Annotated in this window: 36 protein-coding genes and 10 pseudogenes (1 of these 46 running past the window's edge); 26 read left to right on the forward strand and 20 right to left on the reverse strand. The window is 60.8% G+C overall.

All coding sequences use genetic code 11. The features are described from left to right. The 3 genes from JFT80_RS25540 to JFT80_RS25550 form a co-directional block, all read right to left on the reverse strand. Positions 1 to 7,536: non-ribosomal peptide synthase/polyketide synthase (locus JFT80_RS25540; protein WP_374091361.1), on the reverse strand; the 7,536-nt coding region annotated here is incomplete at its 3' end. Next, positions 7,529 to 8,647 (reverse strand): amino acid adenylation domain-containing protein, encoded by a 1,119-nt coding sequence (locus JFT80_RS25545; protein WP_374091363.1) that lies wholly within the window; start codon positions 8,645 to 8,647, stop codon positions 7,529 to 7,531. The genes JFT80_RS25540 and JFT80_RS25545, both read right to left, overlap by 8 nt. Continuing rightward, positions 8,644 to 12,075 (reverse strand): condensation domain-containing protein, encoded by a 3,432-nt coding sequence (locus JFT80_RS25550; RefSeq protein WP_374091362.1) that lies wholly within the window; start codon positions 12,073 to 12,075, stop codon positions 8,644 to 8,646. The genes JFT80_RS25545 and JFT80_RS25550 overlap by 4 nt, the downstream gene beginning before the upstream one ends. A 272-nt stretch (positions 12,076 to 12,347) precedes the next feature. Here JFT80_RS25550 and JFT80_RS15260 point away from each other — a divergent pair. After that, positions 12,348 to 12,906 (forward strand): annotated as a pseudogene (locus JFT80_RS15260) (RNA polymerase factor sigma-70); the annotation flags it as partial. A gap of 144 nt (positions 12,907 to 13,050) precedes the next feature. Here JFT80_RS15260 and JFT80_RS15265 read toward each other — a convergent pair. From JFT80_RS15265 to JFT80_RS15275, 3 genes are all read right to left on the reverse strand, one after another. After that, positions 13,051 to 14,064, reverse strand: a complete 1,014-nt coding sequence (locus JFT80_RS15265) for a GNAT family N-acetyltransferase (protein WP_201148434.1) — start codon at positions 14,062 to 14,064, stop codon at positions 13,051 to 13,053. 99 nt (positions 14,065 to 14,163) lie between these two features. Then, positions 14,164 to 14,958 carry an ABC transporter substrate-binding protein gene (locus JFT80_RS15270; protein ID WP_201148435.1) on the reverse strand — a complete coding sequence of 265 codons (795 nt, stop codon included), beginning with the start codon at positions 14,956 to 14,958 and terminating at the stop codon, positions 14,164 to 14,166. Positions 14,959 to 15,046: 88 nt separating this feature from the next. Further along, positions 15,047 to 15,673, reverse strand: a complete 627-nt coding sequence (locus tag JFT80_RS15275) for a TetR/AcrR family transcriptional regulator (RefSeq protein ID WP_201148436.1) — start codon at positions 15,671 to 15,673, stop codon at positions 15,047 to 15,049. 225 nt (positions 15,674 to 15,898) lie between these two features. On the opposite strand from JFT80_RS15275, the pseudogene JFT80_RS15280 reads away from it, so the two are divergent. From JFT80_RS15280 to JFT80_RS15315, 8 genes and pseudogenes are all read left to right on the forward strand, one after another. Beyond that, positions 15,899 to 17,690, forward strand: a pseudogene (locus JFT80_RS15280) (acyclic terpene utilization AtuA family protein). A 12-nt stretch (positions 17,691 to 17,702) separates the two neighbouring features. Further along, positions 17,703 to 18,571, forward strand: a pseudogene (locus JFT80_RS15285) (SDR family oxidoreductase). 3 nt (positions 18,572 to 18,574) lie between these two features. After that, on the forward strand, positions 18,575 to 20,191 hold the full coding sequence (locus JFT80_RS15290) for an acyl-CoA carboxylase subunit beta (RefSeq protein WP_201148437.1): 1,617 nt from the start codon (positions 18,575 to 18,577) through the stop codon (positions 20,189 to 20,191). Positions 20,192 to 20,221: 30 nt separating this feature from the next. Further along, a complete protein-coding gene (gene atuD, locus JFT80_RS15295; RefSeq protein WP_201148438.1) occupies positions 20,222 to 21,379 on the forward strand; it encodes a citronellyl-CoA dehydrogenase in 1,158 nt (385 codons plus the stop codon). Next, positions 21,376 to 22,172: pseudogene (locus JFT80_RS15300) on the forward strand (enoyl-CoA hydratase/isomerase family protein). Before atuD ends, JFT80_RS15300 begins: the two are co-directional and overlap by 4 nt. Positions 22,173 to 22,289: 117 nt before the next feature. Then, on the forward strand, positions 22,290 to 24,251 hold the full coding sequence (locus JFT80_RS15305) for an acetyl/propionyl/methylcrotonyl-CoA carboxylase subunit alpha (protein ID WP_201148439.1): 1,962 nt from the start codon (positions 22,290 to 22,292) through the stop codon (positions 24,249 to 24,251). A 71-nt stretch (positions 24,252 to 24,322) separates the two neighbouring features. Further along, positions 24,323 to 24,865: an exonuclease domain-containing protein gene (locus tag JFT80_RS15310; protein WP_122841341.1), complete on the forward strand. Its 543-nt coding sequence runs from the start codon at positions 24,323 to 24,325 to the stop codon at positions 24,863 to 24,865. A 71-nt stretch (positions 24,866 to 24,936) separates the two neighbouring features. Further along, a complete protein-coding gene (locus JFT80_RS15315; protein ID WP_007940055.1) occupies positions 24,937 to 25,221 on the forward strand; it encodes a pyrimidine/purine nucleoside phosphorylase in 285 nt (94 codons plus the stop codon). A 64-nt stretch (positions 25,222 to 25,285) separates the two neighbouring features. Here the strand turns inward: JFT80_RS15315 and JFT80_RS15320 are convergent, their stop codons facing one another. Beyond that, entirely contained in the window at positions 25,286 to 26,092 is an 807-nt protein-coding gene (locus JFT80_RS15320; RefSeq protein WP_201148440.1) for an MOSC domain-containing protein, read from the reverse strand. A 79-nt stretch (positions 26,093 to 26,171) separates the two neighbouring features. Beyond that, positions 26,172 to 27,107, reverse strand: a complete 936-nt coding sequence (locus tag JFT80_RS15325; RefSeq protein WP_201148441.1) for a chemotaxis protein CheV — start codon at positions 27,105 to 27,107, stop codon at positions 26,172 to 26,174. A gap of 440 nt (positions 27,108 to 27,547) precedes the next feature. Here JFT80_RS15325 and JFT80_RS15330 point away from each other — a divergent pair, with 440 nt between their 5' ends. From JFT80_RS15330 to JFT80_RS15340, 3 genes and pseudogenes are all read left to right on the forward strand, one after another. Further along, the gene (locus tag JFT80_RS15330) at positions 27,548 to 28,018 is read left to right on the forward strand and encodes a hypothetical protein (RefSeq protein ID WP_201148442.1); all 471 of its coding nucleotides are present in this window, start codon (positions 27,548 to 27,550) and stop codon (positions 28,016 to 28,018) included. Positions 28,019 to 28,225: 207 nt separating this feature from the next. Further along, a pseudogene (locus tag JFT80_RS15335) lies at positions 28,226 to 29,118 on the forward strand (sensor histidine kinase). Beyond that, positions 29,115 to 29,774, forward strand: coding sequence for a response regulator transcription factor (locus JFT80_RS15340; protein WP_201148443.1), 660 nt, complete (start codon positions 29,115 to 29,117; stop codon positions 29,772 to 29,774). Before JFT80_RS15335 ends, JFT80_RS15340 begins: the two are co-directional and overlap by 4 nt. Here the strand turns inward: JFT80_RS15340 and yegS are convergent. From yegS to moaB, 3 genes are all read right to left on the reverse strand, one after another. Further along, the gene (yegS, locus tag JFT80_RS15345) at positions 29,758 to 30,675 is read right to left on the reverse strand and encodes a lipid kinase YegS (protein ID WP_122841347.1); all 918 of its coding nucleotides are present in this window, start codon (positions 30,673 to 30,675) and stop codon (positions 29,758 to 29,760) included. The two genes, JFT80_RS15340 and yegS, sit on opposite strands and share 17 nt — an antisense overlap. A gap of 174 nt (positions 30,676 to 30,849) precedes the next feature. After that, the gene (glp, locus tag JFT80_RS15350) at positions 30,850 to 32,037 is read right to left on the reverse strand and encodes a gephyrin-like molybdotransferase Glp (RefSeq protein ID WP_201148473.1); all 1,188 of its coding nucleotides are present in this window, start codon (positions 32,035 to 32,037) and stop codon (positions 30,850 to 30,852) included. Positions 32,038 to 32,059: 22 nt separating this feature from the next. Further along, on the reverse strand, positions 32,060 to 32,599 hold the full coding sequence (gene moaB, locus JFT80_RS15355) for a molybdenum cofactor biosynthesis protein B (RefSeq protein ID WP_201148444.1): 540 nt from the start codon (positions 32,597 to 32,599) through the stop codon (positions 32,060 to 32,062). Positions 32,600 to 32,680: 81 nt separating this feature from the next. On the opposite strand from moaB, the pseudogene mobA reads away from it, so the two are divergent. Then, positions 32,681 to 33,282: pseudogene (gene mobA / locus JFT80_RS15360) on the forward strand (molybdenum cofactor guanylyltransferase MobA). 79 nt (positions 33,283 to 33,361) lie between these two features. Further along, positions 33,362 to 33,583, forward strand: a complete 222-nt coding sequence (locus tag JFT80_RS15365; RefSeq protein WP_008088233.1) for a YgdI/YgdR family lipoprotein — start codon at positions 33,362 to 33,364, stop codon at positions 33,581 to 33,583. Positions 33,584 to 33,651: 68 nt separating this feature from the next. Here the strand turns inward: JFT80_RS15365 and JFT80_RS15370 are convergent. The 3 genes and pseudogenes from JFT80_RS15370 to JFT80_RS15380 form a co-directional block, all read right to left on the reverse strand. Beyond that, positions 33,652 to 34,541 (reverse strand): annotated as a pseudogene (locus JFT80_RS15370) (pseudouridine synthase). Positions 34,542 to 34,612: 71 nt separating this feature from the next. Next, a complete protein-coding gene (locus JFT80_RS15375) occupies positions 34,613 to 34,930 on the reverse strand; it encodes a transcriptional regulator (RefSeq protein ID WP_201148445.1) in 318 nt (105 codons plus the stop codon). Positions 34,931 to 35,059: 129 nt separating this feature from the next. Further along, positions 35,060 to 35,296, reverse strand: coding sequence for a glutaredoxin family protein (locus tag JFT80_RS15380; RefSeq protein ID WP_201148446.1), 237 nt, complete (start codon positions 35,294 to 35,296; stop codon positions 35,060 to 35,062). Between the two features lie 204 nt (positions 35,297 to 35,500). Here JFT80_RS15380 and JFT80_RS15385 point away from each other — a divergent pair, with 204 nt between their 5' ends. Beyond that, on the forward strand, positions 35,501 to 37,213 hold the full coding sequence (locus JFT80_RS15385) for a monovalent cation:proton antiporter-2 (CPA2) family protein (protein WP_201148447.1): 1,713 nt from the start codon (positions 35,501 to 35,503) through the stop codon (positions 37,211 to 37,213). Position 37,214: 1 nt separating this feature from the next. On the opposite strand, the gene JFT80_RS15390 is transcribed toward JFT80_RS15385, so the two are convergent. Continuing rightward, on the reverse strand, positions 37,215 to 38,423 hold the full coding sequence (locus tag JFT80_RS15390; RefSeq protein ID WP_201148448.1) for an ammonium transporter: 1,209 nt from the start codon (positions 38,421 to 38,423) through the stop codon (positions 37,215 to 37,217). A 305-nt stretch (positions 38,424 to 38,728) separates the two neighbouring features. Between JFT80_RS15390 and JFT80_RS15395 the strand changes: the two genes are divergently transcribed. From JFT80_RS15395 to JFT80_RS15435, 9 genes and pseudogenes are all read left to right on the forward strand, one after another. Continuing rightward, positions 38,729 to 39,043: a YqjD family protein gene (locus tag JFT80_RS15395; RefSeq protein WP_201148449.1), complete on the forward strand. Its 315-nt coding sequence runs from the start codon at positions 38,729 to 38,731 to the stop codon at positions 39,041 to 39,043. A 2-nt stretch (positions 39,044 to 39,045) separates the two neighbouring features. Next, entirely contained in the window at positions 39,046 to 39,432 is a 387-nt protein-coding gene (locus JFT80_RS15400; RefSeq protein WP_201148450.1) for a phage holin family protein, read from the forward strand. After that, positions 39,429 to 39,770, forward strand: a complete 342-nt coding sequence (locus JFT80_RS15405; RefSeq protein ID WP_201148451.1) for a hypothetical protein — start codon at positions 39,429 to 39,431, stop codon at positions 39,768 to 39,770. The genes JFT80_RS15400 and JFT80_RS15405 overlap by 4 nt, the downstream gene beginning before the upstream one ends. Positions 39,771 to 39,905: 135 nt before the next feature. Continuing rightward, positions 39,906 to 41,069 carry an EAL domain-containing protein gene (locus JFT80_RS15410; RefSeq protein ID WP_201148452.1) on the forward strand — a complete coding sequence of 388 codons (1,164 nt, stop codon included), beginning with the start codon at positions 39,906 to 39,908 and terminating at the stop codon, positions 41,067 to 41,069. A gap of 68 nt (positions 41,070 to 41,137) precedes the next feature. Then, a complete protein-coding gene (locus JFT80_RS15415) occupies positions 41,138 to 42,466 on the forward strand; it encodes a deoxyguanosinetriphosphate triphosphohydrolase (protein WP_201148453.1) in 1,329 nt (442 codons plus the stop codon). A gap of 182 nt (positions 42,467 to 42,648) precedes the next feature. Then, positions 42,649 to 43,038 (forward strand): response regulator transcription factor, encoded by a 390-nt coding sequence (locus tag JFT80_RS15420; protein ID WP_201148454.1) that lies wholly within the window; start codon positions 42,649 to 42,651, stop codon positions 43,036 to 43,038. A gap of 251 nt (positions 43,039 to 43,289) precedes the next feature. Beyond that, on the forward strand, positions 43,290 to 43,916 hold the full coding sequence (locus JFT80_RS15425; protein ID WP_201148455.1) for a response regulator transcription factor: 627 nt from the start codon (positions 43,290 to 43,292) through the stop codon (positions 43,914 to 43,916). 8 nt (positions 43,917 to 43,924) lie between these two features. Further along, positions 43,925 to 47,546, forward strand: a pseudogene (locus JFT80_RS15430) (transporter substrate-binding domain-containing protein); the annotation flags it as partial. A 66-nt stretch (positions 47,547 to 47,612) separates the two neighbouring features. Further along, positions 47,613 to 50,565: pseudogene (locus tag JFT80_RS15435) on the forward strand (HD domain-containing phosphohydrolase). On the opposite strand, the pseudogene JFT80_RS15440 reads toward JFT80_RS15435, so the two are convergent. Continuing rightward, positions 50,566 to 51,047 (reverse strand): annotated as a pseudogene (locus JFT80_RS15440) (GAF domain-containing protein). It lies immediately after the preceding pseudogene. Continuing rightward, the gene (locus JFT80_RS15445; RefSeq protein ID WP_201148456.1) at positions 51,044 to 51,934 is read right to left on the reverse strand and encodes an ATP-binding protein; all 891 of its coding nucleotides are present in this window, start codon (positions 51,932 to 51,934) and stop codon (positions 51,044 to 51,046) included. The pseudogene JFT80_RS15440 and the gene JFT80_RS15445 overlap by 4 nt, the downstream one beginning before the upstream one ends. 166 nt (positions 51,935 to 52,100) lie before the next feature. Between JFT80_RS15445 and JFT80_RS15450 the strand changes: the two genes are divergently transcribed. Continuing rightward, a complete protein-coding gene (locus JFT80_RS15450; RefSeq protein WP_201148457.1) occupies positions 52,101 to 54,422 on the forward strand; it encodes a response regulator in 2,322 nt (773 codons plus the stop codon). Here the strand turns inward: JFT80_RS15450 and JFT80_RS15455 are convergent. The 3 genes from JFT80_RS15455 to msrB form a co-directional block, all read right to left on the reverse strand. Continuing rightward, complete coding sequence (locus JFT80_RS15455; RefSeq protein ID WP_122841366.1) at positions 54,406 to 54,864, reverse strand: MarR family winged helix-turn-helix transcriptional regulator; 459 nt, start codon at positions 54,862 to 54,864, stop codon at positions 54,406 to 54,408. The two genes, JFT80_RS15450 and JFT80_RS15455, sit on opposite strands and share 17 nt — an antisense overlap. Beyond that, on the reverse strand, positions 54,861 to 55,349 hold the full coding sequence (locus JFT80_RS15460) for a glutathione peroxidase (protein WP_122841367.1): 489 nt from the start codon (positions 55,347 to 55,349) through the stop codon (positions 54,861 to 54,863). The genes JFT80_RS15455 and JFT80_RS15460 overlap by 4 nt, the downstream gene beginning before the upstream one ends. A 974-nt stretch (positions 55,350 to 56,323) precedes the next feature. Further along, complete coding sequence (msrB, locus tag JFT80_RS15465) at positions 56,324 to 56,719, reverse strand: peptide-methionine (R)-S-oxide reductase MsrB (protein ID WP_201148458.1); 396 nt, start codon at positions 56,717 to 56,719, stop codon at positions 56,324 to 56,326. Positions 56,720 to 56,943: 224 nt separating this feature from the next. On the opposite strand from msrB, the gene JFT80_RS15470 reads away from it, so the two are divergent. After that, positions 56,944 to 57,671, forward strand: the 5' portion of a protein-coding gene (locus JFT80_RS15470) for a pyridoxal phosphate-dependent aminotransferase (protein ID WP_103304753.1). The gene runs 484 nt beyond the window's last position; the window shows 728 of its 1,212 coding nt (coding positions 1-728); its start codon is at positions 56,944 to 56,946; its stop codon lies beyond the right edge, outside the window.

Raw genomic sequence — 57,671 nt, forward strand, 5'->3', positions numbered from 1 at the left:
CAGGTCGACGCGATGAAACGCCACGTCATCCGAGCATTCTGCCGGGCCGTAAGCGTTGACCAGACCGATGTCCGGGTAACGCAGCAGCCATTGGTGGGCCAGTTCAGGTGGCATGGCTTCACCGGTCGGCAGCATCCAGCGCAGGCCATCGAGGCTCATGTGTGCTTGAACGAGCATGCCCTGGATCAGCGACGGCACGCTTTCCAGCACGGTGACGCCTTGGGCCACCACGTGTGCCAGCACACCTTGCGGATCGTGGGCGATGGTGTTCGGCACGATGTCCACACGCGCGCCGAACAGCGGCGCGGCGAGGAACTGCCAGACGGAAATGTCGAAGCTTTGCGAAGCGGTCTGCGCGATGACGTCGGCATCGCTCAACTTCAGGTACGGCACCTTGCTCAACTGGTTATTGAGCATGCCGCGCTGCTCGACCATCACGCCCTTGGGCAGACCTGTGGAACCGGAGGTGTAAATCACGTAAGCGAGGTTATCCGGTCCACTGTATATCCCGGGATTGGCGACCGATGCAGCGCTCGCCTGCACCTCTTCCCAGACCAGCAACCTGGGCCGATGCGCACAGCTGAATGAATCCAGCAGCGAAACGGCCTGCTCCCGGCAAGCCTGGGTGCACACCAGCAACGGCGTGCGGCTGAGATCGAGGATGCGGCTCAAGCGTTGGCTCGGCAGGCCCGGATCCAGCGGCAGATAACCCGCACCGGCCTTGAAGCTGCCGATGATCATGCCCAGCAGATCGAGATTACGCTCGGCGAGCAGCGCCACCGGTTGATCCATCTGCACGCCGGCGGCGACCAGTGCATGGCCGAGACGGTTGCTGCACACGTTCAGTTCGGCATACGTGTGCCGCTGATCGAGACAGCTGGCCACCACTCGCTGCGGATGCGCGGCAACCTGCGCTTCGAACAGCGCAACGTAGCTCTGCTCCAGCGGATAATCGTGGGCACTCTGGTTGCACCCGTGGAGCAGGAAGTCCTGTTCCTCGACGCCCAGCAGCGGCAAGTCAGCCATTTCGCCATGGAAACCATCGACCAGCGCCAGCAGCAGACGCTTGAACTCGCCGAGCATGCGCTCGATGGTCGATTCGTCGAAGTAACGCTGGTCATAAGACAGGTGCAGACCCAGGTCATCGCCCGGATAACACACCGCCGTCAGGGGGAAGTTGGTGTGCGTACGGCCTGAGTCCGAGGTCGCATTCAGGCTCTGCGCGCGATCCAGTACCGAGACTTCCACCGGGGCGTTTTCGAAGACAAACAGACTGTCGAACAGCGGCTGGCCTTTCGGCAATTCGCTCTGTTCCTGGATGTTCACCAACGGCAGGTATTCGTACTCACGCAGTTGCATGTTGCTGTCGAGCAAACCGCTCAGCCACTGACGGACGCTGGCGCGCTGATCGTCCTCAGGCATTTTCACCCGCAGCGCGATGCTGTTGATGAACAGGCCGACCGTGCGTTGCATTGCCGGCATCTGCACCGGACGGCCGGCCACCGTGACACCAAACAACACGTCGCGATCACCGCTGAGGCGCCGCAGGACCAAGGCCCAGGCCGCCTGGGCGAAGGTATTGACGGTCAACTGATGGGCCTGGGCCAGTTCGCGCAGTTGCACACCGTCCCGGACAGCCAGACGGGTGTAACAGTCGCCGACGACCATGCCGCCGCTGTCGCCGGCATGCTCGCGCAGCAAGGGCCGATCGCTTGGAATCGGCGTTGTCCGTTCAAAACCCTGCAGATTGTCTTTCCACCACTGCCGGGCTTCGGCAAGGTTCTGCCGTTGCAGCCAGGCGATATAGTCACGATAACGCGGCGGTAGCGATAATTGCGCTTCGCGCCCCTCGCCCAAGGCGGTGTAGATCTCAAGGAAATCGTTCATCAATAGCGAACGGCACCAGGCATCGATAAGAATGTGGTGGTTGCTCATCATGAACCAGTAGCGCGCCGCGCCGACCCGGATCAGGCGCAGGTGAAACGGGGCCTGGTTGAGCAGGTCGAAACCGGCCTCGCGCTCGCTTTTCAGCAGCGCTTGCAGCTTCGGCTCCTGCTCGGTTTCGGCGATGGCGCTCCAGTCCAGATACTCGATTGGCGTACGGCCCGGCGTATGGATCACTTGCAGCATGTCTTCGCCGACGTTCCAGCAGAACGACGCACGCAACGCTTCATGACGGGCGACCACCGCTTGCCAGGCCTGGGCGAAACGCTCAGGGTCGAGTTCGCTGTTGATGCGGTAGCGATCCTGCATGTAGTAGAGGCCAGTGCCCGGTTCGAGCAAGGTGTGCAGCAACATGCCTTCCTGCATCGGCGTCAGCGGATAGACGTCTTCGATGTGCGCGGCAGGTACTGGCAGCGCATCGAGCTGGGGCTGGGTGAGTTTCGCCAGCGGGAAGTCCGACGGCGTCAGGCCTCCCGCGCCATCGCCCAGGCAATGCTCGATCAGACTCTGCAATTCTTCGAGGTAGGCGTGCGCCAGCTCGGCGATGGCCTGCGGGTCGTGACGCTCTGTACTGAAGGTCCAGCGCATTACCAGCTCACCGCCATAGACCTGGCTGTCGACGCTCAGCTCGTTGGGCAGCGGCGCCTCCGGATCGTGCGCCGCGCCGACCGGTTCGTCCAGCGGACGGAACAAGGCGTCGTCAGCAAAACTCTGGTCGAACTGGCCCAGATAATTAAAGGTGATCTGCGCCGCCGGCAAGGCCGACATGGCGTGGCGGCAGACGTCGTCGGCCAGGTACCGCAGTACCCCATACCCAAGGCCCTTGTGCGGTATGGCGCGCAGTTGCTCCTTGATTGCCTTGATCGTGTGCTCATGCTCAAGTCCTGGCGTCAGGCGCAGTCCGAATGCGCTGGTGAACCAGCCAACCGTGCGGCTCAGGTCGATGTCGTCAAACAGGTTCTCGCGGCCGTGCCCTTCAAGTTGAATCAGCGCCGACTCGTGCCCGGTCCAGCGGCACAGAACCCGGGACAAGGCACTCAGCAGCAGGTCGTTAACCTGCGTGCGATAGGCACTCGGCGCCTGTTGCAGCAACTGGCGGGTGCGCTCGCCGTCGAGGCGTACGCTGATGGTCTGGGCGTGGCGATGCTGGCGTCCACCTTCAGGGCGGGCGCACGGCAGCGCAACATCCGGCCCTGCCAATTGTGCCTGCCACCAACCCAATTCCTCACGCAGCGAATCACTGCCCGCGTAGGCCTGCAGACGAGCCGCCCAGTCGCGCAAGGCGCTGGTTTTCGCCGGTAACTCGACGGGTTTTCCCGCGAGCAATTGACGATAAACCGTCTGCACATCGTCCAGCAGTACTCGCCAGGACACGCCATCCACCACCAGGTGGTGAATGGCGATGAACAGGCGTTGCTGACCCTGCGGTCCATCCACCAGCAGCGCCCGCAACAACGGCCCCTGCTTGAGGTCCAGACTTCTCTGGGCGTCGGCGAACAGCGCGGTGCACTGTTCCATGGATTTGACCCGCACCTGCCACAGCACGGGGGTGTCGCTATCGATCCGATGTGCGGCGCGCCAGGCGCCAGCCACTGCGGTGAAGCGCAGCCGTAATGCATCGTGTTGCTCGATCACCGCCAGCAGTGCCTGCTCCAGGCAATGGGGTTCGAGCAGCACGGTCGGCTCCAGCAACAAGGCCTGGTTCCAGTGTTGAGGCTCAGGAATCTGGCTGTCGAAAAACCAGTGCTGGATCGGCGTCATTGGCGACTCACCGGTGAGCAGGCCTTGTTCGGCCACCACCTGTTCCGCACGCGTGGCGATGGCGGCGAGCGCCTGCACGGTCTGGTGCTGGAACAGGTCCCGTGGGCTGAAATGAATGCCCTGCTGACGGGCGCGGCTGACCACCTGGATCGACAGGATCGAGTCGCCACCCAGTTCGAAAAAGTTGTCGTTGAGACCCACCTGCGTGACGTTCAACACCTCGCACCAGAGGCTGGCCAGGGTCAGTTCAAGCTCGCTGCCGGGTGCCACGTAATGCTGACGGTTGAGCGCCGGGTCCGGCGCCGGAAGCGCGCGACGATCGAGCTTGCCGTTGGCCGTCAGCGGCCAGTGTGCCAACAGGATCAGGTGCATGGGCACCATATAGTCCGGAAGCTGGGCATTGAGGTGAGCCTTGAGGGATTCGCGCAGGCTGCTCTGTTGCGCGTCATCCTGCTCGGCGACCGCCGTCAGCAGGTAGCCCACCAGTTGCTTGCCACTTGGCGCATCAAGCGCCAGCACCACCGCTTCACGCACCGACTCATGCTCCAGCAGGCGATTTTCGATCTCGCCAGGCTCGATACGGAAACCGCGAATCTTCACCTGATGATCGATGCGGCCGAGGTACTCCACCAGCCCATCGCCGCGCTGGCGCACCCGATCTCCCGTGCGGTACAGGCGTGTGCCATCGGCGGCAAAGGGGTCGGCCACAAAGCGTTCGGCGGTCATGCCCGGACGCTGGTGGTAACCCTGGGCCAGGCCGGCACCGCCAATGAACAGCTCGCCCGTCGCGCCCTGGGGTACCAACGCCAGGTCGGCGTCGAGGATGTACCCAACCCGGGCGCCGATCACGCTGCCGATCGGTACGCTGCCCATGCCCTCTTCCAGGTGTTCCGGGGCCAGGCTGGACAGGGGCATGACCACGGTTTCAGTCGGGCCGTAAGCATTGAAGAACAGGCTCGGCTTGAACGCCCCGCGAATTCGTTGCAGATGTTCGCCGGTCAAGGCTTCGCCGCCGGTGATGCACATACGCACTGGCAGGGTTTCATTGCGGGTGGCCAGCCACTGCGCCAACTGACTGCCATAGCTTGGCGTGAAGCCAAGGATATTGATGTGGTGCCGACGGATCAGCTCGCAGATCTCCTGCGCATCCCACTGACCTTGCGCCCGCAAGACTACCTGGGCGCCGCTCAACAAAGGCACCAGCAATCGCTCGGTGGCGGCGTCGAAATTGATCGAATAGAAGTGCAGTTCGCAATCATCGACGCGCATGCCGAAGCGCTCGATCACCGCGCGGCAATGCATGGCGATTTCGCCGTGGGACACCATCACGCCCTTGGGTTTTCCGGTGGAACCCGAGGTGTAGATCAGGTAGGCCTGATGCTGGGGCAAGCTGCTGCGAGGCAGCTCTGCCTCCGGGTAATCGGCCAGGGCGGCGCTGTCATCTTCAAGGCACCAGCGCGAAACGCCAGTCGGCAACTCGCCCAGGGCCGTGAACATGGCCGAGTTGCTGAGGAGCAAGCCGATGCCACTGTCCTTGATCATGTAGTGCAATCGGTCCAGCGGGTATTCCGGGTCCAGCGGCACGTACGCGCCGCCGGCTTTGAGTATCGCCAGCAGGCCGACCACCATCTCCAGCGAGCGCTCCAGCGCCAGGCCAACCCGCACCTGCGGCCCGACTCCACGCTCACGCAGCATCCAGGCCAGGCGATTGGCCCGGGCGTCGAGTTCGGCATAGCTCAGGGTTTGCCCGGCGAAGGTCAACGCCGGTGCATCGTTGCGCAGCAGCGCCTGTTCACTGAACAGGTGATGCACGCACTGGTCCAGACGATGCTCGCCCGGCTCCACGCCGAGGCTGCCGAGCAGGTGTTTCTGCTCGTCGGCGGCCAGCAGCGGCAATTCGCTGAGACGTTGTTGCGGATCGGCAATCAGCGCTTCGAGCAAGTTGCGCCAATGCCTGGCCATGCGCGCGATGGTCGGTTCATCGAACAAATCGGTGCTGTAAGTCAGGCAGCAACCGAGGCGATGGTCGAGGTCGGTGACTTCCAGGTTGAGGTCGAATTTGGTCGCTCGCGCATCGTTGGCCAAGTACTCGACGGTCATGCCGGCGAGCATTCGGCTCTGCTGGAATTCCCAGCGCTGCACGTTGCACATCACCTGGAACAGCGGGTTGTACGCGGCACTGCGCGGTGGCTGCAGGGCTTCAACCAGATGATCGAACGGCAGATCCTGATGCGACTGGCCTTCGATCACGGTGTGGCGCACCTGCTCGAACAATTCGCCGACCGACATCATGCCGTCGAGCTGGCAACGCAGCACCTGAGTGTTGAGGAACGCACCGATCAGCCCTTCGCTTTCCGGGCGAATACGGTTGGCCACCGGCGCGCCGATGCGCAAATCGGTCTGGCCGCTGTAGCGGTAGAGCAGCGTGGCAAGCGCGGCAGTCATGGTCATGAACAGAGTCAGACCATTTTTTGCATTGAATGCACGAACGCGCGTAGCAAGGTCGTCGCTCAGATCAAAACGGAACAGCTCGCCCTGATGGCTCTGCACTGGCGGACGCGGGCGGTCACCGGGTAATTCCAGTAACGGATGTTCACGGCCGAGTTGCGTGGTCCAGTAGTCGAGTTGGCGTTGACGCTCACCGGACTCCAGCCAGTTACGCTGCCAGACGCTGTAGTCGAGGTATTGCACCGCCAGCGGCACCAGGGGAGATTCGCGGCCATCGACCAGCGCCTCGTACAGTGCGCTGAGCTCCCGGGCAAAGATGTCCATGGCCCAGCCTTCGGTGACGATATGATGCAACGTCAGCACCAGGTAGTACTCCTGCAAGGCCGTCCTGACCAGGCAGGCGCGCAGCAGTGGACCTGTTTCCAGATCGAAGGGTTTATGGGCCTCGGCGTCAGCCAGAAGCTGGACCTGGCGCTCGCGGTCAGCGTCTGCCAGCGCGCTGAAATCCTGCAATTCCAGGAGCACGCTGCTGTGCGGGTGAACCTGCTGTCGAGCCACACCGTCGACACTCGGGAAGGTGGTGCGCAGGGTTTCGTGGCGCAGGATCAGCGCTTGCAGCGCAGCGTCGAAGCGCTCGACATCCAGCTCGCCGCGCAGTCGCGCCATGCCACCGACGTTGTAGGCAGGGCTGTCGGGCTCCATCTGCCAGAGAAACCACATGCGCTGCTGGGAATATGACAGCGGCACCGGCTGGCTGCGGTCAACCTGCTCGATGGGCGGCTGCCGATTGATGTTGCCGCTGATTTGGAGCAAGCGTACCTGTTCGGCGAACGCACCGAGTTCACTGTTCTCGAACAGGGCTCGCAGCGGCAGTTCGACGTCACACGCCTGGCGGGTCCTGGAGATGATTTGCGTGGCCAGCAAAGAGTGGCCGCCAAGGGCGAAGAAGTCATCGCGCAGGCCTATCTGCCCATGGCCCAATACCTGGTGCCAGATGCCGGCGAGCTGCTGTTGCAGCGCCGTCACCGGCTCGACATGCTCGCACACCTGCCACAGCGGCTCCGGCAAGGCCCGGCGGTCGAGCTTGCCGCTGGGGCTCAGGGGCATCGCGTCCAGGCGCATCAGTTGCGCCGGCACCATGTACTCGGGCAGCTCGGCCGCCAGGGCAGCGAGCAGCCGGGTGTTATGCCCGTCATGTGGCTCAGCGTCAGGCGTAGCGGTGTAGTAACCGATCAGCTGTGCACCAGCGACCGTGTCGCGCACCAGCACCGCGGCCTGGGCGACGCCTTCCTGAGCCAGCAGGCGCGCCTCGATTTCCTGCGGTTCTACGCGGAACCCGCGTAATTTGACCTGCTGATCGAGCCGCCCGAGATATTCAAGCACACCGTCTGCGGTCCACCGCGCGCGGTCTCCGGTTCGGTACAGGCGCGCGCCCTGGCTGGCCCAGAGGGTCGACGACAAATCGTTCCGCAGTCAGCGCCGCACGTCCCAGGTAACCCCGCGCCAGGCCGAGACCGCTGATGCACAGCTCGCCCGGCACGCCGGCCGGGAGCGCATTCAATTCGCTGTCCAGTACCCGACACAGCACGTTGCCCAGCGGCCGGCCAATCGGCGAGCGCTCGCCATCGGCTGTGGTGCAATGCCAATGGGTGACGTTGATCGCGGTTTCGGTCGGGCCATAACGGTTGTGTAATTGCACCGCCGGCAGTTGCGCCAGTACGCGGTTGCGCAGTTCGGCCGGCAACGCTTCGCCGCCGGAGAACACGCGGCGCAGGCTGGTGCATTCGGCGCTCAGCGGCTCGTCGATGAACAGCGAGAGCAGTGGCGGCACAAAGTGCAAGGTGGTGACGCCGAACTGTTGCACCAGCCTCGCGATACGGTGGGGATCGCGGTGCTCGCCAGGTGCGGCAATCAGCAAGCGCGCACCGGTCACCAGCGGCCAGAAGCATTCCCACACCGATACGTCGAAACTGATCGGGGCCTTTTGCATCAGCACGTCAGTCTGGTCGAGTCGGTAAGTGTCCTGCATCCACTGCAGCCGTTCGGCCAGGGCCGCATGCGTATTGCCCACGCCCTTGGGCTGGCCGGTGGAGCCCGAGGTGTAGATCACATACGCCAGGTTGTCGCCTTGCAGGTGCAGGCCCGGTGCGTGGCTCGGCCAGCTTTCCAGGTGCAGGGTGTCCATCGCGATGACGCTGACGCCTTCGGTGGCCGGCAAGCGGTCGAGCATTCCGGTCTGGGTCAGCAGCAACCCGACCGCGCTGTCGGCGAGCATGTAGGCCAGGCGCTCGGCAGGGTAATCGGGGTCCAGCGGCACGTAGGCACCACCGGCCTTGATGATCGCCAACAGGCCGATCAGCAACTGCGGCGAACGCTCGGCGGCAATCGCTACGCGCACGTCAGGACCGACGCCTTTATCGCGCAGATAATGGGCCAGGCGGTTGGCCTGGGTGTGCAGTTGGGCAAAATCGAGGCTGCCGCTTTCCCAGATCAGCGCCGTACGTTCGGGGTCAGGCGCGCCTGTTCGTTGAGCTGGTCAGGCAGCCATTGAGTGGCCGGCGCGCGGGGGGCACCACTCCACTGCGCCAGTTGTGCCTGCTCGCTTGAGGTCATCAGGGGCAGGTCGCCGATGGCGGTACCAGGCTGCTGGCAAACCGCGCGCAGGAGGTTGCAATAATGCTCGGCCAGTCGCTCGAGGGTGCTGGCGTCAAACAGCTCGCTGGCGTAGTCGAAGGACAGGCTCAGGCGCCCCTTCTGGTCCTCTTCACTGTGCAATTGCAGGTCGAACTTGGCTTCGCGACTGTGCCACGGCAGTTCTTCGGCGAGCAGACCCGGCAGGCGTTTCAGCGCGCTGAGGTCGCGTTGCTGATGGTTGAACATGACCTGGAACAGCCCTTGTTCGCGGGCCTGCGGGAAGGCTTCGAGCAGTTGTTCGAATGGCAGATCCTGATGTGCCTGGGCACCGAGGGTGGTTTGGCGAGCCTGCGCCAGCAATTCGACGAAAGGCTGCCGCGAATCCACCTCGGCACGCATGACCTGGGTGTTGATGAAGAAGCCGATCAGGCCCTGGGTTTCCAGGCGCGGACGGTTGGCGTTCGGCACACCGATGCGGATATCACGTTGGCCGCTGTAGCGATGCAGCAGGCTCTGGAATGCCGCGAGCAACAACATGAACGGTGTCGAATCGTGGGCCTGCGCGGTCGTGCGGATCACCTCGCTGAGGCTGACGCTCAAACGCACGCTGTGGCGTGCGGCGCTGTGAACCTGCTGCGCAGAACGCGGGTGATCGCTGGCCAGTTCCAGGGTTGGATGCTCGTCGCCCAACTGCGTTTTCCAATACGCCAGTTGCCGCTCACCCTCCCCTTGCCCCAGCCATTGGCGCTGCCAGCTGGCGTAGTCGGCGTAATGGGTCTCCAGGGCACCCAGCGTGGCGGTCTGCCCCTGGGACGCGGCGGCGTACAGGCGCGAGAATTCGTCGAGCAAAACATTGAGCGACCAGCCGTCGGCGATGATGTGGTGCAGCGTCACCAGCAGTTGGTGATCTTCGTCATCGAGGCGGACCAGTGTCACCCACAGCAGCGGGCCTTTTTCCAGGTCAAACCGGGTGCGCGCTTCGTCTTCGCGGATCTGCTGGGCACGGGCTTCACGCTCGTGGGCCGGCAAGTCGCTGAGATCGATCAGTTGCAGGTTGAACTCGGTAGCTGCATCGACTTGTTGCAGGGCCACGCCGTCACGTTCGAAGAAGCGCGTGCGCAAGGATTCGTGGCGTTCGATCAGTTGCTGGAAGCTGGCGCGCAGGGCGTCTTCGTCCAGTTCGCCGCGCAACCGCAGGGCGCCGGGAATGTTGTAGGCGCTGCTTTGCGGGTCGAGTTGCCAAGTGATCCACAGACGGTTTTGCGCCAGCGATTGCGGCATCGGCTCGCTGCGCGACAACGCGCTGATTGCACCTTGGGCGCTGCCGCCGTCCTGTTGCTGCTGCGCCACCGCAGCGGCAAATGCACACAGGGTCGGCGCTTCGAAGAGCAATCGCAGGTTCAGCTCCAGACCGAGTTCTTCACGCACCTTGGCGATCACTTGAGTTGCCGCAATCGAGTTGCCGCCGAGCAGGAAGAAATGGTCGTCGGCGTTGACCTGTTTGACGTTGAGTTGCTCGGCCCAGATCTTGCCGATCAGCGCTTCGAGTTCAGAGACGCTGGTGCTCGACGCTGCGGTTTCGGCTGCGGTCGACGGGAACACCGCGTAGCTGTCGAGGCTGCCATCGGCCAGGCGATTACGGCACGCCGAACGCTGCAATTTGCCGCTGGAGGTTTTCGGCAACGCGCCCGGATTGAGCAGCACCACCACGCTCGGCGCTTCCTGATAAGCCTCGGCCACAGCTTGGCGGATGGCTTTGATCAACGCTTCCGGCGGCAGGATTTTCTGCACGCTGCGGCTGATTTCCGCGGCGATGCCGATGCCTTCGACACCGTCCACTGATACGGCAAATGCAGCGACGCGGCCCTTGCGCACCACTTCCACTTCATTCTCGACGGTCTTCTCGATGTCCTGCGGATAGAGGTTGTGTCCGCGCACGATCAGCATGTCTTTCAAACGGCCGGTGATGAACAGCTCACCGTCACGGACAAAGCCCAGGTCACCGGTACGCAGCCAAGTGCGGCCGGCGTGCTGGACGAACGTCTTGGCGCTGGCTTCGGGGTTACGCCAGTAGCCGTGGGCGATGCTCGGGCCGGCAGCCCAGACTTCACCGACAGCGTTATCGGCGAGTTCTTCGAGACTGATCGGCTCAACGATCATCACCGCATGCTCTGGCTGGCTGATGCCGCAACTCATGATCGGGCTGCCGTCACCCGGCTCGGCACGGTTTTGCGCCAGCGCCTGATCGTCCACGCGCAACGCTGGAATGCCGGTGCCTCGTGGTGTACCGGCAACGAACAGGGTCGCTTCGGCCAGACCGTACGAAGCCATGAAACTGTCTTCGCTGAAACCGCACGCAGTGAACTTCTCGGCGAAGCGTTCGAGGGTGTCGAGGCGGATCGGTTCGGAACCGGAATAGGCCACGCGCCAACGGCTCAGATCAAGGCGTTCAAGCGCCGACTCGCTGACTCGCTCACTGCACAAACGGTAGGCGAAATCCGGCCCGCCGCTGATGGTGCCGCCGTATTGGCTGATTGCTTCGAGCCAGCGCAACGGTCGACCAAGGAAGTACCCCGGCGACATCAATACACAAGGTACGCCACTGAAAACAGGCTGCAGCAAACCACCGATCAAACCCATGTCGTGGTACAGCGGCAACCAACTGACGATGACGTCGTCCGGGTTGACGTCGATGCCGAAGCCGTGACGGATCAACAGCTCGTTGGCGACCAGGTTACCGTGGCTGACCTGCACGCCTTTGGGCAGCGCGGTGGAGCCGGAGGTGTATTGCAGGAAGGCGATGTGATCCTGCGCCAGGCCGGGCTCGACCCAGTTCTCGGCCAGCGCGCTGTCGAGGGTATCGACACACAACAGCGGCGGTGCGCCTTCGATCTGCTGCAAGGCGTCGCGCAGGTCAGCGCTGGTCAGCAACAGACGCGGCTCGGCGTCGGCGATGATCGACAGCAGACGCTCCTGATGATGACGCCGTGCAGACTCCGGCGGGTAAGCCGGCACCGCGATCACGCCGGCGTACAGGCAACCAAAGAACGCCGCAACGTAGTCCGGGCCACTGGGAAACAGCAGCACCGCGCGATCGCCGAACTCAGCCTCGGCCTGCAACGCCGCTGCGATAGTACGTGCGCGCTGATCGAGTTCGCGATAACTGAGTACCACAGCCTGCTCTTCGTTTTCAGCCAGAAAACGCAAGGCCAGTTGATCCGGTGTCAACGCCGCACGGCGCTGCAGGGCGTGGACCAGAGTGCTGGGGAGTTCGAACGCGTCGGTCATGAGGTTTCCTGCGAAAAATTTGGGCTGTATGTATGCGGTGCCATTCACCAAGGAGAACGGATGGGGTCAGGCAAGAATTAGTCGTCGGCGTCGATCGCCAACAGGGCTGGCGTGCGTCAGCGTGTCGCAGTTCGCAAAACGCACCGGCAAGGAGCATTAATTCTCTTTCTCAATTGACAATCATTATCATTCAACCTAATTTGTCGCTCGATGTGTAGGGCAGCCGGCTCTCTGGCCGCTCCACTAACCTATTTGGCAGCAGGGTGATTTCCATGACGGAACAAGTATCCACAAGCAGGTGCGATTCACCGCTACTTCAGGCATTCGTCGACAATCGACTGATACTGGTCAAGATTGCAGCACGCATTACCGGGTGCCGGTCGCGCGCTGAAGACGTGGTACAGGATGCGTTCTTCCGCCTGCAGTCGGCGCCGCAGATCACCTCCTCCTTCAAGGCACAACTCAGCTACCTGTTCCAGATCGTGCGTAACCTGGCGATCGATCACTATCGCAAGCAGGCATTGGAACAGAAGTATTCCGGCCCGGAAGAGGAAGGCCTGAATGTGGTGATCCAGGGCGCGTCGCCGGAAACCTCGCACATCAATTTCTCGACCCTGGAAAACATCGCTGACGCCCTGACCGCAACTGCCCAGCCGCACCCGATATGCGTTCGAGATGTACCGCCTGCATGGCGTACCGCAAAAAGACATCGCCAAGGAACTGGGCGTGTCGCCCACCCTGGTGAACTTCATGATCCGCGATGCACTGGTGCACTGCCGCAAGGTGTCGGGAAGTCGGCGCGGATACGTTTGCACGGCGTTGAGATCTCGCAATTGCGGTGCGCTCAATCACGAGCAGGCTCACTCCCACACGGGATCTCCCACCCTGGACCCATGCCAAGCGCATATCCCCTGTGGGAGCCGGCGTGCTCGCGAAGGATGAATCAAGATCAATGAAGACCTTGATCCCTGGAACTCAAGCCAGCACACACCGTTCGAAAAACCGCTCCCGCCCCAACACCATCAACGCCGCCCGCTTGTGCGGAAAGTCGAACTCCTTCTCGCAGTGAAATCGCTGCCCCTGCATGTACCCGATCATCTTCGCGTTGTCCGCGCGCGGCTCGGCGACTACTCGCTGGGTGCGCGGGTCATCGAGAAACAGGTAGTGCGTCAGCGCCGATAACCAACTCGCCACTTTGTGCGGGCCGCGGTGCTGCTCTTCACCTACCAGCATATGGATTCCACGGTCGTAATCGCCCGCCTCGTAGAACGGCGCGAGGCGATCCTCCTTGGCCCAGTAGGCCTCGAAGTAGGCAAACGGCTGGTCATCGAAACAGCCGATCAGCGTCAGCGTGTGCGGGTCGGCCAGCAACTTGGCCAGATACTCCCGGTGCTGATCGAGGCTGCCCTCCTCCTGCCAGAAACTCGCAACCCGTGCGCTGTTCTGCCAGCGATTGAAGCGCGCCAGGTCATGTTCGATTTCGACCGTGCGCAGGGATATCCATGCCCCCAACCGCGCATCGAACCGTCGGTACACCTCGCCCCGAGGTTTGAGCGGCCGCAAGGGGTGGCGTTTGCCGTCGCTGATCACTGGATGCTGTGGGTAGCTGTTTACACTGGCCTGGCTCAACCAGGGCCGGGGCAACTGCCAGAACAGCGCGCGCTCGCAACGGTATTGGCCACTGATTTCACCGGTGACCAGCAAGCCGCTGAGCAGTGCCTCGGTGGGCAGTTCATCGAGGTGCCAGGTCAAGTGCTGACAGGCCGAATCGCGGGCGAACAACCAATAACAGGCCAGGTACAAGACTTCGCTGTCCGGGTGTTCGAAACGTTGATCGATGGCCACGTGCAGCGCAGGCTCGCGGTTCACTCGCAAGCTGAGCAACGGCTGCCCGTCGCAGCCGAGGCTCAAGCGGTCGGTGGTTTCATCCGCCACAAGGCACCGGCCATCGGGCAGAGCCAGGGCAGTCAGAGCGTTCAGATCAGGCATGGGTCAGGCTCACGTTAGTCGTCCACTGTTAAACGAGGTGACGTGAGCCGATCAGGGAAATTTAACCGAAGACAGAAAATACCCGACGTGCGATCCCCATCAGTCCCCAGGAACAGGGACCACGGCGATTTGGTACGGCGCAAAAATTTTCATCATCTGGCCGCTCTCCCGCAACTCTTTCAGCAACTTGCCAAAGGCTTCACCGCTGATGGGTGCTGCAGGACGAAGGATCGCGTAATGGTGATAGACCTGGTCCACCCGTTGTGACACCAGCAGCTGATCGGCGACTTTTGCGTTGCGCAGCAGGTAATCGCTCAGGTACGAACGCGTGACCAACGCGATGTCCGCCCGGCCGCGCAGCACCATGAGCAAATTGCTGTCATGGGAATAGGTCAGCGAGGCGTTGTAGCGTTGCGCAAGTTTTTTGGGGTCGGCGTCAAAGTTGGCGAACTCGTAGTGATACCCACTGAACAGTGCCAGACGTTTGCCGGCAAGTTCGGCAAAATAGTCTTGCTGGCGGTCCGGCCGCTGTTGCGCGACGAAAATCTCGGCATCTTCCAGGCCCATGTCGACCGTAACATGTGGAATGTCCTTCCAGCCCCAATCAGGATTCTCGAAGATCGCCATGTCCACCCGGCCTTGCTTGAAATCACCAAAGCGGCGGGGAATCGAAGTCGGCACCAGGACAAACTGGTAGTCATGCTGGGCAACATTCAATGCTTCGACCAGCTGTGGCAGCAAGCCAGTGTCGGCCCCCATTTCCGGACGCACAGTGTAGGGAGGGAAATGCGCCGCTCCGACTCGAACCAGCTGTGCCGCCTGAGAAGGCAGTACCCATAATGCGGGAAGCGCCGCCAGTAAAAACCGGAAGGCCGTCCGTGTTGGCGAGGACATCAAAACAACCTACTCCCGAAAATTACACTCTATGGGTTCAAGCCAGGCGGTTTCGCCCGATTAGCCAGTGGCTACTGGCAAATCACCACTATCGTGGCTCTTTCAATACCATGATCAAGGCCTCGTCCGCCAATTGATCAAGGCTCAAACTGCCACCGGCACGGAACCAGGTGGTGGTCCAGGACAGTGCGCCAGTGAGAAAACGACGCGTGATAAACACATCGCCGCCAATCAACCCGGCGTCCTTGGCCTCGCCGAGCACGTGCAGCCAGATATCTTCGTAGACGTCACGCAACGCCAGCACTTTGGCCTGGCCCTCCTCGGATAACGACCGCCATTCGTAGACCAGCACGGCCATGGCCTCACCGCTGCCGCCCATGATCGACTGCAATTCGCAGCGAATCAGCGCCAACACGCGCTCGCGCACGCTGCTGGCATCGGCAAGCGCCGCACGCATCAGAGCGGTGTTGTAACGGATGGTTTCTTCCATCACCGCGCGGAGGATTTCATCCTTGCTTTTGAAGTGATGAAAAATGCTTCCAGACTGAATCCCCACCGCCCCGGCCAGATCACGCACGGTGGTGCGCTCATAGCCTTTGTTGCGGAACAGGTGAGCCGCCACTTGCAGCAGTTTGCCGCGGGCGCTGTCGGGGTCGGTCAACTGGCCTTGGTCGACCAATTCGCGCATGACCCTCAGGGCTTTTTGCTCGTCCACCCGTTCTCTCCTACAGTCGATCAATCCAGATGCGCCGCTCGCCGCTGAAACCGCAGGGTTGCGCGCAATTTAAGCCGCCGACGGCGACCAAGCAAGCGCTTGGGCAGAAGATAATTTTAGGCATTTACAAACCAAGCGCTTGCTTGGTAGCCTCGAATCGTAAATCAGCAGTCACGCAGCGGTAGTCTCCCAACACTGTCGACGGAGGTGAGCATGAAGCCAACTGTGCCGGAAACCATTCGCATCGGGTGCGCCAGCGCGTTCTGGGGCGACACTTCGACGGCCGCGGCGCAGCTGGTGGAAGGGGGACGCCTGGATTACCTGGTGTTCGATTACCTGGCCGAGATCACCCTGTCGATCATGGCCGGCGCACGCATGAAAGACCCGCAGGCGGGGTTTGCCGGCGACTTTATCGACGTCCTGACGCCGCTGCTGCCGCAACTGGCCGAGCAAGGCATTCGGGTGATCAGCAACGCCGGCGGGATCAATCCACAAGCCTGCGCTGCGGCCCTGCAAGCTGCTTGCGACAAGGCCGGGGCGGGGTTGAAAATTGCCGTGTTGCTGGGCGACGACCTGCAACCGCAGCTCAAGCAGCTCAGGACCCTCGGCATCCAGGAGATGTTCAGTGGCGCGCCGTTGCCGGCGATGTGCGTCTCCACCAACGCTTACCTCGGCGCGCCGGGCATCGTTGAAGCCCTGCGGCTGGGCGCCGATATCGTCATCACCGGCCGCGTGGTCGACAGCGCCGTGGTCAGCGCCGCACTGGTGCATGAGTTCGGCTGGTCGTGGCACGACTACGACAAACTCGCCCAGGCCGCGCTGGCCGGGCACATCATCGAATGCGGCGCACAATGCACCGGCGGTAACTTCACTGACTGGCGCGACGTGCCCGACTACGAGCACATCGGTTTTCCAATTGTTGAAGTCAGCGCCGACAGCCAATTCATCGTCAGCAAACCCGAAGGCTCCGGCGGACTGGTCACACCGCTGACCGTGGGTGAGCAGATGCTGTATGAAATCGGCGACCCACACGCCTACCTGCTGCCCGACGTGGTCTGCGATTTCAGTCAGGTCAGGCTCGTGCAACAGGGTAAAAACCGGGTTCAGGTGCACGGCGCCAAGGGCCTGCCGCCGACTGACCAGTACAAGGTCAGCGCCACCTTCCTCGACGGTTTTCGCTGCACTGCCAGTTGTCTGATCGCCGGGATCGATGCGGTCGACAAGCGCCCGGCGCGTCAGCGCCGCGATTATCAATAAAACCTCGGACATCTTCAGCCAGCGCGGCTGGTTGCCCTACAGCGAGGTCAATGTCGAACTGCTCGGCAGCGAAGCCACCTACGGTTCTCACGGTCAGCGCCAGGACACCCGCGAGGTGGTGATCAAGCTGGCCGTGCGGCATCCGGACAAACAGGCGTTGATCCTGTTCTCTAGGGAAATCGCCCAGGCCGCCACCGGCATGGCGCCGGGATTGACCGGCATCGTTGGCGGCCGGCCAACGGTGTACCCGCTGATCCGTCTGTTCTCGTTCCTGATTGATAAATCCGCGTGCACCCTGGGTATTCACTTCGACGGTCAACGTCATCCCTGTGCCCTGCCCGCCATCGCGATGCTCGACACCCAGGACTTGCCGGTGCCGCTCGATCCGCCCAAACCGGTCGGCCTGGCCGACGCCAGCGTCGAGCTGGTCAAGCTGGCGGTTGCGCGCTCCGGGGACAAGGGCAACCACAGCAATATAGGGGTCATGGCCCGGGAAGCAGAATACCTGCCGTGGATCGCCGAAGCCTTGACCCCGGAGGTGCTGGTCGACTGGATGAGCCATGTTCTCGACCCGGTATACGGGCGAGTCGAGCGCTGGTACCTGCCGGCCACCCACAGCCTGAACTTCCTGCTGGAGAACGCCCTCGGCGGCGGTGGCGTGGCCAGTCTGCGCATCGACCCGCAAGGCAAGGCGTTCGCCCAGCAACTGCTGGAAATCCAGATACCGGTGCCGCAGAGCATCGCCGACCAGGTCAACTAGAGGACTGTCACCGTGGCCTACGATTCGATTTTCAAAGCCGGCTTGTTTACCGGGCAAAACATCATCGTGACTGGTGGCGGCAGCGGCATCGGCCGTTGCACCGCCCATGAACTGGCGGCATTGGGTGCCCATGTAATGCTGGTGGGGCGCAACGCGGCCAAGCTGGAGAACGTCGCTGGCGAGATAACCGCAGATGGCGGCCAGGCCGACTGGGTCGTGTGCGATATCCGGGAGGAAGAAACGGTGCGGCATATTGTCAGCGAATTGATCCGCGAGCATGGCCCCATCCATGGCCTGGTCAACAATGCCGGTGGGCAGTTCCCTCGGCGCTGGCCTCAATCAACCAGAAGGGTTTCGAGACCGTGATGCGCACCAACCTGGTGGGCGGTTTCCTGATGGCCAGGGAAGTGTTCAATCAATCCATGAGCAAGCACGGCGGCTCGATCGTCAACATGCTCGCCGACATGTGGGGCGGCATGCCGGGCATGGGCCATTCCGGCGCCTCGCGCTCGGGTATGGACAACCTGACCAAAACGGCGGCATTCGAGTGGGGGTACGCCGGTGTGCGGGTCAACGCGGTGGCGCCCGGCTGGATCGCCTCAAGTGGCATGGACACTTACGAGGGTGCGTTCAAGGCAGTGATTCCTACCCTGCGCGAGCATGTACCGCTCAAGCGCATCGGCACCGAATCGGAAGTCAGCGCGGCGATTGTTTTCCTGCTCAGCCCGGCGGCTACATTCATTAGCGGCAGCACCCTGCGCATCGATGGCGCGGCGAGTCTTGGCGGGCGGGCGTGGCCCATGCACAAGGCGCACAACAGCGAATCGTACAACGGCTTTCACCGAGCGTACCTGCCCGAAGTACTTCAGGACAAGGACTAAGCCATGCCGGTCATACAGTCCCAGGTCGACCCCTTCAGCCAACATTTCGCGCAGAACCATGCCGCAATGCTGACGGGTATCGAGCAGATGCGTCAGCTCGAACAGAATCTTCTGAACAAGGCTGCCGAGGCAAAATCCAGGTTCGACCAGCGCGGGCAATTGCTGCCCCGGGAACGTCTCAACCTGCTGCTGGATCCCGGCGCGCCTTTTCTCGAACTGGCGAGTCTGGCCGGTTACAAGCTGCACGATGACAAGGATGGCCATTCGGCAGGTGGCGGCCTGATCGCCGGCATCGGTTACGTGTCCGGTGTGCGCGTGCTGGTGGTGGCGAACAACAGCGCGATCAAAGGCGGGACCATTTCCCCAAGTGGTCTGAAAAAATCCCTGCGCCTGCAGCAGATCGCCATGGAGAACAAATTGCCGGTCATTACCCTGGCCGAAAGCGGTGGTGCCAACCTCAATTATGCGGCGGAAATTTTTGTCGAAGGCGCACGCAGCTTTGCCAATCAGGCCCGGATGTCGGCCATGGGCTTGCCGCAGATTACCGTGGTGCACGGCTCGGCCACAGCGGGCGGTGCTTATCAGCCCGGCCTCTCGGATTACGTGGTGGTGGTGCGCGGCAAGGCCAAGCTGTTTCTCGCCGGCCCGCCGCTGCTCAAAGCCGCCACCGGTGAAGTCGCCACGGATGAAGAACTCGGTGGCGCCGAGATGCACGCACAAGTGGCAGGTACGGCGGAGTACCTGGCGGAAAACGATGCAGACGGCGTGCGCCAGGTGCGTGAGATTCTGCGCCTGCTGCCATGGAACACGCGCCTGGCCATGCCCCCTCGGCCATCGTTCGAAGAACCTCTATACCCCATCGAAGAACTGCTCGGGTTGATCCCCGACGATGCGAAAAAACCCTACGACGCGCGGGAGATCATTGCGCGGATCGCCGACGGATCGTACTTTCTCGAATTCAAGGGTGAGTTCGATCAGCAAACGATCTGCGGCCAGTTGAAGATTCAGGGCCGCGCCTGCGGCTTCATCGGCAACAACGGCCCGATCACACCGAACGGCGCCAGCAAAGCCGCGCAGTTCATCCAACTGTGCGACCAGAGCCAGACGCCGCTGCTGTTTTTCCACAACACCACAGGCTTCATGGTCGGCACCGAATCGGAACAGCAAGGCGTGATCAAACACGGCTCGAAACTGATTCAAGCGGTGGCCAATGCGCGGGTGCCCAAACTGACCGTCGTCGTCGGCGGTTCATACGGCGCCGGCAACTACGCGATGTGCGGGCGCGGTCTTGATCCGCGCTTCATCTTCGCCTGGCCGAACAGCCGCACCGCGGTGATGGGTGGCGCGCAGGCCGGCAAAGTCTTGCGCATTGTCACAGAGGCCAAGCAACTCAAGGACGGTCTGGTGCCAGACCCGAAAATGCTCGACATGCTTGAGCAGGTCACCGCGCAGAAACTCGACAGCCAGTCCACCGCGCTCTACGGCAGCGCAAACTTGTGGGACGACGGGCTGATCGATCCACGCGACACGCGCACGCTGCTCGGCTACTTGCTGGATATTTGCCACGAAGCGGACATGCGCAACCTGCAACCCAACAGCTTCGGCGTCAGCCGGTTCTGACCGCCTCGGACCTCTCGGAGAACAATAACAATGATCTTCACCCCGGAACACGAAGCCCTGCGCCGTACCGTCCGCCAGTTCGTCGAGCACGAGATCAACCCGCACGTCGATGAATGGGAAAAGGCCGGACGCTTTCCCATCCACGAGATTTTCCGCCAGGCCGGCGACCTCGGTTTGCTGGGCATTTCCAAACCGGAAAAATTCGGCGGCATGGGCCTCGATTACAGCTATTCGATTGTCGCCGCTGAAGAGTTCGGCACCATTCATTGCGGCGGCATTCCGATGTCGATCGGCGTGCAGACCGACATGTGCACTCCGGCGTTGGCGCGTTTTGGTAGCGACGAACTGCGGGAAGAGTTCTTGCGCCCGGCGATTACCGGCGAGCAGGTCGGTTGCATCGGAGTGTCGGAGGTCGGAGCCGGTTCTGACGTCGCCGGGCTCAAAACCAGCGCACGCAAGGATGGCGACGATTACGTGATCAACGGCAGCAAAATGTGGATCACCAACTCACCGAGCGCCGATTTCATCTGTTTGCTGGCCAACACTTCGGACGACAAGCCGCACATCAACAAGTCGCTGATCATGGTGCCGATGAACACGCCGGGCATCAGTCTCAGTTCGCACCTGGACAAGCTCGGTATGCGCAGCTCGGAAACCGCACAGGTGTTTTTCGACAATGTGCGCGTGCCGCAGCGCAACCGCATCGGCCATGAAGGCGCCGGGTTCATGATGCAGATGCTGCAGTTTCAGGAAGAACGCCTGTTCGGTGCGGCGAACATGCTCAAAGGCCTGGAATACTGCGTCGACAGCACCATCGAGTACTGCAAAGAGCGCAAGACCTTTGGCAATGCGCTGATCGACAATCAGGTCATCCACTTCCGTCTCGCCGAACTGCAGACCGAAATCGAGTGCCTGCGCGCGCTGGTCTATCAAGCCACCGAGCAGTACATCAAGGGTCAGGACGTCACCCGCCTGGCGTCGATGGCCAAGCTCAAGGCCGGGCGCCTGGGGCGTGAAGTCAGCGACAGCTGCCTGCAATATTGGGGCGGCATGGGTTTCATGTGGGACAACCCGGTGGCTCGCGCCTATCGCGATGTGCGGCTGGTGTCGATTGGCGGCGGCGCCGACGAAATCATGCTGGGGATCATCTGCAAACTGATGGGCATCTTGCCGGGGAAAAAGAAATGAGCCGACTGCCCGAATGCCAGACCCTGCTCCTGGAATTGCATGGCGGCGTGCTGCACATCACCCTCAACCGCCCCGAAAGCCGCAATGCGATGAGCCTGCAGATGGTCGCCGAGCTGCGGGGCTTGTTGGCGAACGTGCGCGAGGACCAGGCCATTCGGGCATTGGTGATCGGCGGCGCCGGGGGCATTTTTGCGCGGGTGGCGACATCAAGGACATGGCCAACGCCCGCGGTCAGGGCGCAGATGCTTACCGCGACTTGAACCGGGCGTTCGGTGCTTTGCTGGAAGAAGCCCAGCACGCACCGCAAGTGTTGATCTGCCTGTTGCAAGGCGCAGTCATGGGCGGTGGTTTCGGCCTGGCCTGTGTCAGCGATATCGCCATCGCCGAGCACAAGGCGCAGTTCGGTTTGCCGGAAACCAGTCTGGGGCTGATCCCGGCGCAGATCGCGCCATTTGTCGTGCAACGTATTGGTCTGACTGAAACGCGCCGACTGGCCCTGACGGCTGCACGCTTCGATGGCCATCAAGCACGGCGTTTGGGCCTGGTGCATTTTGTCGAGGAGGATCCTCAGGCGCTGGCCGAGCGTCTGGATGAAGTGCTGCAGCATGTGCTGTGTTGTGCGCCGGAGGCGAATGCACTGACCAAGCGTCTGTTGCTGGCCAGTGCCGGGCAGCCGTCGAGTGAGTTGCTGGATGAGGCGGCGCAATGGTTCAGCGACGCAGTGACCGGGCCTGAGGGAGTCGAGGGGACTATGGCTTTCGTGCAAAAACGTAAACCAGGGTGGGCTCTGTGAAAGCATCGCAGGCAAGCCAGCTCCCACAGGGTTCGTCAACGCCACAGATCCTCTATCGGAGCGGGCTTGCTCGCGTAGAGACCCGTAAATCCACCGTGTAACCAGAGCGAAGACTCCATGCCCTCCTTCAACAAAATCCTGGTCGCCAATCGCGGTGAAATCGCCTGTCGCATCCAGCGCACCGCCCAAGCCCTCGGCTATCGTACCGTCGCCGTCTTCAGTGACGCCGACGCCGACGCACTGCACGTGCGCATGGCCGATGAGGCCGTGAACATCGGCCCGGCCCCGGCGCAACAGTCTTACCTGAGCATTGCGGCGATCATCGACGCCGCGCGCCGCACCGGTGCCGACGCCATTCACCCAGGCTATGGTTTCCTCTCGGAAAACCCCAAATTTGCCCTCGCCTGCCGGGAGGCCGGACTGACCTTTATTGGCCCGAGCCCCGAAGCCATCGAACTGATGGGCAGCAAGCGGCTGTCGAAAATCGCCATGCTTGCCGCAGGAGTGCCCTGTATCGATGGCTATCAGGGCGCTGAACAGGACGACGCGAGCCTTGGTCGTGAAGCCGCGCGACTGGGTTATCCACTGATGATCAAGGCCAGTGCCGGAGGCGGCGGTCGCGGCATGCGCCTGGTACAGCATGCCAGTGACCTGCTGGCGCAGATTCACACCGCACGTTCCGAGGCGTTGAACGGTTTTGGCAGCGATGAACTGATCCTGGAACAGGCGCTGATCGATCCTCGGCATGTCGAGGTGCAACTGTTTGGCGACCAGCACGGCAATCTGATTTATCTCGGGGAGCGCGATTGTTCGATTCAACGCCGCCATCAGAAAGTCATCGAGGAAGCGCCCTGCCCGGTGATGACCGAAGCCTTGCGCCAGGCCATGGGAGAAGCGGCGCTCAAGGCCGGCCGCGCGGTGAATTACGTCGGCGCCGGGACGGTGGAGTTTCTGCTCGATGCACGCGGGCAGTTCTACTTTCTGGAAATGAACACTCGCCTGCAAGTCGAGCACCCGGTGACCGAACTGATCACCGGGCAAGACCTGGTCGCCTGGCAATTACTGGTCGCCGAAGGGCAAGCGTTGCCGCTGACGCAGGATCAAGTGCGGCTCAATGGCCATGCCATGGAAGTTCGCCTTTACGCTGAGGACCCGGCGCAGGATTTTCTGCCGCAAACCGGTCGCATCACGGCGTGGGAGCCTGCGCTGCAGCAAGGCGCACGCATTGATCACGGCCTGCGCGAAGGCCAGTCGATCAGCCCGTTCTACGACCCGATGCTGGGTAAATTGATCGCTTATGGCGCCACCCGCGAAGAGGCGCGGCGCAAACTGTTGCGCGCAGTACAGGACACGGTGTTATTGGGCGTGCAAAGCAATCAGCGCTTGTTGGCCAGCCTGCTGCAACACCCGCAGTTCGTCAGCGGCGAATTCAGTACCGCGTTTATCGCTACCCATTTCGCCGATCACGACTGTCTGCGCCCGCGGGTGCCGAGCGCTGCGCAACTGGCGATCGCGGCCGCACTGTTCCATCACCATTCGGCCCGGGTGCATGCCGGGCCGCTGGCCGGCTGGCGCAGCAATGCCAGCGTACCCCTGCTCTATCGCCTGGGCCTGGCGGAACAGGACTGGGCCGTGGAGTTGAATGGGCTTGCAGGACAACCCTACCGGGTACACATCGCCGGCCAGGCCCTGACCCTGAACGTGATCGAATGCGACGGCTGTTGGGCCATCCTGGACATCGACGGCATTCGCCAGCGCCATGCCTACCGTCTCGAAGCCGACCGCCTGTGGCTGTTCACCCGTCCCGGCAGCCTGTGCCTGGAAGACCGCACGCAAGCACCGGTCAGCGCGCAGGCCAGTATCAGCTCCGGCACCCTCAAGGCACCGATGGATGGCGCCATCGTCGATGTACTGGTCAGCGAGGGCAGCCCCGTGCACAAAGGCCAGCTGCTGGTGGTGCTGGAGGCCATGAAAATGGAGCATCCGCTGAAGTCCGGCATCGACGGCGTGCTCAAGCGCCTGCAGGTCAGTGTCGGCGACCAGGTGAAAAATCGGCAGATTTTGCTCGAGGTCGAATAAGCCGCTAGGCGGAACCGCAGGGTTTGGCTACGCTCAAAGCCTATCAGGACGCGGATACCAGGAAACCTGCGATGCCCCATTGGCTGGTCATTGATCTTGAAGCCACCACCGATGAGGGTGGTTGGCCAGTAACGGAAATGGAAATCATCGAAATCGGTGCCACCCTGGTGGATCGCCAAGGTCGCGAGCTCGATCATTTCCAGCGTTTCGTCCGGCCGCTACGCCGTCCCTTGCTGACGCCGTTCTGCCGCGAACTGACGCACATCACCCAGGCCAACATCGACGCCGCGCAGCCCCTGGACGAAGTCTGGGCTGCCTTCGAGCGCTGGCTCGGCAAGCATGAATCACGCCTGGAGGGCTGGGCCAGCTGGGGCGACTACGATCGCCAGCAGCTGGTACAGGAGTGGCAACGCCTGCAACTCGACAGCCTGCTCGGTCGGGTGCCCCACATGAACCTCAAGCAGCGCTTCGCCAAGGTGCGCAGGCTGGAGCGCCCGCTGGGCCTCAACGGCGCCCTGCAACTGGCGGGCATGCAGTTCACCGGACAACAACATCGGGCCCTCGAGGACGCACGCAATACAGCGCGCCTGTTGCCGCTGATTCTCCCCGCCTAGAGTGGTGACGGCGCTAAAAGCCTTGTGCATACTGGCCGCCTCACTTTTTAACCCTTTTCGAGGAATCGCCCATGTTTAAAGTCAACGAGTACTTCGACGGCACCGTCAAGTCGATCGCCTTTGGCACTGCTGAAGGTCCTGCGACCATTGGCGTCATGGCCCCGGGCGAATACGAATTCGGCACCAGCCAGCGTGAAATCATGCACGTGGTGTCGGGCGCACTGACGGTCAAACTGCCGGACAGCAGCGACTGGGAAACCTTCGCCGCCGGCAGCCAGTTCAACGTCCCGGCCAACAGCAAGTTCCAACTGAAAGTCGCGGTCGATACCGCTTACCTGTGCGAGTACCGCGGCTAAAACCGCGGGTTTTCATAGCGAAAAAATGCCCGGGCTGACCCGGGCATTTTTATTTCCAGCGCCGTTATTCGAGCACCGACACTGGCATGCCGACTTCGAGTCGGCCATTGCCGTCATTGACCAGGTTCTGGCCGAACATCGCGCCATCGGCCTCGGCACGGTACTTCTGCAAGGTCGCCAGTGGTTCACGATCGGTGCTGCGCTCGCCCGTTTGCGGGTCAATGGTGGTAAGGATGCAGCGCGAGCACGGTTTGACCACGCGGAACTCGACATCGCCGATGCGAATGCGTTTCCAGCGGTCCTCGGCATACGCTTCGCTGCCTTCGATCACCAGGTTCGGTCGGAAACGCAGCATTTCCAGGGGCCGCCCGACCTTTTGCGCAAGGTCCTGCAGCGACGCTTCGCCGATCAACAACAACGGAAAACCATCGGCAAACGCAACCTGATCATCATCGTTGCCATAACCGGCTTGCGTGGTGCGGGCACGATCCAGCGGCACTTGTACCAGTCGCGTCGGTTTGCCGATGAAGTCGCTGACCCAGCGGGCCGCCTCGTCGCCGGCATCCGGCACGCGCAGGGTGTCTCGCCAGATGGTCACGCCGCGCAGTTCAGCGTCGTTGCCCGGCAAGGCTATCTCGATGGAGGACTGTTGCGGCGCGCTCAGGGTCAAGCCGCCCTGCGTATTCCACAGGGCCGACAACTGGCTCATCTTCGCCTCGGCACGCTGGGTCAGGAAGCGCCCACTGGCTTCATCCACGAGCATCCAGCGTCGGTCGCCATCAAGCCCCAGCTTGTCGAGGTCGACGCTTTGCAGCACATCGACTTTGCCGGATTTCAACGGGTAACGATAAAGCGCGCTCAGACGCAGCATGGCCAGCTCCCTGGAGGGTAAAAAACGCCACCCTATACGAGCTTGGGGCCTGAATCAAAGAACACGTGTCTGGCGTCGATCAAACCGGAACTTCGTCGAGCATCAGACGCTGGCGCACCACGTCGACGAGTTTGTCTGGCTGGAATTTGGAGAGGAAGTTGTCGCACCCGACCTTCTTCACCATCGAGTCGTTGAAACTGCCCGACAGCGAGGTGTGCAACACCACGTACAAGCCGCGCAGGCGCGGATCGTTGCGAATTTCGGTGGTCAGGCGGTAGCCGTCCATTTCCGGCATCTCGGCGTCGGTGAATACCATCAGCAGCTTGTCGGTCATGTTGTCCCCTGTGTCGGCCCAGGCCTTGAGCATCCTCAAGGCCTTGAGACCATCGCTGGCGATATGCATCTTTACGCCCAACTGGCCCAGGGTGTCGCGCAATTGCGCCAAGGCCACATTTGAGTCGTCGACCAGCAGTACTTCACGACCACGGGCACGTTCCAGCACCGGGTCTTCGAGTTTTTCCCGCGAGACTTTGGCGTTGTACGGGACGATTTCGGCGAGAACTTTCTCGACGTCGATGATTTCCACCAGTTGGTCGTCGACCTTGCTGATCGCGGTCAGGTAATGCTGACGGCCAGCGCTGGTCGGCGGCGGCAGAATGGCTTCCCAGTTCATGTTGACGATGCGATCCACACCACCGACGAGGAAGGCCTGCACCGAACGGTTGTACTCGGTGACGATGATCGTGCTGTTCGGACCCGGCACCAGCGGGCGCATGCCGATCGCCTGCGACAGGTCGATCACCGGCAACGTCTGTCCACGCAGATTGACCACGCCGCAAACAAACGGGTGACGCTGAGGCATCAGCGTCAGCTTCGGCAACTGCAATACTTCCTGAACCTTGAACACGTTGATCGCGAACAATTGCCGTCCGGCCAGACGGAACATGAGAATTTCCAGGCGATTCTCACCCACCAGTTGCGTGCGTTGGTCTACCGTGTCGAGAATGCCGGCCATCAATGACTCCTGGGCTTGTTCTGATGAATTCACTTATGGGAGGTTATCGGCTGCGGATGGCGGTTCTTGATGGCCACACGCAGTCCGTTAAAAATGCCATGTTCAGGCATTGATGTCACATTAACATCATGGTTTACTGGCCCGGTGAAATTCATCTGCTACATTCTCTGCAGCGCGACCTCGGTTTGCGCCACAGGTTCCCGCGCCTAAGGGATTCCCCTATGGGCAATCAGGCCTAACCTGATGTTCGCAATATCCAATAGCCATTAATGTGACGCCATTCTCATTGCATGAACGGAGTCAGGCTATTGTGTGCGATCGCAGGTCAGTGGTCCTGTGCCCGACCGAATACGCGGGCGCCGTCCGCAACAACAGGAGCGCAGCCGCTCACATCGCCACACACGACAATTGCTCATTTGACATGATGGTGTGGAGTCAGCATGCGAATCGACCATAAAGGGTGGGCTCAGCGGTTCACCGAGTTTCAAGTCGAGGCGGAACTGCTTTTGGCCAAAACGGAGGAATGCCTGAGTCACTTGCAACTGATCAGCGACGACAACGATGCGATCGACTGCATACTCAGCACCCTGCTCAAGCTCGCAAGCAAGGCTGAATCACTGGCCCTTGCCGCGGTGTCAGGCTTTTCGCTGCACATTCACAGCGTGCTTAACCATGCCCACCATCACCTGCCACTACACGACGAAGCGCTTGGCGCGCTGAAAGACTGCCTGACGTTAATGGCCTGGCAACTTGAGCTGATCGATCAGAAAACCGGTGAGCTCTGCCTGGACGACAGCGAGCAGACCGAACTGATTGAAGCCTTTGCGTTTCAGGTCGGCCACCGGCCGTTCCAGCCACCCGTGACCGCCAAACCTTTTACTGTCGTGGGCTTCGCGGCGGTTCATGCCTGATCCGCGGCGAACATGTTTGAAGGAAGAACCGTATAGACGTAGGGGCTGACGCTTCAGCCCTCTGGAGCTGGCGCGACCAACGGTATCTTCGGTGTTATCATGCCGACCAATAATTGACGTCAATTAATGGCGCATTGATTCCACACCCGGATACGCCACTGCATTTGGCTGTCCTTTCGCAGCGAACATTCATTGGCTCCATCCGCTATGTACGCCAGCCTGAAGTCAATCATCCCGTGGCCCCCACCCCCGTGAAGGCGCGACGGCTGACGCTGTTGCTGTGCACCAGCTCGGTGCTGGGCAACCTGCTGGTCTATTGCATGGCCCTGCAGTTTCCACCTGGCCTGCTGGCGCTGAATTTCGCGACGCTGTTGGCCCTGTGGCTGCAACATCGCCTTTCCAGCACGATGATCAAGTTTCAGCCCCAGGAACTGGCTGATCGGCTGCTGCAGGTCCAGGAAAATGAACGTCATCGCCTCAGTCGCGAGTTGCACGACGATATCGGCCAACTGCTCACGGCGGCCAAACTGCAAAGTGAATGGCTCAAGCGCCGCATGCCCGAAGACCTGCAAAGCCAGTGCGCGACGCTCTGCGATACGCTGGAAGAAACGCTGGCGAAGGTTCGCGACGTGTCCGCCATTCTTAACCCACGGCAACTCACCAGCCTGGGTCTTGAAGCCAGTTTGCGCGCGCATTTGCTCAAGACACTGACCAACACGTCGGTGAACTGGAGCCTTGATTGTCAGCAGCGGTTGAACGGCATTCCCGAAGAAATGGCCGTCGCGGCCTTTCGCATTACTCAGGAAGCCGTGACCAACATCCTGCGCCACGCGCAGGCGAAGAATCTGCTGATTCGCGTCCAGCGTTTGCCCAAGGGCCTGACGCTGCTGATCAGCGATGACGGGCAGGGATTTGCCCCGGCAGCCAATCCGGGGCGTGAAGGACAACGCGGCATGGCCGGGATGGCCGAACGGATCGAGCAGTTGGGTGGCACCCTGAGCGTGACCAGCGAGCCGGGCAAAGGCACTCAAATCGAAGCACTTTTCCCCTGGGCGCCGCGCGCACTCGAGCGGGCCAGTACGAATAAGGTTATGCGTTGACTTGTAACTTACTTCTGGTGGATGACCACTCGCTGATCAGGGCCGGCGTGCGCGCTCTGGTACTGGATATTCCCGGTTACGCGGTAATTGGCGAGGCCAATGACGGCTCGCAGTTGCTCGAAATGGTCGAGCAACTGAACCCCGATATCGTCTTGCTGGATATTTCCATGAAAGAAACCGGCGGCCTGGAAGCCCTGCAACGGCTCAAGCGTGTGCGACCACAAAGCAAAGTGCTGATCCTGTCGATGCACACCGACCCGGCGCTGATCATGCAAGCGCTGGAGTCCGGCGCGCATGGCTACCTGCTCAAGGACACCACCGCCACCGAACTCGAACACGCGCTCGAAGCGTTGCGTAACAACGAACGCTACCTGAGCCCGGCCATCGCTCACACGGTGATCAACCAGGCCCTGACGCGCAACCAGAAGAGCCAGCCGGAAACCTCCGACTCGCACAACCTGACCGCGCGCCAACTGGAAATCCTGCGGCTGATCGTACGGGGCAAATCGACCCGGGAGATCGCCAACGGCCTGGGCCTGAGCATCAAGACCGTCGAAACCCACCGCTCGCAGATCATGAAGCGCCTGCAGATCTACGACGTGGCGGGCCTGGTTCTGTTTGCCGTGCGTGAGCGGATCATCAGTCTGGATGATTAACGATCGTCGAACCGCTCAACAAGGGTGAGTTCGCTGGCAGATGCACTCGAAGGGCTGCCGGACGCGCCGCGAAGCGCAGATTGTCGCCTTCCAGTGGCTCGCCATCAAGGTTGATGTAGAGCCCTTCCGAAACCTTGATTTCAACCCAGGGCAAGCGGGCACGCACGAACATGTTGTCCAGACCGAAGCCATCGGCCAGCAGGTTCTTCAGGGTGCCGACCACTTCCTGGGGTGCAGGCAGAATGCTGATATCAAGCAAACCATCGTCAGCCAGTGCTTCGGGGCACAGGACGTGGCCGCCACCGGCCTGTCGACCATTGCCGATGCCCAGTGCCAGGAGCTCGCCTTTCCATTGGAAATCAGGCCCCTGCAACTCGCCGTAGGCGGCGTGCAACTCGCTGAAACGCGACAATCCGGTAAACAGATAGGCAGCTCCACCGAGCACTTTTTTCAGGTCTTCCGACGTGTTGGCGGTGACCTGGCTACCGAAACCACCCGTGGCCATGTTCAGGAAAACTTGCGAGCCGGCTTCGCCCAGGTCAATGGCACTGGCCGGGGCATCCAGTAGCTCCAATGCGGGCCCAGGTTCCAGCGGTACCCCGGCGGCGCGTGCAAAATCATTCGCGGTGCCCAAGGGCATCAGCACCAGGCTGGCATCTGCCGAGTGGTTGGCGATTGCTTCGGCGATATCGCGCAGGGTGCCATCTCCGCCCCCGGCGATAATCTGCACATAACCGGCATCCAGTGCCTCATCGACCAGCCGCTGGGCATCGCCAGCCTCCCAGGTCACCCGTACAGCCAGGTCCCAGCCCTGCTGCCGTTTCTCTTCAACTGCGGTACGCACCGCTTCGTTGAGCGCTTGCTTGCCGTGCAGAATTAACAGCGCTTTGCGTTCGCTCATGGCAGTCACTCCCAGGATTGGATTCCGTATGGCAGATGTTGACCTCGCCCACCGCCAAAAAAGCCGTAAAAAAACCAAATATTTAAGCGAGGCCAGAGGCGAGTCCTACAGCGGTGACCATGCTGGCCCGGTGACCGGGTGCAACACGCACCCGTCAGTTGCCGGCCACAGGTGTCAGCCCAGGACTTCACTCAGTGGAATGAACCCGACAAACTCACCTGCGACCAGCGTGCGATCCTCCCGTACCTCAACCAGTCCCTCGGCCCACGCTGCACTGCGTAACACACCGGAGCTCTGGTTCTTGTAGATGATCGCTTGGCCGTTTTCCAGACGCCCCCGCAGGTACTCTCGACGATTGCCTGCCATCGGCCAGTCGAAACCCGCCGGCACCTGGAACTTCAGGGGCTCTACGTCCTGCACGCCTTGACGGCGCAAGAGATAAGGTCGGGTCAACAAGGCGAAGGTCACCAGGGTCGAGGCCGGATTACCTGGCAGGCCGATCACCGGCACCCCGCGAAAGTGCCCGAAGGTCAGCGGTTTTCCAGGCTTGATGGCGAGTTTCCATAGCGTCAGCTCACCCTCCTCGCGCAAGGCAATTCCAAGAAAGTCAGCCTCACCCACCGAGACGCCTCCGGTGGAAAGGATCAGGTCAACGTCGTTGAGTTCGTCGAGGCGAGCGCGGGTAGTGGGCAGGTCGTCGGGGAGAATACCGGCGTCGATCACCTCGCAACCCAGGCGCTGCAACCAGCTGCACAGCAGCACCCGGTTGCTGTTGTAGATTTGCCCCGGGCCGAGGCGCTGACCGGGCTCGATCAGTTCATCACCGGTGGAAAGCACCGCAACGCGAACCTTGCGAATGACTTCCAGCTCCGCGCAGCCCAGTGATGCAGCCAGGCCCTGTTCGATCGGGCCCAAGCGAGTCCCGGCCACCAGCACCTGTTCTCCGGCAGTGGTTTCCTGGCCCTGAGGACGGATGTTTTGCCCCACTTTCAGACTTTGGGTGAACGCTACTCGCCCGTCCGGCTGGACCTCGGCGTTTTCCTGCATCTCGACGCAGTCGGCACCCGCCGGTACTGGAGCACCGGTGAAAATTCGCGCACACGTACCGGGCTGCAGGGGCTGCGGCGCGTTACCGGCGAAAATCTTCTGGCTAACCACCAGCGGTTCGCCGGTCCAGTCGCCCAAGCGCAACGCGTAGCCGTCCATGGCGCTGTTCGGCCAGGGCGGCAAATCCAGGGTTGAGATCAAGTCCTCGGCCAGAACGCGGCCCTGCACTTGGGCCAGGGGCAAGCGTTCACGCTGCAGAATAGGCGTGGCGCCAGCCATTTCCAGCAGTCGCGCCAGCGCCACTTCGACCGGCATCAAGGTGCCGGTCTTGCCCGGCTTACCCACGGGATTCACAAGGTTCAGCCTGTTTCAGATGGGGGACGAAGTTGCACGGGCGGTGCCGAGAGTCCAACTGCTCGGCAAGAATACCGTCCCAGCCTGTACGCACGGCGTTGGTCGAGCCCGGCAGGCAGCACACCAGCGTGCCGTTGGCCAGACCTGCCAGCGCACGGGATTGCACGGTCGAAGTGCCGATGTCGGCCACCGAGATCTGCCGGAACAACTCACCGAAACCATCAACCTGTTTGTCGAGCAGGCAAGCCACCGCTTCGGGGGTGCTGTCACGACCGGTAAAGCCGGTGCCGCCGGTAATCAGCACAACCTGCACGACATCGTCGGCAATCCAGTTGGCGACTTGCGCGCGGATTTTGTAGAGGTCATCTTTGAGCAGAACCCGCTCGGCCAGCAGATGGCCTGCCGCCGTCAAACGGTCGACGAAGACCTGGCCCGAGGTGTCGGTTTCCAGGGTTCGGGTATCACTCACAGTCAGCACCGCAATGTTCAGCGGGGCGAAAGGTACATCAGCCTTGGCTTTCATAGGCTCGTCCAGTTGTAGGAGAAACAGCCCGGTGTTATATCACAGCCCTCACTTTTTTCGCCGCCCCCATGGAGGCTCGCCATGACCCTCGAAACCCAACTGCCGCCCTGCTCTATTCTGCTCCTGGCCGGCGGGCGCGGCCAACGCATGGGGGGCAGGACAAAGGGTTGCTGGACTGGCACGGCGAGCCGCTGATTGCGCATCTGCACCGCAAGACCCGGCCACTGAGCGATGACCTGATTATTTCCTGCAATCGCAATCTGGACAAATACGCACCCTATGCCGACCGCATGGTGCATGACGTTGAAGGGGATTTCCCGGGGCCCTTGGCGGGGATTCGCGCAGGCCTGCAGGCCGCACGGCACCGCTTCATGATGGTCTTGCCCTGTGATGTGCCGCGCATTGACGCCGCGCTGCTTCAGGCCATGCGCGAAACCGCCAGCCGGCATCCGGACAAACCATTGATGCTGCGCCATGGCGAGCATTGGGAACCGCTGTTATGCGTCATCCCCGTGGAACTCTGCCAGGCATTCGACGAGGCTTGGAGTGAGGGGGAACGCAGTCCCGGCCGGATCATGCGCAAACTGGGTGCGATCGCCCTGCAATGCCCCGAAAACGACCCGCGGCTGGCCAACCTGAATACTCCGGAGCTGTTAAGCAGCCACGGCACTGTGTCAGACTGACACTAGCCAAGGAACTTGCGCGCGTTGCACACGTCTACAAGCTCAGTAACCAAAAGAATTTCCACTCGGAGACACACTCATGACTCAACGGACCCTCGCCACTCTCATGCTCGCACTGGGCTTGGCCACCCTCGCCGGTTGCTCCTCGCCAACAGTGATCACGCTGAATGACGGTCGCGAAATCCAGGCCGTCGACACCCCGAAATACGATGATGATTCGGGCTTCTACGAGTTCAAGCAGCTTGACGGCAAAGAGACTCGCATCAACAAGGATCAGGTTCGCACCGTTAAAGAACTGTAATCTTTACGGCATAGCCCGATACAGAAAAGCCCGCTTCGGCGGGCTTTTTCATGCCTGCAATACCGTCATCACCAGTCCAGAAACAGCGAGCTTTCAAAACAACGCTCCTGCCCGGTGATCGGGTCGACGAAGCGCAATCCCTGGGCCAGCAGCTTCAAGGGGTTGGCATAGTCATCGACGACGTCCTTGAGCACCTGGGGATAGAACGGATCATTACAGATGCCCGCGCCCAGGGCGGCCATGTGCACGCGCAGCTGATGTTTCTTGCCCGTGACCGGGTACAGCGCATAACGCCAGAAGTCGCCGTTCTTTTCCTTAACGTCCACCGCTGTCTCGGTATTGGTCGCGCCGGGACCTTCCTGCATGCGGAAAAAGGTTCGCCCTCCACCAGCCTACTTTTGTGCACCCGCGGGAAACACAGCCCGGGCAACGCAGGAGCAATAGCTTCGTAGCGTTTTTCGATCTGCCGGGTCGGGAACAGGGACTGGTAGGCCGAGCGGCTGTCAGGATGGGCTGAAAACAGCACGAGGCCCGCTGTGTGGCGATCAATGCGATGCAGGGGCACCAGATGCGGATTATCCAGGCGATGGATCAACCTGCGTAGCAGGGTTTGCTCGACGTATTCACCGGCAGGCGTTACTGGCAAAAAGTGCGGCTTGTCCGCCACCACCAGATGCTCATCTGCGTACAGGATCGACTCGACCACCGGAATCGGTTTTTCATCCGCGACTTCCCGGAAATAATGAATGCGCAAACCTTCCTTGTACGGCAGGTCGAGGGGGATAGGTTGCCCAAAGCCATCCAGTACACGACCGCGGGCGATGCGGTCGAGCCATTGCTCGCGGTCGATGGCACTGAAGTGCTCGCATAGGCAGTCGAGCACGGTCTGCCACGCACCCGGGGGCAGATACAGAGTACTGGCTTGAGTGCGCGCAGCAGAAAACGATGAAGTGGACATAAGAACGCTCTGACCCCTAATGCAGGTCAGCATTATCCTGCAGCGGCCAGAACGATCCTAGAAGAGATTACTCACGCCGGTATCCGGTCGCGGGCGGCGGCCTCAGTGAACTCCTTGAGCCAGCGCAACACCTCGACCGCCTCCCAACGACCCGGGTCATACAAGGCATAAAGCAAACCCTGGTAACCGACCACGTCGAGTTGCTTGTGATAACCGGCTCGCTGAAACAGCGCCTCGATCTCAGCAAAACACGTATTGAAATGGACTTTATTGAACGGCGTCTTGCCTTCCGTGACCAAGCCGTCGAGACGCAATTCGGTGACGGCCTCGCGCACCACGTCAACCGACATCCGGTTCACGCTGTTCTTCAACTGTTCGACATTGACCATGACTCATCCTCTGACTCGCAGGATCGCCCGCAAGACAGGCCATCCGAATAACTGTATACACATACAGTAACCGAATCAGCGAGCTTTCGCCAACGGATCAATCGGGCAGAGCGATAAGTGGAGCGCTGTTCAACGCAAAAAAGCCACTATCTGCTCGGCATCGAACGGCCAGCCCAGTTCCGCCCCGGTGTCGACGCGGCGCAACACGGGAATCCGTAGGCTGTAAGCCTCGAACCAGGTTTCGTTGTCAGCGATATCCACCAGTTCCACCAGCAGACCGTGTTCGACAAACGGCATCAGCTCGGCTTCGGCCAATTCGCACAAATGGCATCCGAGGGTGCCGAACAGCTGACATTCAGGAGGCATGGCGAGGGGCCCAGGCAAAGTAGGGGTTCATTCTAGGCCCACGATCCAAGTCAGTCGAGACGAAGCCTGCAGCGCCTGGGCAATGGCGGTTCGAGGATCTGGCAATCCCCTGACTCAAATCATTCCCGGCAAATGCCATATGAGTGATGCTCGGTCTTTTTTTGCCTCTACGCTTCATTAGCCAACTTCAAATTCGGAGAGTTCGTGTTCGCCAATCTGCTGATCATCCTAGCCTCCTCCCTGGTGGTGATTGCGCTGTTCCAGCGACTGCGCTTGCCACCGGTCCTGGGCTACCTGTGCGTGGGGCTGATGATCGGCCCCACTGCGTTCAATTGGGTCAATGAAAGCGAAGAGCTGCCGGATCTCGCCGAGCTGGGCGTGGTGTTCCTGCTATTTTCCCTGGGGCTGGAATTTTCCCTGTCGAAAATGCTGGCACTGCGACAGGTGGTGTTCGGCCTTGGCAGCCTGCAAGTGCTGATATGTGCGGTATTGCTGGGGAGCCTGCTGATGCTGTTCGGCATGCCGGGTATACCTGCGCTGTTACTGGGTGCGGGGCTGGCCCTGTCATCGACCGCCATCGTCAGCAAGGAGCTTGGCAGCCTTGGTGAAATATTCAGCACCCACGGCCAGAACGCCATCGCCGTGCTGTTGTTCCAGGACGTGGTCGCCGTTCTGCTGCTGACCCTGGTGCCCGTGTTTGCAGGCAGTAGCGAGCAACCCTGGTACTGGGCGCTGCCACTGACCCTGGCGAAAACCGTGGTGCTGTTTCTCGGTTTGCTGCTGGCCAGTCGCTGGCTGTTGCCGCGACTGTTCCATGAAGTGGCAGCCTCGCGCTCGGCAGAACTGTTCGTGCTGCTGGCGTTGGTGATTGTATTGCTGACCGCGTGGCTGACTCACCTGCTGGGCCTGTCCCCTGCCCTCGGCGCATTTCTCGCTGGCATGCTGCTCGGCGAAAGCCATTACCGACACCAGATCGAGGCCGACATCCGGCCCTTTCGCGACATCCTGCTCGGGGTGTTTTTCGTCAGCATCGGCATGCTCATCGACCTGCAACTGTTCGTCAGTCACAGCCTGCTGATCCTGGGGTTGACGCTGGCGTTGCTGCTGATCAAGGGCAGCGTTGTCGCGCTGCTGGTCAAATGGCGTGGCAGTGACACCGAAACCGCCTGGCGTAGCGGCCTCGCGCTGGCCCAGGGCGGGGAGTTCTGCTTTGCGCTGATGGCGCAAATGCAAACGAGCAAAATGCTTCCGGGCGACTTCGCCGCACTGCTGCTTGCCGCCACCTTTTGCTCGATGCTGGTGACGCCCTTGCTGCTGCGCGCGGCGCCGCGTATAGCCGCGCGCTTGCATCGCAAACCCAATGAAGAAGCGCAGCTGGAACAAATCAGCGCACTCAATGCCGGCCTGGACGGTCACGTAGTCATCTGCGGATACGGCCGGGTTGGCCAGTCCATCGGCCGCTTCCTGCGCCATGAACATCAAGCCTACATTGCGCTGGACAACGACCCGGTGCGAGTACAGGAGGCCGCTGTCAGCGAACGTTGCGTGCACTACGGCGACTCCCGCCGCGGCGAACTGCTACTCGCAGTGGGACTGGACCGCGCCCGGCTGCTGGTGATTGCCGTGGACCGGGCCGACATTGCCATGCTCATCCTCAAGCAGGCGCGCGTGCACAACTCGAGCGTGCCGATCCTGGTGCGCACTCGCGATGACAGCCAGCTCGCCGAATTGAATGCAGCAGGGGCCAGCGAGGTCGTGCCGGAGCTGCTGGAATCGAGCCTGATGCTCGCCTCCCACGCGCTGATCATGCTCGGCCTGCCCGCACAACAGGTTAAGGACCGCGTAGACCAGGTCCGCATCGATCGCTATCGCCTGTTGCACGACTTCTATCCAGGTTCGGACGACGATGAAAGTTGAATCAGTCCTGGCTGACCGCGCCGATCTTGTGGATCGCCAGGTCCGCACCGTGATACTCATCTTCCTGGCTCAGGCGCAGGCCATGCAGCGCCTTGATGCCGCCATAAATCGCCAGGCCGCCGAGCAGCGCCACGATTACGCCCAGCGCCGTACCGATCAACTGGCTGATCAGGCTGACGCCGCCCAAGCCGCCCAGTGCGACCTGGCCGAATATCCCGCAGGCGATCCCCCCCCAAACCCCGCACAGGCCATGCAGCGGCCACACGCCCAGCACATCGTCAATGCGCCATTTGACTTGCGCGGCAGTAAAACACCAGACAAACAGCGCCCCGGCAATCGCACCGGTAACGAGAGCGCCCACCGGGTGCATCAAATCGGAACCGGCGCAGATCGCAACCAGTCCGGCCAACGGCCCGTTATGCAGAAAGCCGGGGTCGTTGCGCCCGACGATCAGTGCCGCCACAGTACCGCCCACCATTGCCATCAACGAGTTCACTGCCACCAGTCCGCTGACGTTACCCAGGGTCTGCGCGCTCATGACGTTGAACCCGAACCAGCCAACGATCAGAATCCACGACCCCAACGCCAGGAACGGAATACTCGACGGCGCGAACGCGACCAGCCGGCCGTCGCGATATCGGCCCTGTCGTGGTCCCAGCAGCAACACGGCCGCCAGCGCCAGCCAACCGCCCATGGCATGCACCACCACGGATCCCGCAAAGTCATGGAAGCTGGCGCCAAAACGCGCCAGCAGCCAGGCTTGCAGGCCGTAGTTGCCATTCCAGATCATGCCTTCGAAAAACGGGTAGATGAACGCGACAATCAGCGCCGTCGCGCACAACTGCGGAACGAATCGCGCGCGCTCGGCAATGCCGCCGGAAATGATTGCCGGGATCGCCGCCGCGAAGGTCAGCAGGAAGAAGAATTTCACCAGTCCATAACCATGATCGGCATTCAACACCGCCGCTGGTTGCATGAACGTCACGCCGTAAGAGATCCAGTAGCCTATAAAGAAATAGGCCAGCGTCGAGACGGCGAAATCGCTGAGAATTTTCGACAGCGCGTTGACCTGGTTTTTCTGGCGAACCGTACCGACCTCCAGAAAAGCGAAACCGGCGTGCATCGCCAGTACCATCACCGCACCAATCAGAATGAACAACGTGTTGGAGCTGTGAACCAGCGTGTCCACAGCGCTTTGCAGATTTTCCATAAAGAGGCAGACCTGAAGGCTAAAAAGGCACCAAAGCGGTTCATGCGCACATTTCATGCACCAAGTTGCAACCACAGAGTCACACAAGCGAATGCCGGGTGAACTGCTTTGGCGCACGAGGTCGATGTGCTGACACGAACCGGGTTTAATTGGGTTAAGGTTTTTCAACACTTACGCCCGGCAACAGCGCACGACCGCCGGGCAACGCACCACGACACAGCAAAAGTTGTACCAGTCATTTGTACTGAACCTTCACGCAAGGCTCATACTCGAACGCTTCAGACGTCACTTACGGAGATCCACCCATGGCCAGCATCAAGGCAAAGACTGCTCAAGAAATCCTCATGAACGACTTCCAGACTTTGGTCGCCGACACCGAACGGTTGCTCGAGCACACCGCCACCCTGGCCGGCGATCAGGCAGATGAACTGCGTGAGCAGATTCACGACAGCCTGCTGCGTGCTCGGGAAACCCTGAAGCTGACTGAAGACTCGCTGCGTGAGCGCGGTCAGGCAGCCGTTACTGCGACGGAAGACTATGTCTCGGCCAACCCATGGCAATCCGTCGGCATTGCCGCTGGCGTCGGCTTTCTGATCGGCCTGCTGGCCACTCGGCGCTGATCATGTCGATCGGTGAATCCGGCCCGACTGCGGGCACCGCATCTTCCACGCGGCGTTTGGGCGCCGCTGTCCTTGGCTTGTTGCACAGTCACGTCGAACTGTTCGGCATCGAATTGCAGGAGCAGAAATCACGCACCGTCAGCCTGCTGCTGTTTGCAGGTCTGGCGCTGGTGTTTGCCCTATTGCTGCTGGTCGGTTTATCGACGCTGGTTCTGATCGTGTTCTGGGACACCTATCGCTTGGCCGCGATCATCGGCCTGTGCGTGTTCTATACCCTGGCGGCGATTTTCTGTGCGGTGCGCCTCAGGGCCGCAATCTTCGATGAGTCCTCACCTTTCCACGGCACGCTCGAAGAGCTGGCCAACGACCGGGAGCGCCTGCTGCCATGAGCCTGCCTGAACTTCCGCACAACAGCTCACGCAGAGAGATGCGCAAGGCACTGATTCGCCTGCGCATGGAAATGCATCGCCAGGAAATCCGCCACGAAACCGGGCAAGTGCTGCAACCCTTGCAGCGCATGCGCGGCATGACGCAAAGCATTCAAGGCGGGTTTGGCATCAAGCATGCGCCGCTCTGGGGCGTCGCCGCAGTGACACTGCTGGGCTTCCTGACCGGCAAAGGCGCCAAGAGCGGCGGCGCCGGTGGCGTTACCCGGCTGATTCGCCTGACTACGACCCTGGGCCCGTTGATCAAACTGGTCATGCAGGGCTCATCGCGCAAACACTAAGCAAGCTGGCTGTATTCTTGCAACATCATGCGGGGTTGGATCTCTTGGACAAGAGGTTCAACCCCGCGTGCCTACTGCTGCGTGCCTGACAGGTACCCGGATAATCCCAGAACAAGAATTTAGCAAGGAGGCCCCGTGATTGACGGGCAACCGCTCGCCTGCTTTCAGCCTTTCATCGATACCGCGACTGGACGCATAGCCGGCGTCGAAGCATTGGGCCGTCTGCGCCAGGCCGATGGTCAATTGAGCTCGGTCGGGCCGCTGTTCGCCGACCCTCGGCCCCCGGCAATCGCCTTGCGCCGCCTCGACCGGCAGATCCGCGACAACGCCTTGAGCCGTCTGCATGAAGCGCCAGCGGACTGGTTTCTCAGCCTGAACATGTCGCCACGCTGGATCAGCCGTCTTCGCGCCGATCAGGCCTTGCCCAGCCTCAAGCAACTGGCGCGGCACGGTGTCGATCCGCAGCGTATCGTTTTCGAGATCACCGAACTGGGCGGCAACAGCCAGCGCTTGGCTGAAGTGGTCGCGCGCTACCGCGAGGCCGGGGCAAGAATCGCTATCGACGACTTTGGCGCCGGCTACTCGCAACTCGATCGGGTACTCGCGCTGCAGCCAGACATCCTCAAACTCGACATGCGCCTTTTTCAGGCGGCAGCCCTCGGCGGGCCGAGCAGCGACGTGGTCAAGGCGCTGGCGCTGATGGCCGAGAAAACCGGGTGCTGGATCATCGCCGAAGGCGTCGAGACCGAAGCACAATTGAATTACGCTCTGGAGTGCGGCGCGCGTTACGTGCAGGGTTTTCTGTTTGCACGGGCGCAGGAAGCCTTCTTTCCTACCGATGCGTTTGTGCAGCGCTTCGCCGAACTGCGCCAGCGCTATGTGCGGCAAAAGCTCGCTGAACGTGGCCGATTGATGCAAATGCGCCAGCAGCTCAGCGAATTAATGGCGATTCTGCAAGCCTGGGCTCAAGCCCATGCACCTTTGAGTGCGCTGCCGAAACTGGAAGCTTTTCCCTGGTTGCTGCGGTTCTACCAGTGCGATCGCCACGGCACGCAACTGACCCCGAACCTGGAATGGCGCCACAACGGCTGGGTCGCCGACAACCGCTATTTGGGGCACAACTGGTCGTGGCGCCCGTACTTCTATCATCTGCTCGCCGAAGGCTGGGAGGAGCGGCGCCTGACCCTGTCCAACACTTACCGTGATGCCACCAGCAACCAGTACTGCCTGACGGCCGGACAATTTTTCGACAACGGTGAACGCCTGCTGCTGATCGATATTGATGCGGCGGGGTTGTAGTTCCGCTTGCAGGCGCAGAGCTGAACCCGGAAGCTAGGGCATCAGTCACCAGACGGAGAGAATCAGCCTTGGATTGGCCTACCCTGCTCAACCGCGAACGCCTCGGAAAACCGCTGCACAGCCCGCAAGAACTCGGCCGCAGCCCTTTTCACAAAGACCATGACCGCATCATTTTCTCCGGCGCCTTCCGCCGTCTGGGGCGCAAGACCCAGGTTCACCCGGTCACCAGCAACGACCACATTCACACGCGCCTGACCCACTCGCTGGAAGTCAGTTGCGTAGGCCGCTCGCTGGGCATGCGCGTCGGCGAAACCTTGCGCAGTGCCTTGCCCGAATGGTGCGACCCGGCCGATCTGGGCATGGTCGTGCAATCGGCCTGCCTGGCCCACGACATCGGTAATCCACCGTTTGGTCATTCCGGCGAAGACGCGATTCGCCATTGGTTTCAACAGGCTGCCGGGCGCGGCTGGCTGGATGGCATGAGCGAAGCCGAACGCGGCGATTTCCTCAACTTCGAAGGCAACGCCCAGGGTTTCCGCGTACTCACACAGCTTGAGTACCATCAGTTCGATGGCGGTACGCGGCTGACCTACGCCACCCTCGGCACCTATCTCAAGTACCCATGGACGGCGCGCCACGCCGATTCGCTGGGCTACAAGAAACACAAATTCGGCTGCTATCAGAGCGAACTGCCGTTGCTCGAGCAGATCGCCCATAAACTCGGCCTGCCGCAAATCGAAGACCAACGCTGGGCACGCCATCCGCTGGTGTACCTGATGGAGGCTGCCGACGACATCTGCTATGCACTGATCGACCTCGAAGACGGCCTCGAAATGGAGCTGCTGGAGTACGCCGAAGTCGAATCGCTGCTGCTGGGCCTGGTCGGTGACGATCTGCCTGAAACCTATCGCCAGCTAGGCCCGTCGGATTCGCGGCGGCGCAAATTGGCGATCCTGCGCGGCAAAGCCATCGAACACTTGACCAACGCCGCCGCGCGGGCGTTTGTCGAGCAGCAGGACGCACTTCTGGCCGGCATGCTGCCCGGCGATCTGGTGGAGCACATGCACGGTCCGGCAAAACGCTGCGTGCTGAATGCCAAGGACATGGCGCGTAAAAAGATCTTCCAGGACAAACGCAAGACCCTGCATGAGATCGGGGCCTACACGACCCTGGAGATCCTGCTGAATGCCTTCTGCGGTGCGGCGCTGGAACAGCACGACGGTCGAACGCCGTCCTTCAAGAGCCGGCGCATCCTGGATTTGCTTGGCAACAATGCACCCGACCCTCGCGGCCCGTTGCATACGTCATTCTTGCGCATGATCGACTTCATCGCCGGCATGACCGACAGCTACGCCAGCGAAATGGCCCTGGAGATGACCGGTCGTTCCAGCCACTGACCGACACCTGCTGATCGCCCATTACGCCCCTGCGTGTGGCCGATCAGCCCTGAATAGCGCTGAAACACTCAAAGCCTGACGAATCGTCCTACAGCGCATGTCGCGCCGGCTGATCGATTGCTCCCTCCTCTTCGCGAAATAATCACCCTCCGTCAGCTCGACGGCTCAGTGTGAGTATCCCGATGAAAGAAGCAGACTTGCGCATCCTTCTGGTTGAAGATCACGACTTCCAACTTCGAGCAACTCAAATCCTGCTCCAAAGCTACGGTTTCGAACACATCACCACGGCCGGCAGTGCCGAGGTCGCCCTGCAAAGGATGCGCGAGACGCCTATACCCTACGACGTCCTGTTGTGTGACCAATGCTTGCCCGACTTGCGCGGCTTGCAACTGATCGAAGTGGCAACGCACATGGGAATGATCAAGCGCGCGATACTGCTCAGTAGCCTGACAGCAGTGGAACTGGACGAACTTGCACAGTCGGCGATCAGACTGGGATTACCGCTGTCAGGTTTTCTGATAAAGCCTCTGAAACATCTGGAACTTATAACGCTATTGACTTCAGCCAAGTAATTAACGCCAAAATCTCGCAAACTTAAACTCAGTAAATCGCTCTGGAGCTTGTTTTTTTAAACTTATCAGCACCCGCTTGAAACCTTGAAACTTTTAAATATCCAATACAATCACTAATTAGAACGTAGTACTTTTCCTGCTCTGCTGTAGGAATCATCTGATATTAAGGATAGAGGTAGGCCTGTTCATGCGATAGCGGAACCTTCTGAGCTAAGGTGCGCGCTTTATTCGTGCTTGTATGGGATTTGATTATGAACTCCGTTTTTATCGTCGACGATCACCCGGTCATCCGTCTTGCTGTTCGAATGCTGCTGGAACATGAAGGCTACAAGGTCGTCGGCGAAACCGATAATGGGGTCGATGCCATGCAAATGGTGCGCGAGTGCATGCCGGACCTGATCATTCTCGACATCAGCATTCCCAAGCTCGACGGCCTGGAAGTCCTTGCGCGGTTCAACGCCATGGGCTCTTCATTGAAAACCCTGGTGCTCACCGCGCAATGCCCGACTCTGTTCGGTATTCGCTGCATGCAGTCCGGCGCATCGGGATATGTCTGTAAACAAGAAGACTTGAGCGAACTGGTCAGCGCAATCAAAGCGGTACTTTCCGGTTATAACTACTTCCCCAGTCAGGCTTTGAATCCGGTTCGCACTGATGATATTCGTTACGCTGAACTGGAACTGTTCAAGTCCGTCAATGATCGTGAACTTATGGTGTTGCAATTATTTGCCCAAGGGCGCACCAATAAAGAAATAGCCAAGGGCATGTTTCTGAGTAACAAGACCGTCAGCACCTACAAGAAACGTCTGATGCAAAAACTCAAGGCCAAATCCCTTGTAGAACTTATAGAGATGGCCAAACGTAACGCACTCGTGTGAGAGCCAGCATGCCCAGTCGCGCCAAGGAATACCTGATGCTGATGACCGTAGCTCTTTTCCCGAGCAGTTCGGTACAGGCCGCGCCGATCGAAAGTCAAAGCTACTCCTTGCTCAGTCGGGCCACGGCCGCACAACATGAGGTGCCATTGGATCGACCGCAACGACTCTGGATACTGAACAGGTCTGAGCTGGTCCTGGGCACCTCTGCTCCCGATTATCCGCCCTTCGACATGACAGTCAGCGGTCGTGATTACGAGGGTCTGACCGCTGACTATGCAGGTCTTCTCGGCGCGACCACCGGTTTACCGATCAAGGTCAGGCGGTTCTCCACCCGGGACGACGCCATCGAGGCGCTGGAGAATGGCGAAGTCGATTTGCTGGGTACGTCCAACGGCTTCGAAGCCGAACATCCGGACATCCTGCTGTCCGCCCCCTATGCCGTTGATCAACCGGTGCTGGTCACGCGCGAGGAAGAAACCCGATCCCTGACCGATGGGCTGAGGGGTTTGCGAATGAGCATGGTCTATCACTATCTGCCGCTGGGGGAAGTAAAGAGGCTATACCCCAATGCGGTTATCACGCCCTACCCCTCCTACCAGAATGCGATCAATGCAGTGGCCTTCGATCAGGCCGATGTTTTTCTCGGCGACACGATTTCAACTCACTACATGATAAACAAGGGCTACCTGAACAACATCCGCATGGCGAGCTTCGGCAAACATGAAGCGCATGGCTTCAGTTTTGCGGTGCATAAAGACAATCCGCAATTGCTGGGCATCATCGATTCGATGCTGGCCGCCCTCCCAACCAGTGAAAAAGACAACATCGGCAAACGCTGGGGCGCCGGCGGTGACATCCTGATCAGCGATCACAACCTGCAGTTCACCGATCGCGAAAAGCGCTGGATGGCAGCCCATCCGGTGGTTCGCGTAATTGTGAACGAAGCCTATGCACCGCTGACGTTTTTCGACCGCGACGGCAACTTTCGTGGCGTCACGGCCGACCTGCTGGAATTGATCAGGCTGCGCACCGGCTTGCGCTTCGATATTCAGCGCAGCCGCAATGATGGCGAGATGATCGAACGCGTCGCTGACAAGCAGGCTGACATGATCACCGCCCTGCTCCCCAGTACCCAACGTGAATCTACCCTTAATTTCACACGGCCCTACCTGCAGAACTCGTTTGTCTTGCTCACGCGAAAACTGGCCGGTAGCCCGACCAATCTCGAACAGATGCAGGGCAAGCGCCTGACCATCGCACAGGGCAATCCGATGGTGGATTATCTGCGTCGCGAATTCCCGCAAATCAAACTGATCGAAACACCCGATACCTTCAGCGCCGTGGAAATGCTGTCCGATGGGCGCGCCGACGCTGCGGTCAACTCACTGGTCATCGCCAACTATTTCATGTCCGCGCGGATTTTCGGCCGCGATCTGCAGATCGGCACCACAATCGGCACTCAGCAGGCCGCGTTTTCTCTGGCGACCGCCCGGGACTCCAGGGAACTGAACTCGATTCTCGACAAGGCGTTGCTGAGCATCGCACCGGACGAACTGGGGGTAATCAACAGTCGCTGGCGCGGCTACTCGGCTTCAGCGCAGGACTCATGGCAGGACTACCGCCGCATTTTTTACCAGATCGTTATCACTGCCGGCATCCTGCTGCTGATTTCATTCACCTGGAACGCTTACCTGCGCCGGGAGATCAAACAGCGCCAGGCCGCAGAGCGTGCGCTGAGTGATCAATACGAATTCATGCGATCGCTGGTCAATGGCACGCCGCATCCCATGTATGTCCGCGACCGCCAGGGGTTGCTGCAAAGCTGTAACGACAGCTATCTCGAAACATTCAACGCCAAACGCGAGGACGTCATCGGTAAAAGCGTGATGCCGGGCAACATGAGCAACGCATTCGAGGCCCGGGAATATCAGGCCGACTATCAGCGCGTAGTGGCAGAAGGCATCCCGCTGGTGCTCGACCGGGATTTGCACATCGGCGGACGCAGGCTGACCATTTATCACTGGGTACTGCCCTATCGTGATTCGCGCGGCATGGTCCAGGGCATCATCGGCGGCTGGATCGACATCAGTGACCGGCGCCAATTGTTCGAAGAACTGCGGCGTGCCAAGGAACGCGCCGATGAAGCCAACCGCGCCAAAAGCACTTTCCTGGCGACCATGAGCCATGAAATCCGCACGCCGATGAACGCGGTGATCGGCATGCTCGAGTTGACGCTCAAACGAATCGAGCAGAATCACCCGGATCGGCCCGCGATCGACGTTGCCTATAACTCGGCGCGGGACCTGCTGGAGCTCATCGGTGACATTCTGGACATTGCGCGGGTCGAATCCGGCCGCCTGGAATTGAACCCGGAACGGGTCAATCTCCGTGAAGTCGTCGCGTCGGTGGTCAATATCTTCGAGGGCCTCGCGCGGCAGAAAAACTCGAGCTACTGCTGGAGTTTCAATGCGACGACCCCGCCATTGACGTGCTGCTGGACCCTGTGCGGTTCAAGCAGGTGCTGTCCAACCTGATCAGTAACGCCATCAAGTTCACCCCCAGGGCCATGTCCGGATCGCCGTCGACCTGAGCCCCACCGGGCCGGACGCAGTGCAGATGCATCTGAGCGTTGAGGACAGCGGCATCGGTATCAGTGAAGACGATCAGAGTCGGCTGTTCGCCCCTTTCGTCCAGGCAGACAACGGTGCCAAAGCGGGCCGTGGCGGAGCAGGCCTGGGGCTGATGATCAGTCGCAGCCTGTGCAAGTTGATGGGCGGCAGCCTGCAACTGAGCAGTCACCCAGGTATCGGAACTCAAGTGCAGGTCTCACTGCACCTGCCAGCTCTGGCGCAGCAACAGGCGGCATTGACCATTGAACAGGCACCCCAGCCGCCCAGGACAGTGCTGAAAGTCCTGGTGGTCGATGACCACCCTGCCAACCGGCTGCTCATGTGCCAGCAACTGGAGTTTCTTGGTCATGTGTCCCGGGTTGCGGAGGATGGCGCGGCGGCGTTCAGACTTTGGCAGACCGAGGCGTTCGACCTGGTAATCGCCGACTGCAACATGCCGGTCATGAACGGGTATGAACTGGTTGGCGCCATTCGCGGCGAGGAGCAACGCCTGCAGCGCCCGCCCACTGTCGTTTTGGGTTTCACTGCCAATGCCCAGCCGGAAGAGATCGCCCGCTGCAAAGAAGCCGGCATGGATGACTGCCTGTTCAAGCCGCTCACCCTGAACGCATTGAGCCACTGGATTGAAAGCCTCAATCCCGAGGCGCAGTCCCCGGCATTCAACCTTGCGGGGCTGCAGCAACTGACGGGAGGAAACCCGGCGCTGGACCTGCGATTACTCAACGAACTGCTCAAAAGCAATCGTCTGGACCGCCAGGAGTTATTGGCGGTGCCCAGCACCGCTGAGCCACAGGCATTTTTGGATATTGCCCACAAAATCAAGGGCGCAGCGCGGATCATCCAGGCCTCGAGCCTCATCGACAGCTGTGAATCACTGGAGGCAGCCTGCCAGGGTGGGTTGGACGCGCAGGCCCTATCCGACTGCACCCAGGCGATGGCACGCGACATGGTGCAACTGGAACTGGCTCTTTTGCAGCAAATATGCGAGCACGAGCGCAGCACAACGGGGAGCCTTAACTATGCTTGGGCGCTAAGCAGTGAGTTAAATCCCATGGAGAACACTGCAATGCCCAGCCCACTGCGCCCGGATCCGCGGCGTTTGCCGTTGCATATCCATATCAGCGTCATGTTCACCTTGCTGTTGCTGCTGACCGGCGTAGTGCTGGGGATCTTCAACTATCGACAGACCACCCAGATCATATTGTCGAGCAGTGAAAAGCTCTTCGAACAAATCGAGCAGGACGTGCGGCTTGACCTGCACGCCACCTACCAACCCATTCGTCATCTGTTGAGCCTGCTGGCGGACTACCCGGCCACCCAGGCCACAGACCTCGAGCAGCGGCTGGCTTTGCTCAAGCCTTTGAGCCAGGCGCTTACGGACAATCCAGAACCTGGCATCGCTGTATCTGGGTTATGGCAACGGCGATTTCTTCATGGTGCGGCCCCTGCGCACCGCGGCACTCGAAAGCGCGCACCCAGGCGCCGGATGCCGCCGCATTCCAGGTCTGGAGCATCGAGCGCGACCGCAGCGACGGCCAGGTCACGTCGCAATCACTGTTCTTTGACCGCGACCTGATGCTCCTCGGCCGTCTCGACCACCCCGAGCGAAGACTACGATCCGCGGACTCGCGCCTGGTTTTCCAGCGCTCGTCAGCGAGCAGGAACAGATCACCACAGAGCCTCTATGTGTTCTTCTCCACCCACAATGTGGGCACCACACTGGCCCGACGCAGTGGCGAACAGGCAGTCATGGGCGCCGATCTGACGTTGGCCGAACTATCAGCCACCCTGGCCAAACACGTCGTGACCCCGGCAACCGAAATCGTGCTGTTCGACGCCCAGGGCAATGCCATTGCCTATCCCGACAGTAGCAGGCTCATTGTTGACGACCAGAGCGCCCGCTTGATCAAGGCGGCCGATTTAAGCCCGGGACTCGGCGCGCTGCTGAACAACCAGGCGGCGGGCAATCGGCTGGAGGCCGGTGGTCGACGCTGGATTGTGGCCCAAAGCAGCATCCAGGAAGGTGGTCCCCAGGGATTGCACCTGGCTTTGCTCGTTCCCGAGGATGAACTGCTCGTCGATGCGTACCGCCTGCGCTGGCAAGGTGCGCTGGTGACCTTGGCGACGTTGCTGTTGTGCCTGCCGCTGGGATGGCTGACCTCCCGAATACTGGTCCGGCCCCTGCGCGCGCTGGTTCAGGAAGCTGACGCTATTCGCAGTTTCGACTTCAACTCCCCACCCATCAGGCGTTCACCGGTACTTGAAGTGGACCAGTTGGGCGTGTCGATGGCGCGCATGAAAGACACCTTGGCCAGTTTCTTCCAGATCACCGACAGCCTCAGCGCCGAGACCCGCTTTGGCCCGCTGCTGGAGCGCGTACTGTTTGAAACGGTAAATATCGGCCAGGCCCAGGCCGGCCTGATCTACTTACGGGAAAATGACGGTGACCGCTTCGTTCCCCTCGGCCTGGTGATCGACGGCGCGTCCCAGGATTTGCCCGCATTCGACGTTCAGGCGCACGAGCCGAAGTCTGCGCAGAGTCCTGCCTGGCTTGGGCAACTGGTGGAAGTCGACACCATGGTGACCAGTCTGGGGTTCGAAGAGGCCGGGGATTGGCGCAAGGTGCTGCTGGCGTTGGAGTGCCCGCGGGTCCACCTGATCGGCATTCGCCTGCGCAACCGGCATAACGAGACGGTGGGCCTGCTGGTACTGCTGCTGGCCGACAGCGGCCACCCGAGCGACCTGGAAAAACTGCGCCCGGATCGCATCGCCTTTCTGCAGGCGGTTTCCGGAGCGGCGGCGGTGAGCATCGAAAGCCAGCGCCTGCAAACCAAACAGAAACAATTGCTGGACTCGTTCATTCAACTGCTGGCCGGTGCAATCGACGCAAAAGCCCCTATACCGGCGGCCACTGCCAGCGGGTACCGGCGCTGACCCTGATGCTCGCCCAAGCCGCTGCCGCCAGCCAGGCGCCGGCTTTCAAAGGCTACCAGCCGACCGAAGACGAGTGGGAAGCCTTGCACATCGCGGCCTGGCTGCACGACTGCGGCAAGGTCACGACCCCGGAATACGTGGTCGATAAAGCCACCAAGCTTGAAACCCTGAATGACCGTATCCACGAAATCCGCACCCGTTTCGAAGTGCTCAAGCGCGACGCCTGGATCGATTACTGGCAAGGCGTGGCTCAGGGCGCAGACGAGCAGCCGCTGGCTGACTTGCGAGAGGCTAGCCTTGCGGCGCTGGATGAAGACTTCGCCTTCATCGCCCGCTGCAACCTGGGCAGCGAAGCCATGGCTGAAGAGGATCTGCAGCGCCTGCGCAGCCTCGCGCAACGCACCTGGAGTCGTACCCTGGACGATCGCCTGGGGGTTTCCTGGGAAGAGAACCGCCGTCAGGCGCGCACCCCGGCGCCGATCCTGCCGGTCAATGAACCCCTGCTGGCGGACAAACCCGAGCATCTGTTCGAGCGGGCAGAGAGTGAGCTTATTCCGGCGGAAAATCCCTGGGGCTTCAAGCTCGACGTGCCCCGCTACAAGTACAACCGGGGTGAGTTGTACAACCTGAGCATTGCCCGTGGCACGCTGACTCGTGAGGAGCGCTACATCATCAATCACCATATGGTGCAGACGATAATGATGCTCAGCCACCTGCCCTTCCCCGGCCATCTGGACAGCGTCGCGGAAATCGCCGGCGGCCATCACGAAAAAATGGACGGCAGCGGTTACCCGAAACGCCTGAAGCGCGAAGAAATGAGCCTGCCGGCGCGGATGATGGCGATTGCCGATATTTTCGAGGCACTGACGGCGGCCGATCGGCCGTACAAGAAGGCCAAGTCGCTCAGCGAAGCGCTGAACATCATGGCAACGATGAGCCACGAAGCGCACATCGATCCCGAGCTGTTCGCTTTGTTCATCAACGAAGGCGTGTACATGCAATACGCCCTGCGCTTTCTCGATCCACAGCAGATTGATTCGGTGGATTCGGCCAGCCTGTTGCACAAGGCTGGCCTCACTGCGTGATCAGCAGTCGGTCAGGCGCAGGAAAATCGCTGCCAGGTGCTCGATACCGGCCTGGTCAGCCGCGCCGAAACGCGCCAGCTTCGGGCTGTCGAGGTCGAGTACACCGATCAGGCGACCGTCCTTGACCAGAGGCACCACCAACTCGCTGTTGGAGGCGCTGTCGCAGGCGATATGCCCGGCAAACGCATGAACATCCTCGACCCGCTGAGTCTGTAAAGTTGCCGCCGCAGCCCCGCACACCCACGACCGAACGGAATACGCACACAGGCGATCTGCCCCTGGAACGGGCCGAGTACCAGTTCCTCGTTGCGATTGAGGTAAAACCCGGCCCAGTTCAAATCATCGAGCTGGTTGAACAGGAACGCTGAAAACTGCGCAGCATTGGCGATGAAGTCGCGCTCGTCCGCCAGCAGCGATTCCAGTTGTGCGGCCAACATGCCATAGCCTTCGAGGCCCTGGCCGCTTTGTTGCAAATCAATCATGCCTTGTGCTCCAACAATTTCAGTCCCACCCAGTATCGGGCGAATTGGTACGCGCAACGTCCATTGCGATTGCCGCGGCCGGTAGCCCAACGCACGGCGAGGATGTCCAGTTCTTCGTCGCGCTGCCAGCTCAGGCCGGCCTTGGCCGCCAACTGGCCGATCCAGTGTTCGACGACGTCGAGGAAGTGTTCTTGGGTAAACGGGTAAAACGACAGCCACAGACCAAAACGGTCGGACAGTGCGATCTTGTCTTCCACCGCTTCGCTGGGGTGCAACTCACCGTCGACACGCTTCCAGTTTTCGTTATCGCTCTCCTTCTCCGGCACCAGATGGCGGCGGTTGGAAGTGGCGTACAGCAAGACGTTCTCCGGGGCCTGCTCCAGCGAGCCATCCAGCACGCTCTTGAGCACGCGGTAATCGCCTTCGCCGGACTCGAACGACAAGTCATCGCAAAACAACACGAAGCGTTGCGGCAGTTTGCCGATCTGCTCGACCACGCGCGGCAAGTCCGCAAGGTGATCGCGCTCGATCTCGATCAGGCGCAGCCCCGCCGCGGCGTGTTCCGCCAACAGCGCGCGCACCAGCGAGGACTTACCGGTACCACGCGAGCCCCAGAGCAGCGCGTGGTTGGCCGGCATGCCGTCGAGGAATTGCTGGGTATTGCGGCCCAATTGTTCGAGCTGACGATCGACGCCGATCAGGTCGCTCAAGCGCATGTCGAGGCTGACTTCCAGGGGCATCAGGAATCCGCTGCGCCCCTCTCGCTGCCAGCGCGCAGCCAGGCAAGTGGTCCAGTCAATGGCCTGCCGGGGTGCGGGCAGCAGCGGTTCGATACGGGCCAGAACGGCATCGGCGCGCTCCAGGAAAGCATTCAATCGGGAATCCACGTCTTCTCCTTGGGCACATTCACATTAATGATTGCGCAACAGCGATAATCCACAACGACCAGGTGCCTGTCCCAACCCATGTTTGAGGGCTCGCGACAACAGCGGTATCCATGCATCATCGACTATGCTTGAGCAGCGAAGGGAAACGGAAGTGGTTCAACACCCTATGGATATCAAATTCACCCACCGGCTATCGTACAAGCAAGCCAAGCTTACTGTGCTGGTCGGGTTCATTCTGGGCACGCTGCTCAGCCTGCTGCAAATCGGCATCGATTATGCCAGTGAAGACGCCTCCATCAACCGTGAAATCCTGTCTTTGCTGGAAATCAGCCACAATCCGGCATCGCGTATCGCCTACAACATCGATGCCGAACTCGCCCAGGAGCTGACCTTCGGCCTGCTGCGTTCGCCCGCCATCATCGGTGCGCGATTGATCGACAACAACGGCACGGTACTGGCCAACGTCAAGCGACCCGGGCAGCAAAGCAATTACCGGATGATCAGCGACTTCATGTTTGGCGCCGAACGTCAGTTTGAAGACCGCCTGTACCTCGATCATCTGCCCGCAGAATCGCTCGGCGCCTTGAGCCTTGAAGTCGACACTTATGCATTCGGCAGCCGTTTTTTACGTCGGGCGGAAATCACCCTGCTCAACGGTTTCGCCCGCAGCCTGATCCTCACCGGTATTCTGCTGGCCTTGTTCTACGTAATGCTGACCAAACCGCTGGTGCGAGTGATTCGCGAGCTCAGCGGACGCGACCCACGCAGCGCCGAGCCGACCACTCTGGAATGCCCGGCCGGCCATGCCAACGACGAGATCGGCGTGCTGGTCAAAGTCGCCAATCAACAGTTCGAAAACATTGCCACGGAAATCCAGCAGCGGCGCAACGCCGAAAACCGTCTCACCGACTATCTCGGCCAGTTGGAAAATATCGTTTCATCGCGCACCGCCGAACTCAAAGCCATCAACGCCCGGCTCAGCCAGTCCAATCAGGAACTGGAAGTCGCCCGCAGCACCGCGCTGGACATGGCCGAAGCGCGCTCGGCGTTTCTGGCCAACATGAGCCATGAAATCCGCACGCCGCTGAACGGCCTGCTGGGGATGATCGCGTTGTCGCTGGACGGCCCGCTGAATGCCGAGCAACAACAGCAGCTGTCGATCGCCCACGACTCGGGCAAAGTGCTGGTGGAGTTGCTCAACGATATTCTCGACCTGTCCAAGTTCGATGCCGGGCAACTGGAGCTCGAATACATTCCGTTCGACCTTGGTTCGCTCGTCGAAGACACCGCCAACCTGCTGTCACAGAACGCTGCACCGAGCGTCGAACTGACCTGCCTGATCGACCCGCAGTTTCCTGCGCTGGTACTCGGCGACCCGACCCGGGTTCGGCAGATCGTCAGCAACCTGCTGTCCAACGCATTGAAATTCACCCGATTTGGTCGGGTCGATGTGCGCTTGTCGGCGCACAAGGACGGCGTGCGTATCGAAGTCTGCGATACCGGGATCGGCATCGCGCAGGAAGCGCAGGTGAAAATTTTCCAGCCGTTCACTCAGGCTGGCGCCGGCATCACCCGTCAGTACGGCGGCACCGGGCTGGGCCTGGCGCTGACCTACAACCTCTGCGAAGCGATGCAGGGGCGTCTGACGATCAGTTCCGAGGCGGGTTTCGGCAGTCAGTTTTGCGCCGAACTACCGCTGCCCTGCCATACCCGCGCCCTGGCGCCTGCGCCCTTGCAGGGAAAGGTCATTGCCATCACGGCAGCCAGCAGCGGCCTGGCAGAGCTGCTCAAGACCGTGTTGCCGGTGTGGGGGCTCGAGTATCAACAGCGCTCGATCGATGATTCGATGATCGGCCTGGACCCCGACGTGGTCATCACCGATTGCCCCGAATGCCTGTTTGTCCTGCGCCCCGCCTGCACTGCGCCGATCCTGCTGGTGACTGCATACGGCAGCTTCATGCCCAGCGAACAGGCCAGCGCCCTCGCCCCTTTGCAACAGCAGGCGCGGCCGCTGGCGCGAAACGCACTGTTCCAGACATTGCGACGGGTACTGCAACCTGAGATCAATACGATCAACGATGCGCGACTGCAAACGCTGTCACCCCAGCGCCGCGGGCGGGTACTGCTGGTGGAGGACAATCCGGTCAATCAGCTGGTAGCCAAGGGCATGCTGGGCAAGCTCGGCTGCGAGGTCATCGTCGCCGCGCATGGTGCCGAGGCCCTGGATCTGCTTGAGCACGACGAGTTCGACCTGGTGCTGATGGACTGCAACATGCCGGTGATGGATGGCTATGAAGCCAGTCGGCAAATCCGTCGCAGCGGACGCTGGCCACAATTGCCTATTGTGGCCTTGACCGCCAATGCCATGTCCGAGGAACGCGAACGCTGCCGTGCCGCGGGCATGAGCGATTACCTGGCCAAACCCTTCCGCCGCGAAGAGCTGGCGGCCCTGCTGGATTCATGGATGCCGGCTACGACAACGCCTTGATCTGCCCCAGCAAATGATCGAGCCCTTCACGCAAATCATGCAGCCGATCCAGATCCACGCCGCTGTCGCACAGTAGCCGGGCCTTGAGCGGCGCGACCCGATCACGCAGCGCCTGGCCCGCAATTGTAAGGCTCAGGTGCACTTCGCGTTCATCGCGGGATGAACGCTGGCGCTGCACCAGTTGCAGCTGTTCGAGTCGTTTGAGTAACGGCGTCAGGGTCCCGGAATCAAGCGCCAGGCGTTCACCCAGGGCCTTGACTGTTGGCTGCTGTGGGGCCTTTTCCTGCCATTCCCACAGCACCAGCATCGCCAGGTACTGCGGATAGGTCAGCCCGAGCTGGTCCAGCATTGGTTTGTAGGCCCGGATCACCGCACGGGACGCGGCGTACAGCTTGAAGCACAGCTGGCTGTCGAGTTGCAGGGAGTCGAACGGCGGATTCATTTGAGCAGGGCTTCAATCTCGCGGCTCAGGTCCTGCGGTTTGGTCGCCGGTGCGAAGCGCCTGACCAGTTGACCGTCTTTGCCGATCAGGAATTTGGTGAAGTTCCACTTGATGCCTTGGGAACCCAGTAACCCGGGGGCGCGTTTTTTCAGCTGGACGAACAGTGGATGGGCGCCGGCGCCGTTGACTTCGATTTTTTTGAACAGCGGGAAGCTGACGCCGAAATTCAGTTCGCAGAATTCGGAGATCGCGCCTTCGTTACCGGGTTCCTGTTTGCCGAATTGGTTGCAGGGGAAACCCAGGACTACCAGGCCCTGATCCTTGTAGGTCTGCCAGAGCGCTTCGAGTCCTTTGTACTGTGGGGTGAAGCCGCATTTGCTGGCGGTGTTGACGACCAGTACGGCTTTGCCGGCATAGTCGGCCAGGGTTTTCTGTTCGCCGGTGATGGTGGTGCAGGGGATGGTCAGCAGGGGGTCGTCGGTCATCGTTAGGCTCTGGGGTTTTTGGGGTGGTGTCTTTAAGATAGTTAGCAATTGAATTGTGTGCAATTCAATTTTGGGTTGGTTGGTTTCTTTGGGACGGGGGCAGATCCGTTTTTTGGTCAGGGCTGCTTAGGGTTCCGCCCTTACGGCGGGTCACTTTTGAAAAGCGCAAAAGTAACCAAAACGCTCTTGCCCCACCACTTGGCACCTCGCCTAGGCTCGGTGTGCCCTCACTCCGGCATTGCTCCGCGGGTCGCCGCGATGGGCCATCCCTGGCCCAGCGCGGCTAAACCGGCATCCTTGCCGGTTTACCCGCTACGCAACGCCTGCGTTCGGCCAGCGTGGTTAACCGGGCGCCTGCAATCTAGAGCTCGCCGTGGCGGCCTTCGGGCCGACCAGGGCATCACGCCGGCGCGCTTCGCTTGTTGGGTCGTGCACCTTTTCTGGATATGAAATGAGCGCTGTGAGGTGGTATTTGTGGAAGGTGGACTTTATGGAGGGATTGATATCTGTGGGAGCAACATCAGCCCGGGGACAGGCAAGCTTTGCTCCCACAGGAACAACATCAGTCCGAAGGCGGGCAAACTTTGCTCCCACAGGAACAACACCAGCCCGCAGGCAGTGCACATCAGAGAAGCGCAGCGCGCCGGCTTGATGCCTTGGTCGGCCCGAAGGCCGCCACGGCCCGGTTCTTGATCACGGACGCCCCGTTAACCACGCTGGCCGAACGCAGGCATTGCGTAGCGGGGAAACCGGCAAGGATGCCGGTTTAGCCGCGCTGGGCCAGGGATGGCCCATCGCGGCGACCCGCGGAGCAATGCCTGCGTTCGGGCACACCGAGCCTAAGCGAGGTGCCGAGTGGTGGGGCAAGAGCGTTTTGGTTACTTTTTCGGCGTCTGGAAAAAGTGACCCGCCGTAAGGGCGGAACCCTAAGCAGCCGTTACCGCAGCAACGGATATGTACACCAACACACAAGGTCATTCCCGAGGCACAAGCTCCAGGCACACCGAATTGATGCAGTAGCGCAATCCGGTCGGCGGCGGGCCGTCCGGGAACACGTGGCCCAGATGCGCGTCGCAGCGAGCGCACTTCACTTCGGTGCGGATCATGCCGTGGCTGACGTCGCGGATTTCGGTCATCGCACTGTCGCCGATCGGCGCGTAGAAGCTTGGCCAGCCGCAGCCGGAGTCGAATTTAGTGGCGGAATCGAACAGCGGCTCATTGCAGCAGACACAGTGGTAAACACCGTCGGTTTTGGTGGCGTTGTATTTGCCGGAGAACGGTCGCTCCGTGGCACTGAGGCGGCAAACCTCGTACTGCTGCGGATCAAGCATGGCTTTCCATTCTTCCAGGGTTTTTTCCAACTTTTCCATCATCACACCTCAGCGGCTGAAAAAGCCCGATCTGTACCTTTTCCACGGATCGGGCGGCACGTATGATTGCGCCTCGTCACGTGCCAGTCTGGCAGCCAGACCGGGCGCATTCAAACGGATTCTGGAGGCCACGGTTCCAGACGTCCGCCTGTGCGAAGACGCAGGAATCCCAGTACGGTTGTCCATTCGCCGCCTGGATCGTTCATTTTCGGGATCACATCGCCATGCAGTTCAGCAAATCGAACAAGCTCGCCAACGTCTGCTACGACATTCGCGGCCCGGTGCTCAAGCACGCCAAACGACTGGAAGAGGAAGGCCAGCGCATCCTCAAGCTGAACATCGGCAACCCGGCGCCGTTTGGTTTCGAGGCACCGGACGAAATCCTTCAGGATGTGATCCGCAACCTGCCGACCGCGCAAGGCTACAGCGACTCCAAAGGTCTGTTCAGCGCGCGCAAGGCAGTGATGCAGTACTACCAGCAAAAAAACGTTGAAGGTGTCGGCATCGAAGACATCTACCTGGGTAACGGCGTATCCGAACTGATCGTGATGTCGTTGCAGGCGCTGCTCAACAACGGCGACGAAGTGCTGGTACCGGCCCCGGACTACCCGCTGTGGACCGCTGCCGTAAGCCTGGCGGGTGGCAACGCCGTGCATTACCTGTGCGACGAAGGCGCCGACTGGTTCCCGGATCTGGCCGATATCAAGGCCAAGATCACCCCGAATACCAAAGCGATGGTGATCATCAACCCGAACAACCCGACCGGCGCGGTGTATTCGAAGGAAGTGTTGCTGGGCATGCTCGAGCTGGCCCGTCAGCACAACCTCGTGGTCTTTTCCGACGAAATTTACGACAAGATTCTGTATGACGATGCCGTGCACATCTGCACCGCTTCGCTGGCCCCGGACCTGCTGTGCCTGACCTTCAACGGTCTGTCGAAGTCCTACCGCGT

Origin of the sequence: Pseudomonas sp. TH10, assembly GCF_016651255.1 — a bacterium.
GTDB lineage: Bacteria > Pseudomonadota > Gammaproteobacteria > Pseudomonadales > Pseudomonadaceae > Aquipseudomonas.

What these genes read in the sequence shown, in the direction of transcription:
- JFT80_RS25550 (WP_374091362.1), bottom strand. Translation starts at nt 12,075, where the DNA reads ATGACCGACGCGTTCGAACTCCCCAGCACTCTGGTCCACGCCCTGCAG.
- JFT80_RS15265 (WP_201148434.1), bottom strand. Translation starts at nt 14,064, where the DNA reads ATGCCTGATCTGAACGCTCTGACTGCCCTGGCTCTGCCCGATGGCCGG.
- JFT80_RS15270 (WP_201148435.1), bottom strand. Translation starts at nt 14,958, where the DNA reads ATGTCCTCGCCAACACGGACGGCCTTCCGGTTTTTACTGGCGGCGCTT.
- JFT80_RS15290 (WP_201148437.1), top strand. Translation starts at nt 18,575, where the DNA reads ATGCCGGTCATACAGTCCCAGGTCGACCCCTTCAGCCAACATTTCGCG.
- atuD (WP_201148438.1), top strand. Translation starts at nt 20,222, where the DNA reads ATGATCTTCACCCCGGAACACGAAGCCCTGCGCCGTACCGTCCGCCAG.
- JFT80_RS15305 (WP_201148439.1), top strand. Translation starts at nt 22,290, where the DNA reads ATGCCCTCCTTCAACAAAATCCTGGTCGCCAATCGCGGTGAAATCGCC.
- JFT80_RS15310 (WP_122841341.1), top strand. Translation starts at nt 24,323, where the DNA reads ATGCCCCATTGGCTGGTCATTGATCTTGAAGCCACCACCGATGAGGGT.
- JFT80_RS15315 (WP_007940055.1), top strand. Translation starts at nt 24,937, where the DNA reads ATGTTTAAAGTCAACGAGTACTTCGACGGCACCGTCAAGTCGATCGCC.
- JFT80_RS15320 (WP_201148440.1), bottom strand. Translation starts at nt 26,092, where the DNA reads ATGCTGCGTCTGAGCGCGCTTTATCGTTACCCGTTGAAATCCGGCAAA.
- JFT80_RS15325 (WP_201148441.1), bottom strand. Translation starts at nt 27,107, where the DNA reads ATGGCCGGCATTCTCGACACGGTAGACCAACGCACGCAACTGGTGGGT.
- JFT80_RS15330 (WP_201148442.1), top strand. Translation starts at nt 27,548, where the DNA reads ATGCGAATCGACCATAAAGGGTGGGCTCAGCGGTTCACCGAGTTTCAA.
- yegS (WP_122841347.1), bottom strand. Translation starts at nt 30,675, where the DNA reads ATGAGCGAACGCAAAGCGCTGTTAATTCTGCACGGCAAGCAAGCGCTC.
- glp (WP_201148473.1), bottom strand. Translation starts at nt 32,037, where the DNA reads ATGCCGGTCGAAGTGGCGCTGGCGCGACTGCTGGAAATGGCTGGCGCC.
- moaB (WP_201148444.1), bottom strand. Translation starts at nt 32,599, where the DNA reads ATGAAAGCCAAGGCTGATGTACCTTTCGCCCCGCTGAACATTGCGGTG.
- JFT80_RS15365 (WP_008088233.1), top strand. Translation starts at nt 33,362, where the DNA reads ATGACTCAACGGACCCTCGCCACTCTCATGCTCGCACTGGGCTTGGCC.
- JFT80_RS15375 (WP_201148445.1), bottom strand. Translation starts at nt 34,930, where the DNA reads ATGGTCAATGTCGAACAGTTGAAGAACAGCGTGAACCGGATGTCGGTT.
- JFT80_RS15380 (WP_201148446.1), bottom strand. Translation starts at nt 35,296, where the DNA reads ATGCCTCCTGAATGTCAGCTGTTCGGCACCCTCGGATGCCATTTGTGC.
- JFT80_RS15390 (WP_201148448.1), bottom strand. Translation starts at nt 38,423, where the DNA reads ATGGAAAATCTGCAAAGCGCTGTGGACACGCTGGTTCACAGCTCCAAC.
- JFT80_RS15395 (WP_201148449.1), top strand. Translation starts at nt 38,729, where the DNA reads ATGGCCAGCATCAAGGCAAAGACTGCTCAAGAAATCCTCATGAACGAC.
- JFT80_RS15400 (WP_201148450.1), top strand. Translation starts at nt 39,046, where the DNA reads ATGTCGATCGGTGAATCCGGCCCGACTGCGGGCACCGCATCTTCCACG.
- JFT80_RS15405 (WP_201148451.1), top strand. Translation starts at nt 39,429, where the DNA reads ATGAGCCTGCCTGAACTTCCGCACAACAGCTCACGCAGAGAGATGCGC.
- JFT80_RS15420 (WP_201148454.1), top strand. Translation starts at nt 42,649, where the DNA reads ATGAAAGAAGCAGACTTGCGCATCCTTCTGGTTGAAGATCACGACTTC.
- JFT80_RS15425 (WP_201148455.1), top strand. Translation starts at nt 43,290, where the DNA reads ATGAACTCCGTTTTTATCGTCGACGATCACCCGGTCATCCGTCTTGCT.
- JFT80_RS15450 (WP_201148457.1), top strand. Translation starts at nt 52,101, where the DNA reads ATGGATATCAAATTCACCCACCGGCTATCGTACAAGCAAGCCAAGCTT.
- JFT80_RS15455 (WP_122841366.1), bottom strand. Translation starts at nt 54,864, where the DNA reads ATGAATCCGCCGTTCGACTCCCTGCAACTCGACAGCCAGCTGTGCTTC.
- JFT80_RS15460 (WP_122841367.1), bottom strand. Translation starts at nt 55,349, where the DNA reads ATGACCGACGACCCCCTGCTGACCATCCCCTGCACCACCATCACCGGC.
- msrB (WP_201148458.1), bottom strand. Translation starts at nt 56,719, where the DNA reads ATGGAAAAGTTGGAAAAAACCCTGGAAGAATGGAAAGCCATGCTTGAT.